The organism is Ralstonia sp. 110700041-2 (assembly GCF_056280165.1).
On record NZ_JBSFAI010000012.1, the window covers coordinates 115344 to 172144 of the forward strand.

The window sequence follows — 56801 nt, forward strand, 5'->3', positions numbered from 1 at the left end:
AGAAGCACTACCACGATGTGCTGATCGTCGATACGGCCGGCCGCCTCGGTATCGACGAGGCGATGATGCAGGAGATCGCCGCGCTGCACGCCAAGCTCAAGCCGGCCGAAACGCTGTTTGTGGTCGATGCGATGCTCGGCCAGGATGCCGTCAACACCGCCAAGGCCTTCAACGACACCCTGCCTCTGACCGGCGTGGTCCTGACCAAGCTCGACGGCGATGCGCGCGGTGGCGCGGCGCTGTCGGTGCGTCACATCACGGGCAAGCCGATCAAGTTCGTCGGTGTGGCCGAAAAGCTCGACGGGCTGGAGCCGTTCTACCCCGACCGCATGGCCCAGCGGATTCTGGGCATGGGCGACATTCTCGCGCTGGTGGAAGAAGCCCAGCGCGGTGTCGACATGGAAGAGGCGCAGAAGCTTGCGGCCAAGATCAAAAAGACCGGCGGCTTCGACCTCGAAGACTTCAAGGCGCAGATCGGCCAGATGAAGAAGATGGGCGGTCTGGGCGGCCTGATGGACAAACTGCCTGCGCAGTTCGCACAACAGGCCCAGGGCGCCAACATGGACCAGGCCGAAAAGCAGGTCCGCCGCATGGAAGGCATCATCAACAGCATGACGGCTGCCGAGCGCGCCAAGCCTGAGCTCATCAAGGCAAGCCGCAAGCGCCGCATTGCCGCCGGGGCGGGCGTGCAGGTGCAGGAAGTCAACCGTCTGCTCAACCAATTCGAGCAGATGCAAGGCATGATGAAAAAGCTCAAAGGCGGCGGCATGATGAAGATGATGCGCGCCATGGGCGGCATGAAAGGCGGCATGAAGGGGCTGCTCGGCGGCCGCTGAGCGGGCTCCCCCCCTCCTGAATCGCACTTTTGATCGACACACCGAACCGTTTCACCGAACCGAAAAGATGCTGAGCGCAGAACAGGCCCGCGAACTCTGGGCCAACTCCGAAGAAATCGTCAGCGAAGACGCCGTGCGCGGCTCGCTGGACCGCATGGCCGAAGAGATCACCGAGAAGATCGGCGACACGTTCCCGATGGTGCTGTCCGTGATGGGCGGCGCGGCGGTCTTTACCGGCATGCTGCTGCCCAAGCTGGCCTTCCCGCTGGAGTTCGACTACATCCACCTCTCCCGCTACAACAACAAGACGGTGGGCGGCGAGATGCAGTGGCGCGTGGCGCCGCGCGAGTCGGTCAAGGGCCGCACGGTGCTGGTGCTCGACGACATCCTCGACGAAGGCGAGACGATGGCCGCCATCCGCTCGCGCATCATCGACATGGGTGCCGCGGAGTTCTATTCCGCCGTGCTCTGCGAGAAGACGCTCGCCAAATCGAAGCCGCTGCACCCTGACTTCTGCGGCTTCAACGTGCCTGACCGCTACGTGTTCGGCTGCGGAATGGACGCCAAGGGCTACTGGCGCAACCTGCCGACCATCCGCGCGCTCAAGAACACCTGAGGCAGCACCGCAGCAAACAAAAAGGGCGACACCTCAGTCGCCCTTTTTTGTTGCCCGCGCGTGGTTCAGAGTTGATGCGCGAATGTGCGGATGCCCTTGAGCAGCATCTCCACCGAGATCGCCACCAGGATCAGCCCCATCAGCCGCTCGAACGCCATCACCGTACGCTCCCCTACCAGGCGCTGGATATGCGTGGCGCTCAGCAGCACCACCGCGCACACGGCCATCGTCGCGCATAGCGAGCCGACCCACGTCCACATGCGCCCGGGCGCCTGTGACACCAGCAGCATCACCGTGGCCATCGCCGACGGCCCCGCGATGGCCGGAATCGCCAGCGGCACGATGAAGGGCTCGCCTGTGGGCTGCGACTCGGCAGCACCTTCACGCGGGAAGATCATCCGCAGCGCGATCAGGAACAGCACGATGCCGCCTGCAATCTGCAGCGACATGTCGGTCAGGCTCATCATGCGCAGGAAGCTCTCGCCGAAGAACATGAAGACGAGCAGCAGCACGAACGCAATGCCGACCTCGCGCAGCACGACGCGGTTGCGGCGCTCGGGAGCGACCGGCCGCAGCGCCGAGATGAAGATCGGAATGTTGCCGAGCGGATCGGTGATCAGCACCAGCAGAACGGTCGCCGAGAGAAACGTGTATTCCATCGCCGACGTCGCTCAGGCGCCGCGACGATAGGGACGTTCACGCAGCCATTTGGTGGCGATCCACTTCTCACCACGCTCGACCGGCAGGCCGGCATGCAGCGTGTCCTCGTCCAGCGTGCCGTCGGGCCGCTTGTAGACGAAGAAGACGGCGTTGCCCTTGACCGGCGCCACCTCCAGCCCGAGCTTCGGAAAGCCCGTGGCACCGCCGGCCTGCACGCTGTTCAGGTAGATGACCATGGTCGCCACGCGCTGACCGCCCACTTCAAGCTGGCGTGCCTCGCCGCTGCGCCCGGGGTTGAAGAAATCGAAGTGCGGCTGGTATTCGCCGCCGGGCTGGTAGTTCAGCACCTGGAAGCCCTCGCCGTGTTCGACCGGCACGCCCACGGCCTGCGCGATACGCGCTTCGATCTTGGCGATCAGCGGATGCTCGCCGACCTGGAACATCCCGCCTTGGCTGGTCCGGGCCGAGATCAAATTTTCCTCGCCCGTATCGGGGTTCACGACGGGCGAACGCTTCAGGCGATTGCGCCCGATCGCGATCAGCTCGTCACACTCGGCGTCCGACAGAAAGTGCTGGAACAGCACGATGCGCGGCGTCTCGATCGCAAACAGGATGGGGATGTCGCCATCGGCGGTATGCACTGCGTTGCTGTTTTCGACCGCCTGGTCGGCAGCGGAGGTCGGAGCGGGCGCCACAATCGGGGCGGGCGCGCGCGCAGTCAGCGCCTCATCGACGACACGGCGCGCGAAGGCACGGTCGTAGCCGGATTGCACCATCGAAGCCACCAGGGATTCGGCCTCAAAGCCTTCGGTCACGTGACGCTGCAGCCAGTCGCGCAGCGCGTCAGACATCGTCGCGTACGGTTGGGTGGTGGACATGCGGGATGGAGATGCGGGCGAGCGAGAAATGGCCCTATTGTAGGCCGACCGTTCGCCGGCGGAAGATCACGAACCGCCAGCCGGACCGCCAGCAATACGCAGCGGCGAGAACGGATTGCGCGCCGGCACTTCCGGCAGCGCCTTGGCACGCGGCGTGGGCACAGCGGGCTCGGCAGGCACCGGCGCCGACACCGTCATCGCGCTCGACTCCTGATATTGCCAACGCTTCCAGGCCGCCAGCACGGCATTCGGATACTGCGGCTGACCGCGGCTGCCGTTGTAGCGGCCAAGCGCCAGGTACAGATTGCCGCCTTCCATGTCGAGGTAATGACGCAGGATCGTGCAGCCGTAGCGCAGGTTGCTCTGCAGGTGGAAGAGCTTGCGCGAGTCGTTGTCGCCGATGCTGCGGGTCCAGAACGGCATCACCTGCATCAGGCCCATCGCCCCGGCACTGCTGATGGCGTACTTGCGAAAGCCGCTTTCCACCTGGATGAGCCCGAGCACCAGCGCCGGGTCCAGGCCAGCACGCTTGGCCTCGTAATACGCCGTCTCGATCAGTTCGACGCGTACCGACGCCTGCGGGATCTTGCCCGACATGCGCACCGACATCTCCGCCAGCCAGCGCAGGTAGCCGAGTTGCTCGTCGTTGCTGGCAAAGACCGGGCGCAGCGGACGGCTGTCGGCCACCGCGGCAGACAGCGCGCTGCGCACGGAGTCCGCCAGGTATTCCTCTTTCTGGGCGCCCGCCCACGCCAGCTGCGTGCCCGCGAGCAACGTCCCCGCGCACAGCGCAGTGACGATCAGGCGGGCGGAAGACAAGCGGCGCATGCGGGTCGGTCCGGTTGTTGCGTTATTGTGCGAGACGCGCCTTCAGCGTAGCCAGCACGTCGGCGGGCGCCACGGCGGTGGCGGCTTCGTCTCGGCGGCCCTGGAATTCCAGCTTGCCTTCCTTCAGGCCGCGGTCACCCACCACCACGCGGAACGGCACGCCGATCAGCTCCCAGTCGGCGAACATCGCGCCGGGGCGCTCGCCGCGGTCGTCCAACATCACGTCGATGCCGGCGGCGACCAGCTCGGCGTGCAGGCGGTCGGCTTCCTCGCGCACGGCGTCGGACCGGTCGTAGCCCACGGGGCAGATCACCACCTGGAACGGCGCGATCGATGCCGGCCAGATGATCCCGCGCGCATCGTAGTTCTGCTCGATGGCCGCACCCAGGATGCGCGTGATGCCGATGCCGTAGCAGCCCATCACCATCGGCTGCGTCTTCCCGTTCTCATCGAGGAACGTCGCATTCATCGCCTCGGAGTAGCGCGTGCCCAGCATGAAGACGTGACCGACTTCGATGCCGCGGCAGATCGCCAGCGTGCCCTTGCCGTCCGGCGAGGCGTCGCCTGCCACCACATTGCGCAGGTCGTAGACCTCCGGCTCGGGCAGATCGCGGCCCCAGTTCACGCCAGTGAAGTGGTAGTCCTCTTCGTTGGCGCCGACCACGAAATCGCTCATCGCGGCCGCCGTGCGATCGGCCACCACCTTCACGGGCAGCTTCGTGCCGACCGGACCCAAATAGCCCGGCCGCGTGCCGAACGCACGCAGGATTTCGCCTTCGGTGGCAAAGCGGAAGTCGGCAAGGCCCGGCACCTTCGATGCCTTGACCTCGTTGAGTTCATGGTCGCCGCGCAGCAGCAGCAACCAAATCTGGGGCTCGCCGCCCTCGACTTCGGTGGCCAGCACGATGGATTTGATCGTGCGCTGCAGCGGAATACCCAGTTGCTCGGCCACGGCCTCGCACTTGGCGCGGCCGGGCGTATGCGTCTTGGTGAGCGCTTCGGTGGCAGCGGCACGCGGTGCGGCCGGGGCGACGGCTTCAGCAGCCTCGATGTTCGCGGCGTAGTCCGAATCCGGGCAGTAGATGATGGCGTCTTCGCCCGTGTCGGCAATCACGTGGAATTCGTGCGAGCCCGATCCGCCAATCGCGCCGTTATCGGCCGCCACGGCGCGGAATTCCAGGCCAAAGCGCTGGAAGATGCGCGTGTACGCGTCGTACATCTTCTGGTACGACACCTTCAGGCCCTCGGCGTCGCGGTCGAAGGAGTACGCGTCCTTCATCGTGAATTCGCGGCCGCGCATGATGCCGAAACGCGGGCGGCGCTCGTCGCGGAACTTGGTCTGGATCTGGTAGAAATTGACGGGCAGCTGCTTGTACGAGCGAATTTCAGTGCGGGCGATGTCGGTCACCACCTCCTCCGACGTCGGCTGCATGACGAAGTCGCGCTCGTGGCGATCCTTGAAGCGCAGCAGCTCGTCGCCCATCTTGTCCCAGCGGCCGGTCTCCTGCCACAGCTCGCCCGGCTGCACCACCGGCATCAGCACCTCCACCGCGCCGGCGGCATTCATTTCCTCACGCACGATCTGCTCGACCTTGCGGATCACGCGCAGACCCACGGGCATGTACGTATAGAGGCCCGCGCCAAGCTTCTTGATCATGCCGGCACGCATCATCAACTTGTGCGAGACGATCTCCGCGTCAGCGGGCGCTTCCTTGAGCGTGGAAATGAAGAATTGGGACGCTTTCATGCGACTGACAATAAGGGATGACGCGACCAACCAAAGCCGCGAAAACAAGGGCAAAAGCCACCGGAATCAGGAGATGAGACGAGGCGCCAGGCGCACATTCGCGCAATCGGCACCCCTCCCCCAGGAGGCGCGAGTGAGCGGCAACATTTCGGCTTCTGTGACAGCCGAGCGACGGGCCGCTCTATAATCGGCGTAATTCTAAAGTATTCGAGGTGCAGTCATGCTCGATCGTGAAGGCTTCCGCCCGAACGTCGGCATCATCCTCATCAACGCAAGAAACGAGGTGTTCTGGGGCAAGCGCATTGGCGAGCACTCCTGGCAGTTTCCACAAGGCGGCATCAAATACGGCGAAACGCCCGAACAAGCGATGTTCCGCGAACTGCACGAAGAAGTCGGCCTGTTGCCAGAACACGTCCGGATCGTCGGTCGCACGCGCGACTGGCTGCGGTATGAGGTGCCGGACAAGTTCATCCGCCGCGAAATACGCGGCCACTATCGGGGCCAGAAACAGATCTGGTTCCTGCTGCGCATGGTCGGTCGCGACTGCGACATCCAACTGCGTGCTACCGAGCATCCGGAATTCGATGCTTGGCGGTGGAGCCAGTACTGGGTGCCGCTCGAAGCCGTCATCGAGTTCAAGCGCGAGGTGTATCAGCTGGCGCTGTCGGAGCTTTCGCGCTTCGTGCAGCGTCAGACCCGCGCGCCGCTCTCGCCCTACGGGCGCGGCGGCCAGCACCGAGAGCGCGACGGACGCGACGCGCGCGATAGCCGCGAACGCTCCAGCGACCAGGGCGGCCGGAACGAACAGCACGCCCAGCCGGCCCTGACCGTCACCACCACGACGGTCATCGTCGAGACGGTGAGCGTATCCGCGCCGACCCCCTCCTCCCCCAACCCTGACGACACGGCTCCCAAGGACAATTCGTGAATCTGATGACGACGACACGTGGAGCGCGCCGCGCTCTCGTGCCGCTCGCGCTGGCGGCTGCGCTGGCGCTGACGGCATGTGGCCATAACCGCACCGGCGACCTCGAAGACAAGCTGTTGATGGACCCGTTCAACGACAAGCCCTTCAAGGAAGACGCCGTCACCTTCCCGGCCCCGCCAGTCGATCGTGATGCCGTGCCATTCGATGTGGGCGGCCGAAGCGACTCGCCGCTGCGCTTCGCCATCGATCCGAAATCGGTGTCGATCGGCAAGGACAACGTGGTGCGCTACACCGTGCTGATCACCAGCAAGACCGGCGCGCGCAACGTGAACTACGAAGGCCTGCGCTGCGACACAGCCGAGCGGCGCATCTATGCAACGCTGCGCAACGATACCAACCAGTGGATCGGTAACCGCGCGGTCGACATGAACGAAACGGCGAATACCGAGTCCGCCAGCATGAACGCCTACAAGCCCGCCACGGATTGGCAGCGTGTCGGCAATGGCGGGCCGACGGACTATGCGTCGGCGCTGATGCGCTCGTACTTCTGCGACGTGCGCTCGGTAGCGGGAGATGGGAAGGCTTCTAAGCTAGTGCAGCGGCTGGGGCAGAGTGGGCGGTATTTCGGGCCCTGAGGGGCAGACACCGGCATACCGCGTGCGCTCAAGCACAAAGGCCAACCTCGCAAGGTTGGCCTTTTCTATCGATGCTCAGCCGAGTGGCTGGATCAGAGCAGCACTAGGTTATCCCGGTGCACCAGTTCCGCAGCGCTGACGTAGCCCAGCACCGCCTCGATCTCGGAAGATGCCTTGCGCGCGATCAGCCGAGCCTCTGCCGATGAATAATTCGTCAGCCCGCGGGCAACTTCCAGCCCCGCCGCATCCACACACGAAATCACCTCGCCGCGCGCAAACTCGCCCTGCACTTCGGTCACGCCGATCGGCAGCAACGACTTGCCGCCGGCAGTGAGTTTCTCGACCGCACCGGCATCCAGCACCACGCGACCGCGCAGCTGCAGATGGTCAATCATCCACTGCTTGCGTGCCGCCATCCGCCCGGTCGGCGCGCGAAGTTGCGTGCCAATGGCCTCACCGCTCGCCAGTCGCGCAAGCACATCAGCCTCGCGACCCGAAGCAATGATGGTGTGCGCGCCCGATTTGGCCGCCCGCTTGGCCGCCAGAATCTTCGTCAGCATGCCGCCCTTGCCGATGCTCGAACCGGCGCCGCCGGCCATCTGCTCCAGGTCCGGCGTACCGGCCTGCGCCTCATCGACAAAGCGGGCGCCCGGGTCCTTGCGCGGGTCGGCGGTGTACAGGCCGCGTTGGTCCGTCAGGATGATCAGCGCATCGCCTTCGATCAGGTTGGTGACAAGCGCGCCAAGCGTGTCGTTGTCGCCGAACTTGATTTCATCGGTGACGACGGTGTCGTTCTCGTTGATGATCGGCACGACACCGAGGCTCAGCAGCGTGAGCAGCGTGGAGCGTGCGTTGAGATAGCGCTCGCGATCGGCCAGGTCGCCATGCGTGAGCAGCACCTGGGCCGTGCGGATGCTGTGCCGCGCGAACTCGGATTCGTACACCTGCGCCAGCCCCATCTGCCCGACGGCGGCGGCGGCCTGCAGCTCGTGGATTTCCTTCGGGCGCTTGGCCCAGCCCAAGCGCTGCATGCCCTCGGCGATGGCGCCCGAGCTGACCAGCACGACTTCCTTGCCCGCCGCCCGTAACGCCGCGATCTGCGCGGCCCAGCGGGCAATGGCGGCCTGATCGAGGCCACGGCCGTCGTTGGTAACCAGGCTGGAACCGACCTTGACGACAAGGCGGCGCGCATCGGCAATCAGCGAATGCAGGGCCATGGTGGGCGCGTCTCCGAAGGATGTTTGTTGTGTTTAGGCTTGATCGTCGTGGTCGACGTTGTGCAGTGTCGGGTCCAGACGCTGGTCGGGTGCGGCTGCGGCTGCATCCTCTTCGGCGCGCAGCTCGTCGAGGTATTCCTGGATCGCGTGCACAAGCGCCTGCGTGCCATCGTGCGTCAACGCAGAAATCCGGTGCACCGGGCCCTTCCACTTGAAGCGCTTCACGAAATCCTTCACGCGCGCCTCGCGTTCGTCCTCGGGCACCATGTCGAGCTTGTTAAGCACGAGCCAGCGCGGCTTGTCGAAGAGTTCAGCGTCGTATTTCTTCAGCTCGCCGACGATCGCCTTGGCTTCGGCAACCGGGTCGACGCTCTCGTCGAACGGGGCGAGATCCACCACGTGCAGCAGCACGCGCGTGCGTTGCAGGTGCCGCAGGAACTGGTGACCCAGACCGGCGCCTTCCGCTGCGCCTTCGATCAGGCCAGGGATGTCGGCCACCACGAACGATTTCGACGGGCCCGTCCGGACCACGCCCAGGTTCGGGTGCAGCGTCGTGAACGGGTAGTCGGCAATCTTCGGGCGCGCGTTCGAAATGGCGGTGATCAGCGTCGACTTGCCGGCATTCGGCATGCCGAGCAGACCCACGTCGGCCAGCACCTTCAACTCCAGGCGCAGGTTGCGACGCTCACCGGCCTTCCCGTCGGTCTTCTGGCGCGGAGCGCGGTTAGTGCTCGACTTGAAGTGGATGTTGCCCCAACCGCCTTCGCCGCCCTGCGCGAGGCACAGGCGCTGGCCGTCGATCGTCAGGTCGGCGATCAGCTCTTCCGTGTCGGCATCGTAGATGGCCGTGCCCACCGGCATGCGCAGGGTAATGTCGTCGCCAGCAGCGCCGTAGCAGTCCGCACCACGGCCGTTCTCACCGTTGCGCGCGAGATGCTTCTTGGCAAAGCGGTAGTCGATCAGGGTGTTGATGTTGCGGTCAGCCACGGCCCACACGCTGCCGCCACGCCCACCGTCGCCGCCGTCGGGCCCGCCAAACGGGACGAATTTCTCGCGGCGCATCGAGGCGCTGCCGTTGCCGCCGTCACCAGCGATCACTTCGATCCGGGCTTCGTCGATGAACTTCATGGAGGTCTCCGCCCGTGCGGCGTGCGCACGGCAGGTAAAAGGAAATCGGCGCCACTCGCGCCATCGCTAACAGAACGCGCCTGGAAACATGCGCCAAGACGCAGCGTACCGCCCAGGATCAGGGTCGCGTTTTGTTAACGGCCAGAAACGAAAAAGCCCCGCACGGGTGCGGGGCCTTTGCACTACAAGGCTGAATCAGGCCGCCGGAACAACGTCGACGAACTGCTTCTTGCCTTCGCCGCGGTTGGCGAACTTCACGTGGCCATCGACCAGCGCGAAGAGGGTGTGGTCCTTGCCCATGCCCACATTCACGCCAGCGTGTGTGCGGGTGCCGCGTTGGCGGACGATGATGCCGCCAGCGTTGATGGCTTGACCGCCGTACACCTTCACGCCCAGGCGCTTCGACTCGGAATCGCGGCCGTTCCGTGTGGAACCGCCGCCTTTTTTCTGTGCCATGACTGAACTCCTATCCGGTTACGTAGACGACGCAGCCTTAGGCCACGATCGAGTCGATACGCAACTCGGTGTAATTTTGACGATGCCCTTGGCGCTTTTGATAGTGCTTACGACGGCGCATCTTGAAGATGTGCACTTTGTCGTGACGACCGTGGGAGATGACGGTGGCTTTGACGGCAGCCCCGCTCACCAGCGGCGCACCAACCTTGAGTTGGTCGCCGGCGCCCACTGCGAGCACCTGGTCAAGCGTGATTTCTGCGCCAACGTCCGCCGGTATCTGTTCTACTTTCAGTTTTTCGCCAGCAGCAACCTTGTATTGCTTACCGCCGGTTTTTACGACCGCGTACATTGTCGGACCTCGATAAAAGAACTAAAACGTGACTCTTGTGCCGCTCGACGCCCGCATGCGCGGGCAACGAACACAGAGAACTCGTGATTATACAAGAAAAACCCAAGCAAATCAAAGGCTAATGCGTTACGGGCGTGCTGCGCCCGCGCAACGCGCCCGCCACGTCAAGCGTGGTGCGCCGGGCCATCGGGCAAACCACCTTGTTGCTCTATAATCTCGCGGTTTTTTGCGCAGCATCGTACGCGCCCAAGTTGACCACCAGCCACACGCTTTTCTGTCGGAATTCGCCTTGACCCAGACCTCCGCCTCCGTCCTGCTCGCCCCTGTCGCTGAAGACATGCGCGCCGTCGATGCCGTGATCCGCCGCCGCCTGGGCTCGGAGGTGGTGCTGATCAATCAGATCGGCGAATACATCGTCAGCGCCGGCGGCAAGCGCCTGCGCCCGGTGATCCTGCTGCTGGTAGCAAACGCGCTTGGTTACAAGGGCGAGCATCAGCACGAACTGGCCGCCGTGGTCGAGTTCATCCACACGGCCACACTGCTGCACGACGACGTGGTTGACGAATCCGACCTGCGCCGCGGCCGAAAGACCGCCAACGCCGTGTTCGGCAACGCGGCAAGCGTGCTGGTGGGCGATTTCCTGTATTCGCGCGCCTTCCAGATGATGGTGCAGGCCAACAGCATGCGCATCATGCAGATCCTGGCCGACGCAACCAACATCATTTCTGAAGGCGAGGTCCTGCAACTGCTGAACATGCATGACCCGGACGTGACGGAAGAGCGCTACCTCCAGGTCATTCGCTACAAGACCGCCAAGCTGTTCGAGGCAGCTGCCCAGATCGGCGCCGTGCTCTCGGACGCGGACGCCGCCACTGAAGAAGCCGCTGCCGAATATGGCCGCCGCATCGGCACCGCGTTCCAGATCGTCGACGACCTGCTCGACTACACGTCCACCGCTGACCAGATGGGCAAGAACGCCGGTGACGACCTGCGCGAAGGCAAGCCGACACTGCCGCTCATCCACCTGCTATCGAACGGCACGGAAGAGCAGCGAGCACTGGTGCGCCAAGCCATCGAGCAAGGCGGCACGGAACATTTCGATGCGATCTTCGCTGCCATTCAGGCTTCCGGCGCGCTGGAGTACACGCGCCAGGCCGCCGAGCGCGAAGCCGCCGCAGCTGAAGCAGCGGCAAACGCATTACCCCCTTCCCTTTTCCGCCAGACACTGATAGACTTGTGTGCTTTCTCGCTGCAACGTCAGTCCTGACACGCACGAGATCTGCGAAGAAGCATCGGGGTGTAGCTTAGCCTGGTAGAGCGCTACGTTCGGGACGTAGAGGCCGGAGGTTCGAATCCTCTCACCCCGACCAGAAATTCCCTTGTCGATCAAGGACATCAAGCCCAGCAATTGCTGGGCTTTTTTGTTTCTGAATGGCCATCTGATGGGGATCTACGGTTGCGGCACGCGCAACGGGCGCCCGCAACGGCGGGGCAAACCCCTCTGTTATAGTGGGCGCTTCGCTGCCCCTCCCCTCCCGCTTTGGACTCTTGGCCGCTCTGGGCACAAATTGGCGCCGTCGTGCTGCTGTTGTGCTGCTCCGCCTTCTTCTCGATTTCCGAAACCGCGATGATGGCGCTCAACCGCCATCGCCTGCGGCATCTTGCCAAGTCCAACGTATCGGGCGCGCGCAATACGCAGCAGTTGCTCGGTCAGACCGACAAGCTGCTCTCGCTCATCCTGATCGGCAACAACCTGATCAACACCGCCGTGCCGGTGCTGATCACCACCCTGGCGATCCACTACTTTGGCAACAACGGAACGACGCTGTCGATCGCCACGGCCATCGTGGCGTTTCTCATCATCGTGTTCGCCGAGATCGCCCCGAAGATCGTGGGCGCGACCTATCCCGAACGCGTTGCGTTTCCCGCCAGCTTCATCATCAAGCCGCTGCTGCAGATTTCGACGCCGCTGGTGGCGGTAGTCAACGCGTTTGCCATGGGTGTGCTCAGATTGGTGCGCATCAACACGCGCAAGGCGCCGGAGCAGCGCATGTCGACCGAGGAACTGCGTACGCTGGTGCTGGAATCGGGCAACTTCATCCCGCACAAGCACCGCAGCATCCTGCTCAACCTGTTCGATCTGGACGCCATCACCGTGGACGACGTGATGACGCCGCGCGCGCGGGTGGAATCGCTCGACCTGTCGCGCCCGATCGAAGAGGTCGTCCAGCAACTCGAGACCTGCTATCACAACAAGCTTCCGGTGTTCGAGCAGGACAGCGATCAGGTGATCGGCATCCTGCATGTGCGCAAGGCGCTGTCACTTCTGGGGCACACCGAACTCACGCACGACGATTTCCGTAGCCTGCTGGCCGAGCCCTATTTCGTACCGAGCGGCACACCCGTTTTCCGCCAGCTACAGTATTTTCAGGAGAACCGCCGCCGCCTCGGGCTGATCGTCAATGAGTACGGCGACATGCTTGGGCTGGTGACGCTCGAAGACATCATCGAAGAGATGATCGGCGAGTTCACCACCACGCTGCCCAACGCCGGCAAGCTGGCGTGGGACAAGGAAGGCACTTATCTTGCGGATGCGGGAATGTCGTTGCGCGATCTGAACCGGCGCCTGGGCCTGAGTCTGCCGACCGACGGCCCGAAAACGCTCAACGGGCTGCTACTGGAAGAGCTGGAAGAGATTCCCGAGGCGACGGTCAGCGTGAAGATCGCGGGCTGCGTGATGGACATCGTCCAGATGGACAGTCAGTCGATCCGCACGGTGCGACTGCATCAGCCGCCGCAGCCAAAGCGTAGTTGACGCCACACCTGAGGCCGAACGCTTCAGTTGGAGCGGTTTTCTGCCGATGTGGCACAAATGCAAGCTGCGCTTTGATGTGCGCTTTACAAATGCAGGGGCGGTCGGCAAACTGCCCCGGTTCCGGGCACCACCCCCCACGAATGGGTGGGGTACCGGCGGCAGAACATAGAACAATCGCCTTGGGGGGCGAGCGCGCGCAGGAGGCGGTGGGGCCCGGCGCGCGCTGAAATGGTCAGCTTCAGCCTGACGGACTGGACTCATGACACTCGGACTTGCTCTAGCGCAGAGCCGGCGGATCGCGCCGACGCTACTTACCCAACTCGAACAGAGCGCGCGTGAAAAACGCACGCAACTGATCGACGAACTGGTGGGCAGCGGGATCATGAGTGCGCACGACCTCGCCGTGTTTGTGGCCGGCAAGTACCAGATGCCGCTGCTCGACCTTGCGCAGTACAAGCTCGACACCGTGCCGGCCGTGCTGTCGGCCAACAAGCACTTTGCCCAGTTGCGCCTGTTGCCGCTGGGCCGTCGCGAGAACCGCCTCATCCTCGCCACGTCCGACCCGAGCGATCCGAAGCCGATCGAAGAGCTGCGTCAGAAGATGAACGTAGCCATCGAAACGGTCATCGTCGAACACGACAAGCTGGTTCGCCAACTCAGCCTCGCCAATGAGGCGCCGGCCGAGATCAAGTCGCTCTTCCCCAAGCAGGAGGCCACGCAGATCGAATACGATGCGGGCGCTGCCGCCGCCACGCGTCGCACCACCCCCGACGGCATCGACGATGCCCCTGTGGTGCGCTTCCTGCAGAAGCTCTTTACCGAAGCCTTGCTGCGCGGCGCATCGGACTTGCATTTCGAGCCCTTTGAAACGTTTTACCGCGTACGTTTCCGCATCGACGGCATCCTCGCGCAGGTCGCGCAGCCGCCGCTGGATATCCGCGACAAGATCGCGACCCGCATCAAGGTGCTCTCGCGCCTGGACATCTCGGAAAAGCGCGTGCCGCAAGACGGCCGCATGAAGCTGCTCATCACCGTCCCGAAAGACCGCAAGGACAAGGACAACAAAGAGACGATCGAGCGCGCCATCGACTTCCGGGTGTCGACGCTGCCGACGCTGTTCGGCGAAAAGATCGTGATCCGGATTCTGGAGTCGTCCACCGAGCGGCTCGATATCGACCAGCTTGGCTATGAGCCGGAGCAAAAGCAGTTGCTGCTCGACGTAATCAAGCGGCCGTACGGCATGGTGCTGGTGACGGGGCCAACCGGATCGGGCAAAACCGTGTCGCTGTACACGTTCCTGAACAGGCTGAACCAGGGCGACATCAATATCTCCACCGCCGAAGACCCAGCGGAAATCCAGTTGCCCGGCATCAACCAGGTCAACGTGAACGACAAGGCTGGGCTGACCTTTGCGGCGGCGCTGAAGTCGTTCCTGCGGCAGGATCCGGACATCATCATGGTGGGCGAAATCCGAGATCTGGAGACGGCCGACATCTCGATCAAGGCTGCGCAGACCGGTCACCTGGTGTTTTCCACGCTGCACACCAACGACGCACCGACCACACTGACCCGCCTGATGAACATGGGGGTGGCGCCGTTCAACATCGCGTCGTCGGTGCTGATGATCACGGCGCAGCGTCTGGGGCGCCGGCTGTGCAAGGATTGCAAGAAGCCGGGTCCGCTGCCCAAGGAAACGCTGCTCGACGCGGGTTTTACCGAAGCGGACCTCGACGGCTCCTGGCAGCCGTATCACCCGGTCGGTTGCGAAACCTGCAACGGCAGCGGCTACAAGGGCCGGGTCGGCATCTACCAGGTCATGCCGATTACCGAGGCGATCCAGGAAATCATTCTCACGCATGGCACGGCGCTGCAGATTGCCGAGCAGGCGCGCAAAGACGGCGTGATGTCGCTACGCGAATCGGGCCTGCGAAAAGTGAAGCAGGGGCTGACTTCCCTCGAGGAAGTGCTGGCCACAACGAACCAATAACCTTCTCGATCAATCGTTCCCATACCGGGGGGTAGGAACCAACCATGGCCACACGAGCACCCGCCGCGAACCGCGCGGCCGCAGCGCCCAATCGCACGACCGGCAAGACCGCCAAGACCAAGGCGCCCACGCAGTACATCTTCGAGTGGGAAGGCAAAGATCGGAAAGGCAAGATCTTCAAGGGCGAGATGCGCGCCGAGAGCATCACCGAGGTGAATGCCATCCTGCGCAAGCAAGGCCTGTCGATCACCAAATCCAAGCGCCGCCGCGCGGCCCGCGGCAAGAAGATCACGCCGAAGGACATCGCCTACTTCACGCGCCAGCTGTCGACCATGCTGAAGGCCGGCGTGCCGCTGCTGCAGTCGATCGACATCATCGCAAAGGGCCACGCCAACCCGAACTTCACGCAACTGCTGACGGAAATCCGCGTCGATATCGAGTCGGGCAGCAGCATGGCGCAAGCCTTCCGCCGTCACCCGAAGTACTTCGACACGCTGTACTGCAACCTGATCGACGCGGGCGAGCAAGGCGGTATTCTGGATGCGCTGCTCGAGCGGCTTTCGCTGTACATGGAAAAGTCCCTCGCACTGAAGGCGCAGATCAAGTCGGCCCTGATCTACCCGATCTCGGTGCTGACGGTGGCCTTCCTAGTGACCGTGGTGCTGATGATCTTTGTGGTGCCGTCGTTCAAGGGCGTTTTCTCCGGTTTCGGTGCCGATTTGCCAGCCCCGACGCTGTTCGTCATTGCGATATCGGATTTCTTCGTCAAGTGGTGGATACCGATCGTGCTGGGCCCCATCGCCGGCATTGCACTGTTTTCGCGCGCATTCAAGCGATCTGAAAACGTCCAGCGTTCGACGCATCGCTTCATCCTGAAGATTCCCATCTTTGGCGACATCATCCGCAAGGCAACCATTGCTCGCTGGACGCGTACGCTGGCTACCATGTTCGCAGCCGGTACGCCGCTCGTGGAGTCGATGGAGTCGGTCGCCGGGGCCGCAGGCAACTGGATCTACCATGATGCGACCCTCGAGGTTCAGCAAGCGGTACGTATCGGCACGAGTCTCACCAACGCCATGCAAGCGACACACGTGTTCGACAACATGGTCCTGCAGATGACGCAGATCGGTGAAGAGTCCGGCGCCCTGGACAACATGCTACTGAAGGTGGCGGAGTTCTACGAGCGCGAGGTGGACGATGCGGTCGCCAACATCTCGACTCTGATCGAACCCATCATCATCGTCTTCCTCGGCGTGCTAATCGGCGGCATGGTGGTGGCGATGTATTTGCCGATCTTCAAGCTTGGTACGGTGGTCTGACGCAATGCCTGAGATGTTCGTCATCCCCACGTTGGCGCAACTGCCGGCGTGGTTTGTAGTTGCCGCAGGCGGGCTGGTCGGCTTGCTGGTCGGCAGCTTCCTGAACGTGGTGATCCACCGTCTGCCGCGCATGATCGAGCGGGAGGAAGCCAACTACATCGCAGAACTGCGTGATGAGCCGCTGCCTCACCCCGACGCATACAACCTGGTCGTGCCGCGCTCGGCGTGCCCGTCGTGTGGTCATCAGATCAAAGCGATCGAGAACATCCCCGTGTTGAGCTGGCTTGCGCTGCACGGCCGGTGCAGTGCCTGCAAGGCGCCCATCTCGTGGCGCTATCCCGCTGTGGAACTGGTCACTGGTCTGCTGACCGCGGCCTGCCTGTGGCACTTCGGCCCGACGTGGGTGGCGGTCGCATCGGCGGTCCTGCTGTGGTTCCTGATCGCCGGCACCATGATCGACGCCGATACGCAACTGTTGCCCGATGCCATCACCCAGCCGCTGCTGTGGCTCGGGCTGGGCGTGAACCTGTTCGGCATGTTTGCGCACTTGCAGGACGCGGTCGTCGGCGCGATGGCCGGTTACCTGTTCCTGTGGTCGATCTATTGGGCCTACAAGCTGCTGCGCGGCCGCGAAGGCATGGGCTACGGCGACTTCAAGCTGATGGCCGCACTCGGCGCGTGGTTCGGCTGGCAGGCGCTGCCGTTGCTGGTGCTGCTCTCGTCCGTCGTGGGACTGGTGTTTGGGCTCGTGCGCATTGCGCGCGGCGCGACGAGCGAATCGCCGTTCTCGTTCGGACCGTTCATTGCCGGGGCCGGCGTGATCGCATTGCTGGCCGGCCCGCAGCTGCTCATGATGGCAGGCCTAGGCCCGCTCCTTGCGCCATAAGGGCATGATCAGCATGCGCGTGATCGGCCTGACCGGCGGCATCGGCAGCGGCAAGAGCTACGTGGCGGATCGCCTTGCGGAGCGCGGTGCCGCCATCGTTGACACCGACGCCATCGCCCACGAGATCACCGCGCCGGGCGGCGCCGCCATCCCCAAGCTGGTCGAGACGTTCGGCGCAGGCATCTTACGCAGTGACGGTGCCATGGACCGCGACGCCATGCGCGCCCTCGCCTTTTCGGACGCTACGGCCAAATCGCGACTGGAGCAGATCACGCATCCCCTCATCCGCGAGATTGCGCTGTCGCGCGGGGCCGCTGCGCAGGCATCGGGCGCGCATCCGTACCTCGTCTACGTCGTCCCGCTGCTGGTGGAATCCTTGGCCGGGCATCACAGCTGGCGCTCGCTGGTCGACCGCATTCTGGTGGTCGACTGCCCCGTTGACACGCAGATCGCCCGCGTGATGGCCAGGAACGGGCTGCCGCGCGCGCAAGTGGAAGCCATCATCGCCCGCCAGGCTTCACGCGAAGCCCGCCTTGCCGCCGCCGACGACGTGATCGACAACAGCGGTACGCTGGCGGATTTGCTGCCGCAGATCGACCGTCTGGACCTAACCTACAGGTCGAACTGAAACGATCTGAAAGCGGTCGTCACAGCCCTTTGCATTGTGATGAACGAGGGTCTCGCATAGAATGCGGGCAGATCGAGGCCAAATGGGCTTCGGGGCCGCACATGCCAGCAGGCCAGCACACCGGGCACCCAAGTTTTGATCCTGTACGAATATCCCTTCAACGAACGCATTCGGACGCTGCTGCGCCTCGAAGACCTGTTCGAGCGGCTGGATTTCTTTCTCGTGCAGGAGCACCCGCTGCAACACCACGTGGCACTGACCACGCTGTTCGAAGTGGTCGACGTGGCCGGGCGTGCCGATCTCAAATCCGATCTGCTGAAAGAACTCGATCGCCAGCGCCAGACGCTCACCGCGCTGCGCGCCAATCCGCAGATCGATCAAGACGCGCTCGACGCCGTCATCAGCGAGCTGGAAACCGCCTCGGGCAATCTCACCGCCACACATGGCAAGGCCGGCCAACTCATCGCCGACAACGAGTGGCTGACGAGCATCCGCAGCCGCGCCATCATCCCCGGTGGTACGTGTGAATTCGATCTGCCGGCGTATTTTGCATGGCAGCATCATCCGGCCGAGCGCCGCCGCGCCGACATCATCAAATGGGCCCAACCGCTCGTGCCGCTGCGCGACGCCACGATGATCGTGCTGCGCCTGCTGCGCGAATCGGGTCAGAGTGGCAAGGTGATTGCTAACGCTGGGAGCTATCAGCAGATGCTGTCGGGCCGCGTGTACCAACTGATGCAGGTGCGCCTGGATGAGTCGGCGCTGGGGTTCATTCCCGAGATCAGCGCCAACAAATACATGCTCTGGGTGCGCTTTACCCAGCAGGATGGCGACCTGCGACCCAAGCCGGTCGACGCGGATATCCCGTTCCAGCTGAAGCTCTGTAATTTCTGAGCCGCACCATGAATGTGAAGACCGTCAAATGCCCCAGCTGCGGCAAGCCCGTGCCTTGGGTGCCTGAGAGCCGCTACCGCCCCTTCTGCTCTGAGCGTTGCAAGCAGATCGACCTGGGCGCGTGGGCAGCCGAGCAGTACACCATCCCCGTGGTCGAAGAAGACGACCTGCCCGACGCACCGGGCAACGATACGAGCGGCAAGCTCAACTAACCGTCGTTTCCTCGCGCATCCATTCGAACACGGGCAACGTTGCCGGCAGCACCGGATGGACGCTGATCGGCAGCGTCTGCCAAGCGAAATCCTGGCCTTCCAGTGCGCGCAACGTGCCGTCCCAGGCAGTGACCTTGCAGAAGTGCAGGCGCACGTACGCGTGCGGGTAGTCGTGCTCGATGGTGTGCCAGGGAACGCAGGTGCGCAGCGTGACGTCCAGCTCTTCCTTCAACTCACGCATGAGCGCAGCCTCGACCGATTCGCCCGCTTCAAGCTTGCCGCCCGGGAATTCCCAGTAGCCCGCGTAAGGCTTGCCTTCCGGACGCTGGGCTAGCAAGAACTTGCCGTCGGGCTGCACGAGCACGCCAACGGCCACTTCGGTGATCTTGCGGCCGTCCGGCGTGTGCGTCGGGGGCACTTGCGTCAGGTTGTCAGTCGACATGGTGCCGCCCATGCTTGCCACCCCAGTCGCGGGCGAATTGCCATGCCACGCGGCCCGAACGCGAACCGCGCTCCAGCGCCCATACCAACGCGTCGCCACGGGCGGCCGCGATGTCCTCGTCACTGCAGCCGAAGTACTTGAGCCAGTGGCCGACGATGGTCAGGTATTCGTCCTGCTTGGGCGGGTAGAACGACAGCCACAGCCCAAACCTCTCCGACAGCGAGATCTTCTCTTCCACCACCTCGCCCGGATGGATTTCGCCGTCCGAGGTGTGCTGATAGGTCTCGTTGTCCTTCATGTATTCCGGCAGCAGGTGGCGCCGGTTCGATGTTGCGTAGATCAGCACGTTGTCTGACTGCGTTGCCACCGAGCCGTCCAGCGCAGACTTCAGCGCCTTGTAGCCCGACTCGCCCTCTTCGAACGAAAGGTCATCGCAGAAGATCGCGAAGCGCTCGGGGCGCGCCGAGAGTTGATCGACGATATCGCCCAAGTCAGCCAGATCGTCCTTGTCGACCTCGACCAAGCGCAGGCCTTCCTTCACGAACTCATTCAGGCACGCCTTGATGAGCGACGACTTGCCGGTGCCCCGTGCGCCCGTCAGCAGCACGTTGTTGGCCGGCAACTTGCGCACGAACTGGCGCGTATTGGCGACGATGGCGTCTTTCTGGCGCTCGATGTTGTGCAGATCGCTCAGATGGATCGGGGGCAGTTGGCGGATCGGTGCGAGATAGCCGATGTTGCCGAACAGGCTCTGGCGCTTGCGCCAGCGGAACGCAACGGCCTCGTTCCAGTCAGCTTCGGTCAGTTCAGGCGGCAGCCATTGCTCAAGCCGCCCGAGAAAGCGGTCGAGCCGTGCGGAAAGGTCGGACGACATAGCGGCGCGCTCCGGATCACGAACGGTAGTCGGCGTTGATCGACACGTAGTCGTGCGAGAAGTCGCACGTCCACACGGTGGCGGTGGCGTCGCCGCGGCCGAGCGCGATGCGCACGGTAATCTCCGCCTGCTTCATCACGCGCTGGCCGTCTTCTTCGCGGTACTCGGGGTTGCGGCCGCCGTCTCGCGCGACCCACACGTCGTCGAGCCACAGGTTGACGCCGTTCACGTCGAGGTCCGTCACGCCGGCGTAGCCCACAGCGGCCAGGATGCGCCCCAGGTTGGGGTCCGAAGCGTAGAACGCGGTCTTGACCAGCGGCGAGTGCGCGACCGCATAGGCGATGAGGCGGCACTCTTCGACGTTGCGGCCGCCCTCAACCTGGATGGCCATGAACTTGGTCGCGCCCTCGCCATCGCGCACGATCTTCTGCGCCAGCTCTTGTGCGAGGCCCGTCAGCGCATCGCGCAGCGCAGCGTAGTCGGGGTGCGACTCGGAATCGATGCGCGGCGTGCCAGCCCGGCCCGTCGCGATGACGACGAACGAGTCGTTGGTGGAGGTATCGCCGTCCACCGTCACGCTGTTGAACGAGTGATCGGCGGCGTGGCGCACCAGACCTTGAAGCACGGCTTCATCCACATCGGCATCGGTGGCGATGAAGCCGAGCATCGTCGCCATGTTCGGACGGATCATGCCTGCACCCTTGCTGATGCCGGACATGCGCACGGTTTTGCCCGACAGCGTGCACGTGGCCGACGCTGCCTTGGGTACGGTGTCGGTGGTCATAATCGCCTCGGCGGCAGCCAGCCAGTTGTCCGGCTTGGCGTTCGCCTCAGCAGCGGGCAGTCCGGCGATGATGCGGTCGACCGGCAGCGGCTCCAGAATCACGCCCGTCGAGAACGGCAGCACCTGTTCCGCCGACACGCCCAGCAGCTTGGCCACGGCATCGCAGGTCTGACGCGCATGCGCAAGGCCAGACGCGCCCGTACCGGCATTCGCGTTACCCGTGTTGACGACGATCGCGCGTGCGCCCTTGCCGCTCGCCAGATGCTCACGGCATACCTGCACAGGCGCCGCGCAGAAACGGTTCTGCGTAAACACACCGGCTACCGTCGAGCCCTCGGCGATACGAACCAGCAGCACGTCCTTGCGATTGGCCTTGCGCACACCGGCCTCGGCCCAGCCGAGGTCCACGCCGTCGATCGGCAACAGGGTATCAGCGGCGGGCGCGACGAGATTCACAGCCATGGAGCACACCTTTCAAAATGAGGATGCCCGCATTGCGGGCATCGTGAATCAACAGAAAACAGGTTCCAGCAGCGTCAGACAAGTTTGCCGTGGCACTGCTTGTACTTCTTGCCCGAACCGCATGGGCACGGATCGTTGCGGCCAACCTTCGGCACTTCGCCAGCCAGTGCGGCAGCAGCGGCCGATGCCGCCGAACGCGATGCAGCCATGGCCGGCGTTGCGCCATGGATCTCCGCATCACCTGCAGCCACTTCGGCCAGTTCGCTGAACTCGTCGTGCTTGTACTGCAGGTTGGTCAGCGCGGAAAGATCTTCTTCGATCTGCTCGGAGGCTTGCTCCAGCTCTTCCTGCGACTGAATGCGCACCGTGAAGACAATACGCGTGACTTCGTTGCGGATGGTATCGAGCAAGCGGCCGAACAGTTCGAACGACTCGCGCTTGTACTCCTGCTTCGGGTCCTTCTGCGCATAGCCGCGCAGGTGGATACCCTGGCGCAGCATGTCGAGCGCCGCCAGGTGCTCACGCCAGTGCGTGTCGAGGCTTTGCAGCATCACCGAACGCTCGAAGCCGGCGAAGGACTCACGGCCAACCTGCGCCACCTTGCCTTCGTACACCGCCTCGGCGGCGTCCAGCACGATCTTAAGCAGGTCTTCGTCTTCGATCGACTGCGCCGCTTCCAGCGTCTTGACCAGCGGCTGATCGACACCCCAGTCCTCGCGCAGCGTCTTTTCCAGACCGGCGACATCCCACTGCTCTTCCATGGTCTCGGCCGGCACATACGTGCGGAAGAGCTCCGTGAACACGGATTCACGCAGGTTCTTGACGAGGTCGCCCACGTCCTGCGCTTCGAGAATCTCGTTGCGCAGCTTGTAGAGTTCCTTGCGCTGATCGTTGGAGACGTCGTCGTACTGCAGCAGTTGCTTGCGGATATCGAAGTTGCGGCCTTCAACCTTGCGCTGCGCCGATTCGATCGAGCGCGTGACGATGCCGGCTTCGATCGGCTCGCCTTCGGGCATCTTCAGGCGATCCATGATCGCGCGCACGCGGTCGCCCGCGAAGATGCGCAGCAGCTGGTCGTCCAGCGACAGATAGAAGCGCGACGAACCCGGATCACCCTGACGGCCGGCACGGCCACGCAACTGGTTGTCGATCCGGCGAGACTCATGGCGCTCGGTGCCGACGATGTGCAGACCGCCCGCAGCCTTCACCTGCTCGTGCAGCGATTGCCATTCGTCCTGCAACGTCTTCACGCGCGAGGCCTTTTCTGCGTCGGAGAGCGACTCGTCGGCCATCACGAAGCCGGACTGCTTCTCCACATTGCCGCCCAGCACAATGTCGGTACCACGGCCCGCCATGTTGGTGGCGATGGTGATCATCTTCGGGCGACCGGCCTGCGCGATGATCTCGGCCTCACGCTCGTGCTGCTTCGCGTTCAGCACCTGGTGCGGCAGCTTGGCCTGGTTCAGCAGGTTCGACAGCAGTTCGGAGTTTTCGATGGACGTCGTGCCCACCAGCACCGGCTGGCCACGCTCGTAGCAATCGCGAATGTCGCGAATGACGGCGTCGTAGCGCTCCTTCGAGGTCTTGTAGATCTGATCCTGCAAGTCCTTGCGCTGCGGGGGGCGGTTGGTCGGGATCACCACGGTTTCCAGCCCGTAGATCTCCTGGAATTCATACGCTTCCGTGTCCGCCGTACCGGTCATGCCCGACAGCTTGTTGTACATGCGGAAGTAGTTCTGGAACGTGATGGTCGCCAGCGTCTGGTTTTCCTGCTGGATCTGCACACCTTCCTTGGCTTCCACGGCCTGGTGCAGACCGTCGGACCAACGGCGGCCCGACATCAGGCGGCCGGTGAATTCATCGACGATCACCACTTCACCGTTCTGCACAACGTAGTGCTGATCGCGGAAGAACAGGCTGTGCGCACGCAGGGCGGCGTACAGGTGGTGCATCAGCGTGATGTTCTGCGGCGCGTAGAGCGACTCGCCCTCGCCGATCAAGCCGGCTTGCAGCAGGATCTGCTCAGCCTTCTCGTGACCGGATTCGGTCAGGTAGACCTGGTGCGATTTTTCGTCGACGTAGTAGTCGCCTGGCTTCTCGACACCCGTACCATCCGACTTCTCTTCGCCGATCTGGCGCGTGAGCTGCGCCGGGATGCCGTTCATGCGGCGGTACAGGTCGGTGTGGTCTTCAGCCTGGCCAGAGATGATCAGCGGGGTACGCGCTTCATCGATCAGGATCGAGTCCACCTCGTCGACGATCGCGTAGTTCAGCGGACGCTGCACGCGCTGGCCGGCGTCGTACACCATGTTGTCGCGCAGGTAGTCGAAGCCGAACTCGTTGTTGGTGCCGTAGGTGATGTCCGACGCGTAGGCAGCCTGCTTCTGGTCATGGTCCATGGTGGTCAGGTTGACCCCCACCGACAGGCCCAGCCAGTTATACAGGCGGCCCATCCACTCGGCATCGCGCTGAGCCAGGTAATCGTTGACCGTCACGACGTGCACGCCCTGGCCGGAAATGGCGTTCAGGTATACGGCCAGCGTGGCGGTCAGCGTCTTGCCTTCACCCGTGCGCATTTCGGCGATCTTGCCGTCGTGCAGCACCATGCCACCGATCAGCTGCACGTCGAAGTGCCGCATCTTCATCACACGCTTGCTGGCCTCGCGGCACACAGCGAACGCTTCGGGCAGGAGCGCGTCGAGCGTCTCGCCCTTGGCAAAGCGTTGACGGAATTCTTCGGTCTTGGCCTGCAACTCGGCATCGGAGAGCGCTTCGAACTTGGGCTCGAGCGCATTGATCTGCGCCACCTTGCGGCGGTACTGTTTGATCAGCCGTTCATTACGGCTGCCGAAAATCTTCTTGAGAAGGCCCGTGATCATCGATGGCTAGGGCTGGTGCGCAACCGGGAAGCGCGTCGAGAGAGACCGCGAAACACAGGCAGCACAACGGCCCAGAAAGGGTTGGCGCAAAGGCGGGAGTTTAGCATGTGCAAAACACCCGCTTGATGGCAGCAGAACCGCCGGATGTGGCGGGAACGCTGCACTTTAGAGCTGCATCGAACGCCGTCCGAGCGGCCACACACTCACGCTGAATTGGGGATGGGCGACCCCGATTGCAACCCGGCCCGGATCAATGGCCGGCAGCCGCCATGCTCTTGCCGATATCGGCCGCCGCAACCTTCGGCGCTGGCGCCTTGTTGGCTGCCATCTTGGGCTGGCCGGCGTTCTCCAGGAAGGCCACCGGATTCTGCGGGACGTCGTTGACGTGCACCTCGAAATGCAGATGGGGGCCGGTGGCACGGCCAGTGCGGCCGATCAGCGCGATGCGCTCGCCCGCCTTCACGATGTCACCGACCTTCACGAACACCTTCGACGCATGGGCATAGCGCGTCTTCAGGCCGTTGCCGTGGTCGATGTCGATCATGTTGCCGTATTCGTGGTGGAATTCGCTGGCCACCACCACGCCGCCAGCAGCCGCGACGATGGGCGTCCCAACAGGGCCAACGAAATCGACGCCGTCATGCTGCGTGCGGCGGCCCGTGAACGGATCGATCCGCGTGCCAAAACCCGACGAATCGTAGCCCGTCGCCACTGGGCGCACGGTGGGCATCATCTTCGCGTGGATTTGGCGGTCCATCAGGGTGCTCTCCAGCACGCTGAGGTAATCGTTGCGCTGGTCAGCCGAGCGCGTCAGGCGATTCAACTCGGATTGGATTTCCGGCATCGACATCGGCCGGGAGAACGCGCCTTCCGGCCCGCCCCGGCTCGGCTGCGATTTGAAATCGAACTCGCGCGGCAGCACACCGGCCAGGCCCGACACGCGGGCCCCCAGCGCGTCCAGGCGCGCGATCTGCGCCTGCATTTCGCCGATGCGCGCGGCCATCAGGTTGAGGTTTTCGCGGGTGACACGCTGGTCTGCGCTGGCAACCGCGGAAGCTGCCGCCCCTGGCAGCAGCCCCTGCTTGGCCGCCAGCCACGTCCCACCGACGGACAGGGCCGCCACGGTCAGCAGCGCCGCGCCAATAGCCACGAAGACGCCGCGTCGCGACAGGTGCATCGCGCCGGCCTTGCGCGGGTGAATCAGGATGATCTGCATCGCTCGTTTTCCGGACAAAAAAGCTGCCCACCGGCACGAAAGGGCGATGAAGCGCCCTACAATGCCGGCATGCGAATCTTTGTTCATCCCGCTCTCAAGACGCCTGTGGCAAAACCCGTCCAGGACTGGCTCTCGGGTGCCGGTTCGGTCGGCCCGCTGATGCAGGCGGCCAGGCAATTGGCGTCATTGGAAGCGGAGGTGTTGTCGCTGTTGCCGCCCGGCTTGGGCGGCGGCGTGGCGATCGGCGGCATCAAGAACGATGCGCGCGACAGCCGAGAAGCGACTCTGGTGTTGCTCGCCGCACATAGTGCGGCTGCGGCGCGCTTACGGCAGGTGGTACCCACCTTGCTAGAGCGTCTGCAGCGCCGGGGATCGCAGATTACCGCAATTCGTGTACGCGTACAACCGCAAGGGGGCAGCGACAGTTTATGGCCACAAGAGACCGAAAAGCCGCCTAAACGCGCCAGGATGACAGCAGTTGGGGTCAACAGCCTGGCGGCACTTGCCAACGAACTGCCCGATTCGCCGCTCCGGAAGGCCTTGGCCGAAATGATCGCACGGCATGTTGCACCTGCGGCCAGGCCCAAATAAAAAGCGCCCCGCAGGGCGCTTTTTTCATGGGTACAAACGCATCAGCCGATCACGAGAATGCCGGTTGCAACTGAGGTAGAAACGCGCGCGGCGCCTCTTCGATTTTGTCGAACGTCACGATCTCGTAGGCCGTTTCATCGGCCAGCAGTGCGCGCAGCAGCGCATTGTTCAGCCCGTGCCCCGACTTGTGTGCCGTATACGCGGCAATCAGCGGGTGACCGACCACATACAGATCGCCGATGGCGTCGAGGATCTTGTGACGGACGAACTCATCGCCGTAGCGCAGTTCGTCGTTGTTGAGCATGCGGTGCTCGTCGAGCACGATGGCATTGTCCAGGCTGCCGCCGCGCGCCAGGCCGACTTCGCGCAGCATTTCGACTTCGTGGGCAAAACCAAACGTACGGGCGCGCGCGATTTCGCGCGTGTAGCTGGTGTCGGCAAAGTCGATCTCGAACGTCTGGCCGGTCTTGTCGACGGCCGGGTGACGGAATTCGATGGTGAACGACAGCTTGAAGCCAAAGTAGGGGTCGAGGCGTGCAAGCTTGTCGCCCTCGCGGATTTCCACCGGCTTGGTCACGCGGATAAACCGCTTGGCCGCGCCCTGCTCTTCGATGCCCGCCGATTGCAGCAGAAACACGAACGAGGCCGCGCTGCCGTCCATGATGGGGATTTCTTCGGCGTCGACGTCGACATAGAGATTGTCGATGCCAAGGCCTGCGCAAGCGGACATCAAATGTTCGACGGTCGACACGCGGGCGCCATCCTTTTGCAGTACGGATGCAAGGCGGGTGTCGCCGATGGCGCTGGCGGTGGCCGGAATCTCGACGGCCGGGTCGAGGTCAACACGCGTGAAGACGATGCCGGTGCCTGCGGCCGCCGGGCGCAACGTCAACGTCACCTTGCGGCCCGAGTGCAACCCGATGCCGACGGTCTTGACGAGGGACTTGATGGTGCGTTGTTTCAACATGGCCGCCCTCAACTCACAGAATTTCTACGATTATTTTTATCTATGCAGTCTGCATAGGTGATAACCCTAAGCATACCATTTTCACGTCCCTGCCTTCAAAACGACTTTTGTATCGGGATGTTAGGAGTGCACACAATCGAGCCAACTACAGTGCACGCAGATTTAGCGCCACGGCCTCATGAGCCTTGAGGTGGGGTGGGATAGCGGGCGGTACTCCGCCATTCGGGGGAGATTGTGACGTGGCGTCAGAGTAGCGCCAGCATCGATTCGGCACTGCTGACGGAGAACTGTCCGGGCGCTTCCACCTGTAGCGCTGTTACCACACCGTCCTTCACGACCATCGCATAGCGCTGCGAACGAATGCCCATACCGCGCTTGGAGAGATCCTGGTCGAGACCGAGTTTGCTCGTGAACTCCGCGCTGCCGTCGCCCAGCATGCGGATTTTGTCGTCGGTGCCCTGCGTGCGGGCCCAGGCCCCCATCACGAAGGCGTCATTGACGGACACACACCAGATCTCGTCGACACCCTTGGCGCGCAGTGCGTCGAAGTTGGCGAGGTAGCCTGGCACATGCCGCGCGGAGCAGGTCGGCGTGAACGCACCGGGCAGCCCGAAGATGACGATCGTCTTGCCTTCGGCCAGATGCCGCACGGAGAAAGCGTTGGGGCCGAGCGCGCAGCCGTCCTTTTCCACTTCAAAGAACTCGTAGAGCGTTGCGTCGGGCAGCGGTTGACCGGGCTGGATCATGATCGTCAGGAAGCGGTTGCGTGGATATCGCGATCATAGAACCTGCCGAGCGACCGCGCAGCCGGTTCTTAAAACGAGACCGCCCGCGTGAACGAATCACGCGGGCGGTCTTGGGAGACAACACCATCAGGCCGCTTGGGTCGGAACGCAGCGCGCGCGGCACAACGAACGGACACACCCGCCGGGCGGGGTGAACCCTTCCGGGGAGGCGGCCAGAGGCCAACCTGCCCGGCGGCAACGACTGTGTCCGGTTCGTCGCGCGCTGTCGGCTGACGAGCGGCGGGCCGTCACACAACGGCGATCACGGGAGGGGAGCCGTGAACCGCGCGCGGCGTGCAGTACCGCAGGCAGTCGGACGTGCGCGAGCGCTATCGAGCCAACGCGGCCCGGATCAGTCCGCCTGCTTGCGCAGGAATGCCGGAATGTCGTACGTGTCGACGCCCTTCTCTTGCAGTGCTGCCACGTGAGCCGAGGCCGACTCACGCGAGCTGCGCCACACCGCCGGGGTGTCGAAGTTGCTGTAGTCCGGCGCAGCTGCCACCGAATGACCGGCGCCACCCCCGAAAGCCACCGGCTGGTTGTCGGTCCCGGTTTTCAGCAGCGTCATCGTCTGCTGCTGTTGTTGCTTGTTGCGAGCAGCGCGGCCCAGACCCGTGGCAACCACGGTCACGCGCAGCGCGTCGCCCATGGCATCGTCGTAGACCGTACCGAAGATGACGGTGGCATCTTCCGCGGCATAGCTGCGGATGGTGTTCATCACTTCCTTGGTCTCAGACAGCTTGAGCGAGCGGCTGGCCGTGATGTTGACCAACACGCCACGCGCACCCGACAGGTCCACGCCTTCCAGCAGCGGGCTTGCCACGGCTTGCTCAGCGGCCAGACGCGCACGGTCGACGCCGGACACGGTGGCCGTGCCCATCATCGCCTTGCCCTGTTCGCCCATCACTGTCTTCACGTCTTCAAAGTCGACGTTCACCAGACCGTCGACGTTGATGATTTCCGCAATGCCGGCGACCGCGTTGTGCAGCACGTCGTCGGCGCACTGGAAGCACTTGTCCATCTCGGCGTCGTCGCCCATGACTTCGAAGAGCTTTTCGTTGAGCACGACGATCAGCGAATCGACGTTGCCTTCGAGGTCGTTCGCGCCATGCTCGCCAACCTTCGAACGGCGTGCGCCTTCGAAGTCGAACGGCTTGGAGACCACGCCCACGGTCAGGATGCCCATTTCCTTGGCGACCTGTGCAACCACCGGTGCTGCGCCCGTGCCCGTACCGCCGCCCATGCCGGCGGTGATGAAGACCATGTGCGCGCCGCGCAGTGCGTCGGCGATCTGCTCACGGGCTTCCTCTGCGCAATGCTTGCCTACTTCCGGCTTGGCACCGGCGCCGAGGCCCGTGCTGCCGAGCTGCAGCACGCGCGATGCGGTCGAGCGCTTGAGCGCCTGCGCATCGGTGTTCATGCAGATGAATTCCACGCCTTGCACGCCGCGGTTGATCATGTGCTGCACGGCATTACCGCCCGCGCCGCCGACGCCGACCACCTTGATGATGGTGCCGTCCTGCATTTCCGTTTCAATCATGTCGAAGTCCATCATTGCCTCCAGAAGTGATCAGTCCCAGACGATGCAGCCTCCCCGCCGCAACTCCTGGTTCCTGAACAAAAAACATCAAAACAAGAAACTCAACTTGCTCCCCCCGGGGAGCACATCGTCAACACCCGGCACTCGCATGCTCAGAAGTTGCCGATGAACCATTCCTTCATGCGCGTCCAGATCTGCTTGGCCGAGCCGGACTGCACCACGACTTTCCGTCCGCGCACGCGCTGCACGCGACCTTCCTGCAGCAAGCCCATCACCGTGGCGTAGCGCGGGCTCTTCACTACCTCGTGCAGATTGCCGCGGTACTCGGGCACCCCCACGCGCACGGGTTTCAAGAACATGTCTTCCCCCAGCTCGACCATGCCCGGCATCATTGCGGTACCGCCAGTGAGCACCACGCCGCTGGAGAGCAGTTCTTCGTAACCGGATTCGCGCACCACCTGATGCACGAGCGAGAAGAGTTCTTCCACGCGCGGCTCGATCACGGCGGCCAGCGCCTGACGCGAAAGCGTGCGCGGGCCGCGGTCGCCGACGCCCGGCACATCGATCATCTCGTCCGGATCGGCCAGCACCTGCTTGGCGATGCCGTACTGGATCTTGATGTCCTCGGCGTCCGGCGTCGGCGTGCGCAGGGCCATGGCGATGTCGTTGGTGATCTGGTCGCCGGCGATGGGGATCACGGCCGTGTGGCGGATCGCACCTTCGCTGAAGATGGCGATGTCGGTCGTGCCGCTGCCGATGTCGACCAGCACCACGCCGAGTTCCTTTTCGTCTTCGGTCAGCACGGCCAGGCTCGATGCCAGCGGCTGCAGGATCAGGTCGTGCACTTCCAGCCCGCAGCGGCGCACGCACTTGACGATGTTCTGCGCCGCGCTCACGGCGCCCGTCACGATGTGTACCTTCACCTCGAGCCGGATACCGCTCATGCCGATCGGCTCGCGCACGTCTTCCTGACCGTCGATGATGAATTCCTGCGTGAGGATGTGCAGGATCTGCTGATCGGTCGGGATGTTGACGGCCTTGGCGGTCTCGATCACGCGCGCCACATCGGTGGAGGTGACTTCCTTGTCCTTGATCGCCACCATGCCGCTCGAATTGAAGCTGCGGATGTGGCTGCCGGCAATGCCCGTGAAGACCTCGCCGATCTTGCAGTCGGCCATCAGCTCCGCTTCTTCGAGCGCCTTCTGGATCGACTGGACTGTCGCCTCGATATTGACGACTACGCCCTTCTTGAGCCCCTTCGATTCGGTCTGGCCCATGCCGATGACCTCGTAGGCGCCGTCAGGACGCAGCTCGGCCACCACCGCCACCACCTTGGAGGTGCCGATATCCAGCCCGACCAGAAGATCCTTGTATTCCTTGCTCATCGCGTTTTCTCTGTGCTTCGCGTTGCTTTGTTGTTGGCCGCCGGCTTACCCCCCAGCGTGGCTTTCGGCTTTGCAGCACTGCTGGTGCCACTCGTGGTGCCGGGCAACTTGCCCCCCTTGGCCAGCACCGCAGCCTGCGCATCGGTCAGGAAGCGCACACCCGCCGCACGAACTGCAAATCCGTTGGGATACCGCAGGTCGGCGTATTCAATCTGACCGCCCCAGCGCTTGGTCACCTCGGGCCACGCACGCACGAAGCGGCGGGCACGCGCGGCCAGCGCGGTGCGGTCATCGTCATTCAGTTCGCGGCCCAGCTCGATGACCGTGCCGTTGGACAACCGCGCGCGCCAGGCGTAGCGGTCGGTGAGCGTCACGCTCAAAGGCTCGACATTCATCGGCTTGAACCACTCGGTCATGGTCTCCAGCTTGTCGACCACATCCTGTTCAGTACCCTCGGGGCCGGCCAGCGCCACCAGGTCAGTGTCGTCCTCGGCTTCGGCCAGGTTGGCCACGAAGACTTCGCCATACGTGTTGACCAGCTTGCCGGACTCATTGCCGCCCCAGGTGCCGAGCGCTTCGTGCTCTTGCACTTCCACCAGCAGCCCGTTGGGCCACACGCGGCGCACGCTCGCGCGCCGCACCCACGGCACCGATTCGAACGCCGCACGCGCATCGTCCAGATTCAGCGAGAAGAAATTGCCGCGCAGCTTGGCCAACGCGTTGGCGCGCAGGCTCGGCACATTCACGTGGCGCAACTCGCTGCCCGCCATCGGCATCACACGCACCTGCTGCAGCTGGAACGTCGGCCGCTGCATCAGCCAGACCGCCCCAACGCCCAACGCGCCAAGCGCGAGCAGCGCATACAGCGCACTCGCGACGGCGTTGAGGAGACGGGTGTTGTGCCACATAACGTTGTGTTGTCCGGTTTCGCTGACGTTGTGTCGATTACTCGGGTTTCCAGTCGGTGCTCGCGTGCAACTCCAGCGACGCACTCGCCGCCAGTTGCAATACGAAATCTTCATAGCTGATGCCGGCCGCGCGGGCGCCCATCGGCACCAACGAATGGCCGGTCATGCCCGGCGACGTGTTCATCTCCAGCAGGAACGGCGCGTTATCGGACTCGCGCAGCATGATGTCGGCGCGGCCCCAGCCACGGCAGCCCAGCCCGCGATATGCCTGCACCACCAGCGCCTGCACGCGCGCGGCCACATCAGCGGGAATCGGTGCCGGGCATTCGTAGCGCGTGTCGTCGGTGAAGTACTTGTTCTGGTAGTCGTAGTTGGCCTGCGGCGCGACGATGCGGATAAGCGGCAATGCCGTAGCGCTCTCCCCTTCGCCGATGATCGGGCAGGTCAGTTCGTCACCTTCGATGAACTGCTCGGCCATCACATCACGATCCAGGCGCGCGGCCTTTTCGTAGGCGGCGGGCAACTCGGCGGCGCTCGTGACCTTGGTCAGACCGATCGACGAACCTTCGCGCGCGGGCTTGACGATCAGCGGCAGGCCAAGGCGGTCGGCCACGGCCTGCCAGTCGGCGCCGGCGTGCAGCATCACGAAATCAGGCGTGGGCAGGCCGTGGGTCTGCCATTGGCGCTTGGTGGCTTCCTTGTCCATCGCCAGCGCAGATGCGAGTACGCCGCTGCCGGTGTACGGAATACCGAATTGCTCGAGCAGGCCCTGGATCGTGCCGTCTTCGCCAAAGCGGCCGTGCAGCGAAATCACCACGCGGTCGAACCCTTGCTTGGCCAGATCGGCCACGGCCTGCAGGCCCGGGTCGAAGGCGTGTGCATCGACACCGCGTGCGCGCAGCGCAGCCAGCACGCCGTTGCCGGACATCAGTGAGATTTCGCGCTCGGCCGAACGACCGCCCATGAGCACGCCCACTTTGCCGAGGGATTTCGGATCGATCGTCGGATTGGGAACAAACGGACCGGTCGTCATGCTGCGGCGCCTCCGTTCAGATCCACGACGTTTGCAGTGCGCGCCTGCGCCTGCAACGCAACCACTTGCCCGGGCACCTGCCCGATCGACCCAGCGCCCATGGTGATGACCACGTCGCCGTCCTGCGCCGCATCCAGGATCGCTTGCGGCATGTCTTCGATCTGCTCCACGAATACGGGCTCGATCTTGTTGGCCACGCGCAGCGCACGCGTCAGCGCGCGACCGTCAGCGGCGATGATGGGTGGCTCGCCGGCGGCGTACACCTCGGCCAGCAGCAGCGCGTCGACAGTGCCGAGCACTTTCACAAAGTCTTCGAAACAATCGCGCGTGCGCGTGAAGCGGTGCGGCTGGAACGACAGCACGAGGCGGCGATCGGGGAACGCACCGCGCGCAGCAGCCAGCGTTGCCGCCATTTCGACAGGGTGGTGGCCGTAGTCGTCGATGAGCGTGAAGTGGCCCTTACCGTCAGCGGTCGGCACTTCGCCATAACGCTGGAAGCGGCGGCCCACGCCGTTGAACTCGGCCAGCGCCTTGACGATGGCCTCGTCCGGCACTTCCAGTTCGGTGGCGATGGCGATGGCGGCCAGCGCGTTCTGCACGTTGTGCAGGCCCGGCAGGTTGAGCGTGATCGACAGCGGCGGCTCGGCATGGCCGTTGAGCTGGCGGATCACGGTGAATTCCATGCGGCCATCGACGGCGCGCGCATTGACGGCACGCACTTGCGCATCTTCGGCAAACCCGTAGCGCACCACAGGCTTGGAGACGAACGGCAGGATTTCGCGCACGTTCGGGTCGTCCACGCACAGCACGGCAATGCCGTAGAACGGCAGTCGCTGTGTGAACTCGATGAACGCCTGCTTCAGGCGCGCGAAGTCGTGCCCGTAGGTGTCCATGTGATCGGCATCGATATTGGTGATGACCTCGATCACGGGGAACAGGTTGAGGAACGACGCATCGGATTCGTCGGCCTCGGCGACGATGAAATCGCCCGTGCCGAGGCGCGCGTTGGCGCCCGCGGAGTTGAGACGGCCACCGATGACGAACGTCGGGTCTAGCCCGCCTTCGGCCAGCACGGAGGCGACGAGGCTGGTCGTCGTCGTCTTGCCGTGCGTGCCGGCAATCGCGATGCCCTGCTTCAGGCGCATCAGCTCGGCCAGCATCACCGCACGCGGCACGATGGGGATGCGCTTGGCGCGCGCTGCCAGCACTTCCGGGTTGTCGCCGCGCACGGCGGTGGAGACCACCACGGCATTGGCGCCGATCACATGTTCCGGCGCGTGGCCCTGCTTGATCGTCGCGCCCAGCGTTGCCAGACGCTGCGTGGTCGCGCTGCTGCCCAGATCCGAGCCCGTCACGCGGTAGCCCAGATTCAGCAGCACCTCCGCGATGCCGCTCATGCCGGCGCCGCCGATGCCTACAAAATGGATGTTCTTGACGATGTGCTTCATATCGATTCGTTCCCTATGCCCGTGCCACCGCTACACACACGTCGGCGACACGCTCGGCCGCTTCGGGCCGTGCCTGCTCACGTGCTTTAGCCGCCATATCGGCCAATTGCGCACGCGTCAGGGACGCGAGTGTATCTGCCAGCGATGCCGGACTCAGTTCCTGCTGCGGCACCAACAGCGCCGCTCCGCGTTCGGAAAGGAAGCGCGCATTGGTGGTCTGGTGATCGTCCACGGCATGCGGGAACGGCACGAACAGCGCCGCGACACCCGCCGCAGCCACTTCTGAGACGGTCATGGCGCCCGCGCGGCAGATCACGAGATCGGCGTGCGCATACGCAGCCGCCATGTCGTCGATGAACGGCACAGGCTGCGCGTGGGCATCGTCAATGCCTGCGGCGGCATAGTTGGCGCGCAGTGTATCGATCTGCTTGGCGCCCGCCTGATGGATGACGATGGGACGCGTATCAGCCGGCAGCAACGCCAGCGCCTTGGGCACCACGTCGTTGAGCGCTGCTGCGCCCAGGCTGCCACCCACGACGAGCACGCGCAGCGGGCCGGTTCGCTCGGCGTAGCGCGTTTGCGGCGAAGCCAGCGTGGCGAGGTCAGCGCGGATCGGATTGCCGACCCACTCGGCACCGGCCAGCGCATTCGGAAATGCGCACAGCACGCGATCGGCCACGCGCGCGAGCACGCGGTTGGCGAGCCCCGCAATCGAATTCTGTTCGTGCAGCACCAGCGGGCGACCCTGCAGCACGCTCATCATGCCGCCCGGGAAGGTGATATAGCCGCCCATGCCCAGCACCACGTTCGGGCGCACACGGCGCACCACACCGAGGCTCTGCCAGAAGGCACGCAGCAGGTTGAGCGGCAGCAGAAACTTGGTGACGAGGCCCTTGCCACGCAGACCACCGAACTGCACCGACTCGAGCGGAAAACCGTGCTTGGGCACCAGTTGGCCTTCCATGCCGTTCGCATTACCGAGCCACACCACCTTCCAGCCACGCGCGGCCAACAGCTTGGCCACCGACAGCGCGGGGAAGATGTGACCGCCCGTGCCGCCGGCCATGACAAGGAGCGTGCGCGGCGCCAGACCGGCCGAATTGCCTGCCGTCATACCTTGCCCCCACGCATCAGCACGCGGTTTTCATAGTCGATGCGCAGCAGCACCGCGATCGCCACGCAGTTCATCAGGATGCCGGAGCCGCCGTAGCTGACCAGCGGCAGCGTCAGGCCCTTGGTCGGCAGCAGGCCCAGGTTCACGCCCATGTTGATGAAGGCCTGCCAGCCGATCCAGATTCCCAGTCCCTTGGCAACGAGGCCGGCGAACGTACGGTCGAGCTGCAGCGCGGTGCGGCCGATCTCGAATGCGCGGCGCACCATCCAATAGAACAGCAGGATCACGATCAGCACGCCGACGAAGCCCAGCTCTTCGCCGATCACCGCCAGGATGAAGTCGGTATGCGCCTCGGGCAGGTAGTGCAGCTTTTCGATGCTGCCGCCAAGGCCAACGCCGGTCCACTCGCCACGGCCAAAAGCGATCAGCGAGTGCGTGAGCTGGTATGCCTTGCCCTGCGCGTATTCCTCTTGCCACGGGTTCAGGTAGGCGAAGATCCGCTCACGCCGCCAGGGCGACGCCACGATCAGCAGCGAGAAGGTTGAAACCGCGGTGAGCACGAGGCCGCCGAACAGCTTGCCGTTCACGCCGCCCAGGAACAGGATGCCCATGGCCACGGCCGCGATCACCAGGAACGCGCCCATATCCGGCTCCAACAGCAGGAGCGAGCCGACAAACGCCACGGCCACGCCCATGGGCAGGAACCCCTTGCGCACGCTCTGCATCCAGTCCTGCTTGCGCACGGTGTAGTTGGCGGCGTACAGCACCACCGCCAGCTTCATCAGCTCGGACGGCTGGAAATTCATGACGCCCAGCGGCAGCCAGCGGCGCGCGCCATTCACGCCCTTGCCGAGGTGCGGCACGAGCACAATCACCAGCAGGACCAGTGCAATGATGAAGAGCTTCGGAGCGTATTTGTCCCAGAACTTGACCGGAATCTGGAATGCGACGATCGCACCGATCAGCCCGATGACCAGCGAGAAGATGTGGCGGATCAGGAAATGCCCGTTGCTGTAGTTGGCGTACTTGGGCGAATCCGGCAACGCGATCGACGCCGAATACACCATCACCAGCCCGAGGCCGAGCAGCACGATCGCCACCCACATCAGCGGCTGGTCGTACTCCATCATCTTGGAGCGCGTGGGCTTGACGCCCGAAACGGCATCGCGCAGGCCATCCCACGCATTGCCGATGGTCGCGCCGATGAAGCCGCTGCGCTTGATCTGGGTGTCGCTCATAGGAGGACTCCTCGGTCTGCCGCCAATGCGACCACGGCCTCGTGGAACACCTGGGCGCGGTGTTCGTAGTTGCGGAACATGTCGAAGCTTGCGCACGCCGGCGACAACAGCACGGCGTCGCCCGGCTGCGCATGCGCGGCGGCTTCCAGCACGGCGGCTTCCAGCGTCGGCGCGTCGACCAGCGCGACACCGGTATTGGCCAGCGCCTCACGAATCAGCGGTGCATCGCGGCCGATGAGGATCACGGCGCGCGCGTACTGCGCGACCGGCTCGGCCAGGGGCGAGAAGTCCTGGCCCTTGCCATCGCCACCGGCGATCAGCACGACATGCTTGGACAGGCCCGAGAGTGCAGCCACCGTCGCGCCGACGTTGGTGCCCTTGCTGTCGTCGAAGAATTCGATGTCGTCAAACGCGGCGATCAGTTCGACGCGGTGCGGCTCGCCGGCGTAGTCGCGCAGGCCGTGCAGCAGCGCGCTCACTGGCAGGCCGATCGCGCGGCACAGTGCCAGCGCAGCCATCGCGTTGGTCGCGTTGTGCAAGCCACGGATGCGCAGTGCGTCGGCCGGCATCAGACGCTTGAGGCGCACCGGCACCGGCGCGGCCGGCGCGGCGTCGCCCTTCTTGCGGCGCGTAGGCTTGGGCAGATCGTCCTCTTCGACTTCGGCCAACACGATCCAGGGCATGCCGCCATCGCGCAGCAGGCCGAGCGCATCGGGCGTGCCCGGCTCGTCGATGCCGAAGGTGATATCGCCGCCGTTCTTGCTCGCGAATGCCATCACGGCCGCGTCCTGACGGTTCAGCACGCGCACGGTGTTGGCACCGAAGATGCGGCCCTTCGCTGCGGCGTAGGCCTCCATGGTGCCGTGCCAGTCGAGGTGGTCCTGCGTGATGTTCAGTACGGTGGCCGCATCGGCGTCCAGCGAATGCGTGGTTTCGAGCTGGAAGCTGGAAAGCTCGAGCACCCACACGTCAGGCAGCGTGCCTGCGTCGACGCATTCGCTCAGCTTGTCCAGCGCCGACGGGCTGATGTTGCCGGCCACGCCGACCGTCTTGCCGGCGCGCTGGACCAGGGCGCCCGTGAGCGCCGTGGTGGTGGTCTTCCCGTTCGTGCCCGTGATGGCGAGCACGCGCGGCGCATAGCCTTGCGCGGCCTTGAGGCCGGCCAGCGCGCGGGCAAACAATTCGATCTCGCCCCACACCGGCACGCTCTGCGCATTGGCGGCGTTCAGCAGCGCCGCGACGTTCGGATCCAGCGGCGACAAGCCAGGGCTGATCGCCACCAACGTCACACCGTCCAGCAGCGACACGGCAAAGGGACCGGTCACAAACTCCGCGTCCGGCACATGGGCGCGCAGCACCGGCAGGTTGGCCGGTGCCTCGCGCGTGTCGGCCACGCGCACGGGCGCGCCATGACGGGCACACCAGCGTGCCATGGCGAGGCCGGATTCGCCGAGGCCGAGCACAAGCACCACCGGCGCTTCGAACTCGCCGAACATGCGCGGCGCCTGTGCGGTTTCAGCGGCGGGCATCGGCTCGGCCGAATCGAGTGTCGCGACAACGGCGTCCACGGCGGCGTCGGGCTGCGTGGCGGCCATATCGTCGTCCGGGGTGATGGAGTCGTCGGTCATGTCGGTCATGTCCGTGCTCACCGCAGCTTCAGGGTCGACAGGCCGATCAGCACCAGCATCATGGTGATGACCCAGAAGCGCACGACCACTTGCGTTTCCTTCCAGCCGGACAGCTCGAAATGATGATGCAGCGGCGCCATGCGGAACAGGCGCCGGCCCTCGCCATAACGTTTCTTGGTGAACTTGAACCACGTCACCTGCAGCATCACCGAGACGGTCTCCGCCACGAAGATGCCGCCCATGATGAAGAGCACGATTTCCTGGCGCACGATCACGGCGATGGTGCCAAGCGCGCCGCCCAGCGCCAGCGCGCCGACGTCACCCATGAACACCTGTGCCGGATGCGCGTTGAACCACAGGAAGGCAAGCCCCGCACCCGCCATCGCCGAGCAGAAAATCAGCAGCTCGCCTGCGCCCGGAATGTGTGGGAACAGCAGGTATTTGCTGTAGACAGCGCTACCCATCACGTACGCGAACACGCCCAGCGCGCTGCCCACGAGCACGACCGGCATGATGACGAGGCCATCAAGGCCGTCGGTCAGGTTCACCGCATTGCTGGAGCCGACGATCACGAGGTACGTCAGGATGATGAAACCGAACACGCCGAGCGGGTAGCTGATCTCCTTGAAGAACGGCACGATCAGGTGCGACTTGGCCGGCAGGTTCAGCGACAGGCCGCTGCGCACCCACTCCATGAACAGCTCGAGCACGCGCATGTTGCTGGTCTCGGACACCGAGAACGCCAGATACGCCGCCGCAAACAGGCCGATCACGGTCTGCCAGAAGAACTTCTCGCGCGAAGACATCCCCTTTGGATCGCGGTGCACGACCTTGCGGTAGTCATCGACCCAGCCGATCGCGCCATAGCCGAGCGTGACCAGCAGCACGATCCAGATGAAGCGGTTGCCCCAGTCCGCCCACAGCAGCGTCGACACGGCAATGCCGATGAGCACCAGCACACCGCCCATGGTGGGCGTGCCGGCCTTGACCAGGTGCGTCTGCGGGCCATAGCTGCGCACAGCCTGGCCGACTTTCAGTTCCGTCAGGCGACGGATCACGAACGGCCCGAACCCGAGGCCGATCACCAGCGCCGTGAGCGATGCCATCACGGCGCGGAACGTCAGATAGTTGAAGACGCGCAGGAAGCCGTAGTCGTTCTGCAACCATTGCGCCAATGCCAATAACATGGGTTCTTGCTTCCCTTAATGCTGCTGTTGTGTGTTGGAACCGGCTGGCGAATCCGCTACCGGGTCTTTCAAGACCAGCGCTTCCACAATGCGTTCCATCCGCATGAAGCGCGATCCCTTCACCAATACCGTCGCGGCCGGCGCAATGGCGGGCACACCGTGTTCAATCAAGTCTTCCGCCGACGCAAAATGCTGTGCGCCCGGGCCGAAGGCATCGACCGTGTGGCGCGCAAGCTCGCCGGTTGCCAGCACTGCGTCGATGCCGCGCGCGCGCGCGTAGGCCCCGATCTCTTCGTGGAATGCCGGCCCCTTAGAGCCCACCTCGCCCATGTCACCCAGCACCAGCCAGCGCGGCGCGGGCAGCGTGACAAGCGCGTCAATCGCGGCGCGCATCGAATCCGGGTTCGCGTTGTACGTGTCGTCGATGACCAGGCCGCCATGCGTGCCCTGCTTGCGCTGCAACCGCCCCTTGACGGGTGCAAAGTTGCCCAGCGCTTGCGCAATCACCTCGGGAGCGACACCGGCTGCCAGCGCGCACGCCGTCGCCGCCAGCGCATTGCGTGCGTTATGCAGGCCCAGCAGCGGCAAGGTGATGACGAAACGCTGGCCCGGAGCCTGCACTTCAATGCGTTGCCCGTCGGCGGTGTCCACCACGGTGCCCGTCACGGCCCCGGCATCCATACCGAAATCGAGCACGCGCCGCGAGCCCGCCGCGGCTTTCCACACCGGCGCATATTCGCCACCGTTGGCCGCATCGCGCGGATACACCGCCACGCCATTGGCCGGCAACGCGGCCAGCACAGCGGCGTGTTCTTCAGCCACCGCTTCCACGCTGACCATGAATTCCTGGTGCTCGCGCTGCGCGTTGTTGATCATCGCCACGGTCGGCTGGGCAATGGCGGCCAATACAGCCGTTTCGCCCGGATGGTTCATGCCGAGTTCAAGCACGGCCAGCTTATGTTGCGCGTTCAGGCGGAACAGCGTGAGCGGCAGGCCGATGTCGTTGTTGAAATTGCCGGCGGTCGCCAGGCGGGCGTCTTCACCCACGGCCTGCGCGAAGATCGCGGAGATCATCTCCTTGACCGTGGTCTTGCCGTTGCTGCCCGTCACGGCGACGACGGGAATCGGGAACTGGCGGCGCCAGCCGGCGGCAAGCTGGCCGAGCCCGAAGCGCGTGTCGGCGACAGTCAGCACGGCCACATTGGTGACATCCAGGGTGGCAGCCGGTGCGCGCGACACCAGCACGGCAGCAGCGCCACGCGCCACCACCTCGGGCAGGAAATCGTGCGCATCGAAACGCTCGCCGATCAGCGCGACGAACAGGTCGCCCGGCTGGACGGCGCGGCTGTCGGTCGTCACGCGCAGGATCGCCGCATCGGGGCCGGCCAGATGGGCGCCGGTCATCCAGGCAGCGGCGTCGGTGGCGCGCATCATCACGGTCGCGGCGCTCATGCATTCACCCCGCGGGCGGCGAGTGCCAGGCGCACGTGTTCCTGATCGGAGAACGGCCGCTTGCGACCGGCAATCTCCTGCGTCGATTCATGCCCCTTGCCGGCCACGACGATCACGTCATGCGCATCGGCATGCCGCACGGCGTGGAGGATGGCAGCCGCGCGGTCCTCGATCTGGGTGGCGGCACGCGGATTGTCCATGCCGTCGGCGATCTCGTCGAGGATGTGCTGCGGATCTTCGCTGCGCGGGTTGTCAGAGGTCAGCACCACGTGCGGCGCCAGGCGCTCGGCGATGGAGCCCATCTGCGGACGCTTGCCGGGGTCGCGGTCGCCGCCGCAGCCGAACACGGCCCACAGCTTGCCGCCGCGCGCTTCGGTGATCGGCGCGAGGGCGCGCAGCGTCTGCTCCAACGCGTCGGGCGTGTGAGCGTAGTCGACCACAACCAACGGGCCGTCTTCGCCTCCAAACCGCTCCATGCGGCCACTCACGGGTTGGAGTTTTTCCAGGCGTGCGATGGCGTCCTGCCACGAAACACCGGCAGCGAGCAGTGCGCCAAGCACAGCCAGGAGATTCGATACGTTGAACAGGCCGACGGTGGACACATGGACGGTCGCCCGGCCAAAGCTGCCGTCTACGTCGAACGTCGTGCCGGTGCGATGTGCGCGCACGTTGGTGGCGCGCAGCCATTGCCTGGCGCCGTGCTGTGCAGCGGCGTCGCCGTCGATGCCGTATTCGATGGTCTCGACATCGGCGCGGGCGTTCTGCAGCAAGCGCACACCGGCCGCGTCGTCGCGGTTGATGACCGCTGCGCGCAAGCCCTGCCAGCCGAACAGTCGCGCCTTGGCGAGTTCGTACTCGGCCATCGTGCCGTGATAGTCGAGGTGATCCTGCGTCAGGTTGGTGAACACCGCGATGTCGAAGCGGGTGCCATCCACCCGGCCTTGCTCCAGGCCATGCGACGACACTTCCATGGCGATGGCGCGAGCGCCCGCGCGGTGCAGATCGGCGAGGCTGCGCTGAAGCTGGATGGCGTCCGGCGTGGTAAAGCCGGTGGTAGCCAGCGCGTCGACAAACCCGGTTCCGAGCGTACCCACCACTGCGCAACGCTCGCAGTGTTTGGTCAGCGCCTGCGCAATCCATTGCGAACACGATGTCTTGCCATTGGTGCCCGTCACACCAATCACACGCAGCGCTTCCGGACCCGGCACGCCATACCACTGCGCGGCCAGCGGTCCGGCCAGTTCAGCCAGGCCGTCAACCGGCAGGATGCGCACGGGCGCGTCGGCGGGCATTGCGTAACCATGGGCTTCGGCCAGCACGGCGGAAGCGCCAGCCTCGATGGCCTGCGGAATATGCGGACGGCCATCGCCACGCTGGCGCGCATTGCCGAGCACGTAGGCCACGAACACATCGCCGGTCTTGAGCTTGCGCGTGTCGCTGGTGAGGTCGGCACGCGCGGGTGCCTGAGCGCGCAACCAATCCACCACCGGCGTGAGGCGGGCATCGATCGTCGGACGATCGGAAGTGGGCTTGGCTGTCATTGCAGGCCTCCCACCGGTTCTTCCGGCACATCCGGGGTCATCACGAGCTGCCGTACCGGCGAATCCGGCGGCACGTTCAACGCGCGCAGGGTACCGCCCACGATTTGGGAGAACACCGGGCCGGCCGCGCCACCGCCATAGCGGTTACCCACCGTAGGCTCGTCCACGCTCACGGCCACGATGATGCGTGGGTTTGACATCGGCGCCAGGCCAATGAACGAGGCACGATACTTGGAGCGGTCATAGCCGCGTCCGGTGTGCTTCCAGGCCGTGCCGGTCTTGCCGCCGACGCGATAGCCCATTACCTGGGCCTGCGGTGCGGTACCGCCGGGGGCCGTCACCGTCTCCAGCATCTGACGGACCTGGCGCGCCACCTCCGGCGAGATTACGCGCTCGCCCTGCGGCGGCTGGCCATCGGTGCGGTACATGGTGATCGGAATCAGCTCGCCATCGTGCGCGAAGATGGTGTACGCGTGCGCAATCTGGAACAGCGACACCGACAGACCGTAGCCGTAAGACATGGTCGCCTGCTCGATGCGGCGCCATTTGTTTGCCGGCCGCAGCCGCCCCGCCACCGCGCCCGGGAAGCCGATCTTCGGCGCCTGCCCCAAGCCAACGCTGGTGAACATATCCCACATTTCCTGCGGCTTGAGCATCATCGCGATCTTGGTCGTACCGATGTTGCTGGAGTGCTGGATCACCTGGGCGACCGTCAGCGTTCCGTAGTTGCCGGTATCCGAAATGGTCGCGCCTTCGAAGCTGTATTTGCCGTTGGTCTGCACCAGCGTGTTGGGCGTCACGCGCTTGAGCTGCAGCGCCAGGCTGATCGTCACCGGCTTCATCATCGAGCCGGGCTCGAAGGTGTCGGTCAGCACGCGGTTGCGCAGTTGCTCGCCCGACAGGCGGCTGCGGTCGTTCGGGTTGTAGGTCGGATAGTTCGCGAGCGCCAGCACCTCGCCGGTCTGGGCATCCAGCACGATCGCGCTGGCGGCCTTGGCGTGGGTGCGCTCGATGGCGGCTTTCAGTTCGTTGAAGGTCAGGTACTGGATCTTGGCGTCGATCGACAGGGTCTGGTCATGCCCATTACGCGGGGCCTTGAGCACGCCCACGTCTTCCACCACGCGGCCCAGCCGGTCCTTGATCACCTGACGCTGGCCCGCGGCACCCGCCAGGTCGGACTCGCGCGCCAACTCCATGCCTTCCTGGCCCTTGTCCTCAACGTTGGTGAAACCGACGATGTGCGCCATCGCCTCGCCTTCCGGGTAGAAACGCTTGTACTCTCGCGTCTGATAGATGCCTTCGATCTTCAGCGCTGCAATCTGGTCGGCCACCTCCGGCAGCACTTGACGCTTGAGGTAGACGAAGCCCTTGTCTTCGCCGAGCTTGCCCGAAAGCTCCTTGTTGTTCATGCCCAGCAGCTTGGCGAGCTTCATCATGTCTTCGCCAGGCACGTTGTTGGGCACGTCTTCGGGCACGGCCCAGATGGCCTTCACCGGCAGGCTCGTGGCCAGCACCAGACCATTGCGATCGAGAATCTTGCCGCGCGTGGCCGGCAATTCCAGCGTGCGCTGGAAGCGCTTCTTGCCTTCAGCCTCATAGAAGCGGTTGCCCGGGCCTTGAATCCACAGCGCACGGCCGATCAGTGCCAGGAACGCCGCGAACATCAGGAACACGACCAGCTTGGAGCGCCACATGGGCAGGCGCAGGCCCAGCACCGGGCTGGCGGAAAACTGACCCAGGCGCGCGCGCGCCGTGGTGCCGTTGGATTTGCGTGCGCCGCTCATGGCTGGACTCCGGAAGCCGTGGGCGCGCTCGCCGCCGCCGAGGAAGCCCCGGAGGACATCCCCGCAGCCGGCAAATCGGCAAACCCCTGCAGATACTGCGTGCGACCCGCCTGCGCGGGCGACATCTTCAATTGCCTGCTCGCGATGTCGGCAATGCGAGCGCTCTTGCCCAGCGCGCTCTGCTCATATTGCAGGCGCGACCAGTCCGTGTTGAGTTGCTTCTCTTCCGCCTGCGCGCGATCCAGCGCGACAAACAGTTGCCGCGCCTGATGCTGCGCGTTGACCAGCGACAGCGCGCACAGCACCAGCGCAGTCAGCAGGAACATGTTCAGGCGGTTCATGGGGCGGCCTCGTCGGTCAGCAGCGTTCGGCCACGCGCATGATGGCCGAGCGCGCACGCGGATTGGCCGACACTTCCGCCTCCGACGGCTTCACGCGGCCGAGCAGGCGCAACTGCGGCGCCGGCAGCTCATGCGCACGCAGCGGCGCCCGACGCAGTTCCGGCGCGGCGGATTGCTCCGGGCGCGCCAGCGCCTGCATGAAGCGCTTGACGATGCGGTCTTCCAGCGAATGGAAGCTGATCACGACGAGACGTCCCCCCTGTTCCAGACGGTCAAAGGCGGCCTTCAGACCGGTTTCGAGGTCCGCAAGCTCTTGATTGACGTGAATCCGTAAAGCTTGAAAGGTGCGGGTCGCAGGGTCTTGGCCCTTCTCGCGTGTTTTGACGGCTTGCGCCACGAGCGCGGCAAGCTCGGATGTGCGATCGAGAGGACCTCGATCCCCGGATTGGCCCCGGCGAGCAACAATCGCCTTTGCAATCTGTACAGCAAACCGTTCTTCCCCATAGTCCCGTATCACCCTCGCAATGTCGCGCTCATCAGCTTCGGCCAGCCATTGGGCTGCGGTGATGCCGCGCGTGGTGTCCATCCGCATGTCGAGCGGGCCATCCATCCGGAACGAGAAGCCACGTGCGCCTTCGTCGATCTGCGGCGAACTGATGCCGAGATCAAGCAGCACGCCGGCCACCTGCTCCACGCCACGCGCGTCCAGGCATCGGGCCATCTGCGCGAAGCTGTCATGCTCAATAGCGAAGCGGGCATCCTCTACGGTGCCCGCTTCGGTGATTGCTGCCGGGTCCTTGTCGAAGGCGACAAGTCTGCCGCCAGGCCCCAGCCGTTCCAGGATGCGCCGGCTGTGCCCGCCTCTCCCGAAGGTTCCATCGATATAGATACCGTCGTCGCGCCAGATGAGCGCATCGACCGCTTCGTCTAAGAGCACCGTCTGATGGCGCAGTCCCGTACTGGTTTGGGTTGTCATCGCGCGTCATCAAAAGGAGAAATTCTTGAGGGCGTCGGGCATGCCTTGCGCCATGGCGGCCTGCTCCTTCGCGGTGTACGTGGCGGCGTCCCAGACTTCGAAGTGGCTGCCCATGCCGAGCAGCATCACGTCACGTTCAAGGGAGGCGGCCGCGCGCAGTTCCGGGGTGATGAGGACGCGGCCAGCGGTATCGAGTTCGACATCGGCGGCGCTGCCCAGGAAGATCCGTTTCCACCAGTGGGCTTCCATCGGCAGCGCGGCGATGCGCTCGCGAAAGCGTTCCCACTCGGGGCGCGGAAACAGCATGAGGCAGCCATCCGGGTGCTTGGTCACAGTCACCCGGCCTTCGGCCTGCAGCTGGAGCGCTTCGCGGTGCCGCGACGGAATGGACATCCGCCCTTTGGCATCCAGCGTCAGCGCCGACGCACCCTGGAACACGTTGGTTTCTCTCTCCGTGTGGCGACTCGAACGCCACTCACCTTGCCGTCAACTGGCCCGCAAACGGCCGCTTTAAACCACAAAACTACACTTTCTGACACTGTTTCCCACTTTAGAGGAACGACTTTAGGCGGTCAAGGCTTGCGGAGGCCTGCGAGACGGAAAATTTGCAATCAGAACAATGACTTAGCGCACCCCGCCAGAGGAGCCGAATCACTTTTCCCAATCAAATGAAGGAGATAGCGTGGTTTATGCAGAAACCACGTGAGAGAACGGCGCGCGACAGCGCCCCCGGTGCGAGGGCGAAGTCCATACGCGGTAAAGCTCGGGCAAACGGAGGAGCGTGCGGTATGCCGCCGGCCTGCGAGCGACGCTGCACGCGTCAGATGCGGTACGCGGCAGTCGTCATGACGCGTGACGCGGCACGCATGGCTTGGCGGATCGGCGCTGGCAGATCAATGCCGCCGGCCTGGCGCGCGTTGTCGCCGTGACGGATCTCGTCGTCGCGCATCTGGGCGACGATGGCGCGCGAGCGGGTGTCCTGTTCGGGCAAGGTATCGAGATGGCCATCGAGGTGATGCTCGACCTGGCGCTCGGTCTCAGCGACGAAGCCGAGACTGATCTTGTCGCCGAGGCGTCCGGCCACCGCGCCGATCGCGAAAGCGCCGGCATACCACAGCGGGTTCAGCAGGCTCGGGCGATCGTTCAATTCCTGCAGGCGCTGGGCGCACCAAGCGAGGTGGTCCTCTTCTTCGCGCGCGGCTTCGTCGAGCTGGGTCCGGATGGCCGGGTCCCGGGCAAACAGCGCTTGCCCCTGGTACAAGGCCTGGGCGCAGACCTCGCCGACATGGTTCACGCGCATCAGGCCGGCGGCATGGCGGCGGTCGGCCTCAGAAAGCTTGGTCGCGTTGTCGGCCGTATTTGTGGAGGCGGCGGACGCGATAACGGCATCAGCGGGGTTCGGTCGGCTGGCGCGGGTGACGCCTGCCACAGCGCGCAAGGCGCGGTCGAATTCGGGGATGAAGCGGTCGAGCATGAGTACGGGCGCCGCCGGCAATGGCGTGCGGCGCAATTGCCATTGTAAGGCCGACACCGGGCGGGATCTTGCGTCCGATCAGAACCCGGCCGTCCAAACACTACTGTACGGGATAACCCTGTTGGTGCGCGGATCGCATCCAAAACCGCAAGGAATCGAGGGAGCACATCGCCGATCTATTTCAAATTTGGAAACAGCCTGTTGCCGGGATCAGACAGCAAACGCTCGTTTACGAACATTCGTTCGCAAATTTCGACCGAGCCCAGCACCACGTTGTTACATTAGTCAGCGACTTCGTTTGAAAGTCATGGGGCGGGAAGACAAGAACGGAGGGTCTGCCTGCCACTGAACGCAATAAATAAAGATCTGGAGACCGACCGATGAAGAAATCGCTGCTGGCATTGGCAGTACTGGGCACGTTTGCGGGTGTTGCGCAGGCTCAGTCGAGTGTGACCCTGTATGGCGTGGTCGACGCCAACATTGAGTACGTCAACCACGCGCAAGCCGTAACGGCTGCGGGGGTGGTCATCCCGGGCAGCAGCGGCTCGCGCCTGGCGATGCAGGCCGGCGGCCTGTCTTCCAACCGCTGGGGCTTGCGCGGCGTCGAAGACATCGGTGGCGGTCTCAAGAGCCTGTTCGTGCTGGAATCGGGCTTCGCCATGGACACCGGCACGCTGCAGCAGGGCGGACGCCTGTTCGGCCGGCAGGCGTTTGTCGGTTTGCAGGGCAACTGGGGCAAGATCACGCTGGGTCGGCAATACACCACGATCTTCGACATGATGGCGAACTTCTCGCCGACCGGTTACGCCACGCAGTATGAGCCGGTGGTCGGCCAACTCGGTCCGAACTTCCGCGAAGACAACATGATCAAGTACACCGGCGCATTCGGCCCGGTGACAGTGGAAGGCCACTGGGCGTTCGGCGAACGCGCAGGCAGCCAGACCGCCAACTCGGCGTACGGCGTGGGCGCAAACTACTTTGGCGGCCCGTTCGGCCTGGGTATCGCCTATGACGAAGTGAAGGTGCTGACGGCAGCCGAAGCCCTGGGCGGCCCCGGCAACGAGTACGCCAAGGACAAGCGCGCCGCCATTGCCGCCAGCTATACGATGGGCCCGGTCAAACTCATGGGTGGCTATCGCTACGGCAAGACCGACACGGCCTCATCTGGTGCCACGCTGGCTCTGCTGCCGCACCGCGACGACTACTACTGGGCTGGCGTGAACTACCAAGTGACGCCTGCGCTGGGCCTGACGCTGGCGTACTACTACGACAAGATCAAGGAAGCGACCATCGGCGGGGCAACGGTCAACCCGCGTAATCCGCAGCAGTGGCAGTTCATCGCCGACTACAACTTCTCCAAGCGCACCGACGTGTATCTGAGCGCAGCGTATGCACGCAATGCGTCGCTGAACTGGGATTCGATCGGCTATGTAACGAACCCGGCAACGGGCGCGCAAACGTCGGTGGGCTATCTGCCGGCGGCATCGCAGACGTACTTCATCACACCGAACTCGGATAACCAGGTTGGCGTGGCGATCGGTCTGCGTCATAAGTTCTGACACGCACTTTGTTGTTGCCCGCCGCCCCTCTCCTTGGCGGGCGCAGGAAGGCACCTTCGGGTGCCTTTTTGCATGGCCGCGCGCTATGCTTTTGCGATCGAGCTCGCCGCCGGACGGCAAGACCCCAGCACAACATCGCGCGGCGCGGTTCATAACGACAACAACACGAACCTCACCGGAGACCAGCATGTCCTCTTCGACTTCCCCAACCCTGGCGCCCTCCACTTTGGATGCGGCCGCCGACACCAGCCGCTCGCGCATCGTCTTCGCCAGCTTCATCGGCACGGCCATCGAGTTTTACGATTTCTATGTCTATGCGACAGCCGCGGCGCTGGTCATCGGCCCAGTGTTCTTTCCGCATGGGTCCGCCACGGCACAAGCGCTGTCGGCGTTCGTGACGTTTGGCATCGCGTTCATCGCTCGGCCGATCGGCTCGTTTCTGTTCGGCCACTTTGGTGATCGCATCGGGCGCAAGTCGACGCTGGTGGCGTCTCTGCTGGTGATGGGCATTTCGACCACGCTGATCGGACTCGTGCCGGGGTACGACAGCATCGGCACGCTCGCACCGATCCTGCTGTGCATCCTGCGCTTCGGCCAGGGCATCGGGCTGGGTGGTGAATGGGGCGGCGCGGCGCTGCTGGCCACCGAGAACGCACCAGCCGGCAAACGCGCCTGGTTCGGCATGTTTCCGCAGCTCGGCCCGTCGGTCGGTTTCCTGGCTTCGAACGGTCTCTTCTTCGGGCTGGCGATCGCACTGTCCGATGAGCAGTTCCGCAGCTGGGGCTGGCGCGTGCCGTTCCTGGTCAGCGCAGTGCTGGTGGCGCTGGGCTTGTATGTGCGATTGAAGATCGCTGAGACCCCCGCCTTCCAGGCAGCCATCGACCGGCAGGAGCGCGTGAAGGTGCCGGTCGCCACGCTGCTGGCGCACCACTGGTGGCCGACGCTGCTTGGCGCGCTGGCCATGGTCGTCTGCTACACGCTGTTTTATATCTCGACGGTATTTTCGCTGTCGTACGGCGTGGGCACGTTGCATTTCTCGCGCCCGAGCTTCCTGGGTCTGCTGTGCCTCGCCGTGGTGTTCATGGGGCTGGCGACGCCCCTGTCGGCATGGGCGTCCGACCGCTTTGGGCGCAAGCCGGTGCTGATCGTCGGCATTATCGCCGCCATTTTGTCGGGCTTCACGATGGCGCCGCTGCTGGGGAGTGGGCAGACACCGCTGGTGGCCCTGTTCCTCATCATCGAACTGTTCCTGATGGGCGTGACCTTCGCGCCGATGGGCGCGCTGCTGCCCGAGCTGTTCCCGACCAACGTGCGCTATACCGGTGCCGGCGTGTCGTACAATCTGGGCGGCATTCTGGGCGCGTCGATTGCGCCCTACATCGCGCAGAAGCTGGCCGAGCAAGGTGGCCTGAGCTGGGTCGGCATGTATGTATCGGCGGCCGCGGTGGTCAGCCTGATCGGCGTGCTTTGCATGCGCGAGACACGCCATACCCGGCTGATGTAAGGGCCACGCATATCAGCACGCTTAGTCCCAAGAGTGGCGGCCCGAGCGACCACGCTTGACGTCGCCACGCGCGCGCTTGCCTTCCAGGCGGCGCGTCTTGGAAGCGCGCGTGGGCTTGGTGGCGATGCGCGACCTGGGCACCGCAAGCCCCGTCGCGATGAACGCCGCCAGACGTTCGCGGGCATCCTGGCGGTTGCGGTCCTGCGTGCGAAACCGTTGAGCATCAATCACAAACACGCCCTCATCGGTCAAGCGGCGGTCGCGTTTTTCCAACAGACGCGCTCGCAATGCGTCCGGCAACGAGGGCGATTGGGCGATGTCAAAGCGCAACTCCACCGCCGTCGATACCTTGTTGATGTTCTGCCCACCCGCGCCGCTTGCGCGCACAAAGCGCTCGACCAGTTCCGACTCCGGAATGGACAATTGGGGGGTGATTTTGAGGTCGGTGCCGGGCATTGAGGCATTGTAGGGAGAACAGGGTCTTTCTGGAGATCAGCGTATGTATCGCGGAGAACGTTTCAACGGCTTCAGCCACTTGGCCGGGGCCATCCTTGCCGCTACCGGCATGGCTGTGCTCGTGACATCCTCGGCGCTGCACCACGATGCCTGGAAGGTGGTCAGTTCGGTCGTCTACGGCACCACGCTGGTCCTGCTCTACACAATTTCCACGCTGTATCACAGCCTGCGCGGCCCCGCCAAAAGCCTCTTCCAACGGCTGGACTATTGCGCCATCTACCTGCTGATCGCCGGCAGCTACACGCCGTTTGCGCTGGTCACGCTGCGCGGCCCCTGGGGCTGGGCGCTGTTCGGCATCAACTGGGCACTGGCCGCCATTGGCATTGCGCAGGAACTCTGGATCGGCCGCCGCACGCGCCTGTTCTCACTGCTGATCTACGTGGTGATGGGCTGGCTGGTGCTGATTGCCATGGGGCCGCTGGCCACCGCGCTGCCTGCACCCGGCCTGTGGTGGCTGGTAGCCGGTGGCGCGCTTTATACGACGGGCATCGGCTTTTTTCTCTTTGACGAGAAGGTGCGGCACTTCCACGGCATCTGGCACCTGTTCGTGCTGGCGGGCAGTGCGTGTCAGTTCGTCAGCATCCTGCTGTACGTCGGCTGACACACCATGAAAAAAACCGCGATTCCTCGCGGTTTTCTTCTTGCAGCTATGCAGACTCAGGCACGCTTCTTCATCGCCTCATCGCGCAGTTCGCGGCGCAGGATCTTGCCGACGTTGGTCTTCGGCAGCTCGTTGCGGAACTCGATGAACTTGGGGCGTTTGTAACCGGTGAGCTGGTCCTTGCAGAACTCCTGCAGCTTCTGTTCCGTGAGTGTCGGGTCGCGGCGCACCACGAACAGCTTCACCACCTCGCCCGAGTGGACGTCGGGCACGCCCACGGCAGCCACTTCCAGCACGCCCGGGCACATCGCCACGACGCCTTCGATCTCGTTCGGGTACACGTTGAAGCCCGACACCAGGATCATGTCCTTCTTACGATCGACAATCTTGGTGTAACCGCGCTCGTCCATTACGCCCACGTCGCCGGTCTTGAAGAAGCCGTCGGCATACATGACCTTGGCGGTCTCGTCCGGGCGCTTCCAGTAACCAGCCATGACCTGCGGGCCGCGGATGCAGATTTCGCCCGGCTGGCCGATCGGCTGATCGCGGCCTTCGTCGTCGCGAATGGCGATTTCAGTGCCCGGAATCGGCAGGCCGACGGTGCCCGAAAACTTGTCGGTATCGGTCGGGTTGCAGATGGCCGACGGCGAGGTTTCAGACAGGCCATAGCCCTCGATGATCGGGCACCCCGTCACCTCGAGCCACTTCTTGGCCACGGCTTCCTGCACCGCCATGCCGCCACCGTTGGCCACGCGCAGGTTGGAGCAGTCGACATCCTTGAATTCCGGGTTGTTCAGCAGCGCGTTGTACAGCGTGTTCACGGCCGGGAACATGTGGAAGCGGTACTGCTTGAGCACCTTGATGAAGCCCGGAATGTCACGCGGGTTCGGGATCAGCACGGCCAGCCCGCCCTTGCGCATCGACAGCAGGCAGCACACCGTCAGCGCGAAGATGTGATACAGCGGCAGCGCGGTGATGGTGACGATCTCTTCGTCGGCAGCCAGCATGCGGCCGTCGCGGCCGGGCTTGGTGAGCGCCGGGTTCATCCACGCTTCCGATTGGAGCACGTTGGCGACGATATTTCGATGCAGCAGCGCCGCGCCCTTCGACACGCCCGTCGTGCCGCCCGTGTATTGCAGGAAGGCCACGTCGTCGGGGCCGACCGAGGTGGGCTTGAGCGTCTGCTTGGCGCCCTCTTGCAGCGCCGTATTGAAGCGGATGCAACTGGGAAGCTCCCACGCCGGCACCATCTTCTTGACGCTGCGCACGACAAAATTCACCAGCATGCCCTTAAGGCCGCCGAGCATGTCGCCCATGCTGGCCACCACGATGTGCTTGACCGGCGTATTGGGCAGCACCTGCTGCAGCGTCGTCGCGAAGTTCTCCAGGATGATGATGGCTTCGGCGCCGCTGTCCTTGAGTTGATGCTCAAGCTCGCGCGGGGTGTAGAGCGGATTGACGTTGACGACTACATAGCCTGCACGCAGCACGGCGGCCAGCGCCACCGGGTACTGCAGCACGTTCGGCATCATCAGCGCAACGCGGGCGCCGGGCGCCAGACCGCGCGATTGCAGCCACGCCGCCAGTTGGCGCGACAGCGTATCGAGCTCGCCATAGGTCAGTACCTTGCCCATGCATTCAAACGCACGGCGGTTGCGGTTCTTTTGGAAAGAATCCTCAAGCAGGTGGGCCAGCGATCGATACTGCGATGCATCGATCTCGGCCGGCACCCCGGCGGGGTACTGCTTCAGCCACGGTTTATCCATGGGTGTGTCTCCTGGCGATTGTCGATTTTTTCGAATGGTCGTTCGTTTTTTTTCGGCATCCTACGCGGATGTTTGTGTCAAAACAATAACTTAGACAGTTCCCTCGGCCGGTTGACCTTGCTTGAAACTGGTGCAGAAACCGGTGTTGGCATCACTTTTGTCTGATGTCCTCCGACGCGCCCATCGCCGAAGGCGCCAGTAATCGGAGTGCTGCCTCCCGCTGCAGTTTGGACTCCCGCACCATGGCCTTGACGTCGTCATAAAAGCGCGCCCAGTCGCCGCCATCACGGTGATACAGCGCCGTGAACGCCGGCACCCATTCCAGGTAGCTCGCGACTGCGCCCAGATGCGCGTTGGACAGCGGCTGCGCAAACCAGCGGTCGTAACCGGTATAACCGCCCCAGCTTGCTTTGAGCTTGGTGTAATCGGCCTGGAGGCTCGCGAAGATGGCGCGTTTTCCGGCGCGCTTCTCGTCGTCCGACACTGGGCTGGCATACAGCGCCTCAAGTCGGTTGCGATACTCCAGCAGCAGGGCGCGGAATTGTACGCGCCGGGCGTCGTACGTGGCGTATTCCGCGCGAATTTCCGGGGTGGCGGCATCCGCCAGCCAGCGTTCGACGCCAATGGTTTCCACGGCGGTGGCAAACGATTCGTTGAACGCGGTATCGCCCTTGGCGTAGACGACCTGGTGCGCCAGCTCATGAAAAATCAGCCGCGCCAGCTCACCTTCGGGCAGGCCGACGAAGGTGTTGAGCAGCGGGTCGTCGAAATAACCCAGTGTGGAATACGCAGGAATGCCGGCCACATCCACATCGAGGCCTTGGGCGCGCAAGGTGTCGGCGTAGGCCATGGCGGCGTTGCGATCGTAGTACCCGCGATACGTCACGCAGCCCACGACGAGAAAACACCATTCCTTGAGCTTGACCGACAGCTCCGGCGCCGCAAACACGTTCCACACCGCGAACGGACGCTTGAGATTGGCGTAGACGCGATAGCTGCCGTTGTCCGGCAGGCCCAGCTCGCGCGACGCATAGATGCGGATGCTGCGCGCATCTTCGAGCCGCTTGGCGAGCTTGTCGTTGTGAGCCTGCCGGGCGTTGTCGATCGCCTGGTCGATCGACTCGCGCTGCGCCATCAGCGAGAGATGTCCGCTGACCGACTGGTAGTAATAACCGACGGTGTCGCAGCCGGCCAGCAACGCCGAACCGGCAAGCGACAGCGCAAGGTACAGCGCGCGTGCGGCACGCATGATGGTTCCGTCAGGCGGCCTGTGCCAACGGCGCGACCTCGACCAGGCAATCGTAGAAGGTGGGCGCACGCCCCATGTCGGTCAGGCGCTGGCTGGTCAGCTCGTTGGCGTTGGTGCCGTCGGGCGCGAGCTTCTTCCACCAGATCGACAGGCCGACGACCACGCCGCGCCGCGCACGGTCGGTCACGCGGGCGCGCGCCTGCATGGTGCCGCGATCATTGAAGATGCGGACAAGCTCGCCGTCGACAACGCCGCGTGCATTCGCGTCGTCGGGGTGGATATCGAGATGCGGCTCGCCCTCGGTACTGCGCAGGCTGTCGACGTTGACGAAGGTCGAGTTCAGGAAGTTGCGCGCCGGCGGCGAGATCATCGACAGCGGATAACGCTTCGCCAGCTCAGGCGTGCTGATCGCCGACTCATGCGGCGGCACATAGCCGGGCAGCGGGTCAAGGCCGTCCTTGGCCATCTGCTCGGAATAGAACTCGCAGCGGCCCGACGGCGTGCGATAGCCGCCACGAGCCAGCGGCGCGGCGGGGTGCGCCAGCTTCTGCCAGCCCTCGCGCTTGAGCGTGGCCCAGTCGATGTGCGCGGCGGCCGGGTCGTCACGGCGCACGGCCTGGCTGGCGATGTCGTCGTCCGAGTCGGCAAAGCAGGCGTCGTCAAAACCCATGCGCCGGGCAATGCGACGGAAGATCTCCGTGTTCGGCAACGACTGCCCCATGGGCGCGATGGCAGCGTTGTTGGCCAGCACGTAGGTGTGACCATACGCCTTGTGCACATCGACATGTTCGAGCTGCGTGGTGGCGGGCAGGAGGATGTCGGCGTAGTCGGCGGTGTCAGTCTGGAAATGCTCCAGCACCACGGTGAAGAGGTCTTCGCGCGCAAAGCCGGCGGCGACCTTGCGCGAATCCGGCGCCACCGCCACGGGGTTGCTGTTGTAGACAACCACCGCCTCGACCTTTGGGCCAAACGACGCATCGCCCGGATGCAGCAGCGCATCGCCGATGGTGCTCATGTTGATCGTGCGGGGCAGCGCCGGCCAGCTCGGCAGCAGGTCAGGACGCTGCAGCTTCGCATTGTCGATGGGGAAGAAACCGGACGTCGATAGTTGCAGGCCGCCCGCTGCATCCCGCCACGCGCCCACCAGCGACGGCAGGCATGCGACCGCGCGCACGCCCTGCCCGCCGCCATGCGCGCGCTGCATGCCGTAGTTCAGGCGAATGGCCGCCGGCTGCTTGTCGCGCACGACGGTCGTGCCGTACAGCTTGGCGAGCCACTCGACATCCGCCGCGTCCACCCCACACAGCGTCGCCGCATATTCCGGCGTGTATTGCTGTGCGCGTTCACGGAGCGCCTCGAAACCGAGCGTGTGATTGGCGATGTAGTCGTGGTCGAGCAGGTCATCGCGGATCAACACGTGGATCATCGCCAGCGCCAGCGCCGCATCGGTACCAGGGCGCACCGCCAGATGGCGATGGCACTTCTCGGCCGTCAGCGAGCGATACGGATCGATGGCGACGAGCGTGGCGCCGCGCCGTTTGGCTTCCTGCGCGCGCGTCCAGAAATGCAGGTTCGATGCGATCGGATTGGCGCCCCAGATCAGGATCAGCTTGGCGTCCTGCACGTGCTCGATGTCCATGCCGAGGCTCGCGCCATACGTGTAGCGCAGCGCCGTTGCCCCGGCCGATGCGCAGATCGTGCGATCGAGCAGCGACGCTCCGAGCTTGTGGAAGAAGCGCGCGGCCATGCTTTCCCCCTGCACCAGGCCCATCGTGCCGGCGTAGCTGTACGGGAGGATGGCCTCCGGGTTGCGCGCGGCAATGTCCCCCAGACGCGTGGCGATGGTATCGATGGCCTCGCCCCACGAGATCGGTTCGAACTTGCCCTCGCCCTTGGCGCCCACGCGCTTCATCGGCGTCAGCAGACGGTTCGGGTGGTACGTGCGTTCTGCATACCGATTGACCTTGGTGCACAGCACGCCGGCAGTCGTCGGGTGGTCCGGGTCGCCCTGCACGCGGGTGGCGCGGCCGTCCTCGACGGTGACGAGCAAGGCGCAGGTGTCGGGGCAGTCGTGCGGGCAGGCGGCACGGATGACTTGGGTGGACATCAGGGGGCTCCGGAGTGGGTGGCGGCGGGTGCATGTCGGCGTTGTCGCACCGCCGCGAGTATCCGGAAATTGTAATCGCCTGCTAAGTGCTTCGCAGCGGCGTGGAGCCGCGCGTGACGAGCCGCCCCGTGAGCAGCACACGGCGCGTCGGCAAGGTGGGCTGCGCGAGGCGCTCCTGCAGCATCGCCATTGCCATGCGGCCGATGTCGTAGACCGGTTGCTCGATCACGGTGATGCCCGGGCCGGCGAGCTCCGTCCAGGGCTCGTTGTCAAAGCCCGCCACGGCAAGGTCGCGGGGCACGTCCAGCGAAAGCTGCCGCAACGCACGCAGCACGCCGAGCAGCGATTGCGCGTTACTCGCGACCAGCGCGTCGGGGCGATCACGTTCCGCGCCGGACAGCCACGCCAGCGTCTCGGCCTCCGCTGCCTCG

52 protein-coding genes and 1 tRNA gene (2 of these 53 cut by a window edge) are annotated in these 56801 nt (G+C 64.3%); 17 read left to right on the forward strand and 36 right to left on the reverse strand.

What is annotated here, in order from left to right:
• Window positions 1-836, forward strand: the 3' portion of a protein-coding gene (gene ffh, locus ACUXH0_RS18280; protein ID WP_012436451.1) for a signal recognition particle protein. Its footprint begins 580 nt before the window's first position; only the last 836 of its 1416 coding nucleotides appear in the window; the start codon falls outside the window, past its left edge; its stop codon occupies window positions 834-836.
• Between the two features lie 67 nt (window positions 837-903).
• Window positions 904-1452, forward strand: a complete 549-nt coding sequence (locus ACUXH0_RS18285) for a hypoxanthine-guanine phosphoribosyltransferase (RefSeq protein WP_004633004.1) — start codon at window positions 904-906, stop codon at window positions 1450-1452.
• Between the two features lie 65 nt (window positions 1453-1517).
• Here ACUXH0_RS18285 and ACUXH0_RS18290 read toward each other — a convergent pair whose 3' ends face one another.
• The 4 genes from ACUXH0_RS18290 to ACUXH0_RS18305 form a co-directional block, all read right to left on the reverse strand.
• Complete coding sequence (locus ACUXH0_RS18290) at window positions 1518-2111, reverse strand: MarC family protein (RefSeq protein WP_012436452.1); 594 nt, start codon at window positions 2109-2111, stop codon at window positions 1518-1520.
• 12 nt (window positions 2112-2123) lie between these two features.
• Window positions 2124-2990, reverse strand: coding sequence for a 2OG-Fe(II) oxygenase (locus tag ACUXH0_RS18295; RefSeq protein ID WP_004633008.1), 867 nt, complete (start codon window positions 2988-2990; stop codon window positions 2124-2126).
• Window positions 2991-3056: 66 nt separating this feature from the next.
• The gene (locus ACUXH0_RS18300) at window positions 3057-3818 is read right to left on the reverse strand and encodes a lytic transglycosylase domain-containing protein (protein ID WP_004633011.1); all 762 of its coding nucleotides are present in this window, start codon (window positions 3816-3818) and stop codon (window positions 3057-3059) included.
• Window positions 3819-3840: 22 nt separating this feature from the next.
• Window positions 3841-5565 (reverse strand): proline--tRNA ligase, encoded by a 1725-nt coding sequence (locus ACUXH0_RS18305; protein WP_004633012.1) that lies wholly within the window; start codon window positions 5563-5565, stop codon window positions 3841-3843.
• Window positions 5566-5785: 220 nt separating this feature from the next.
• Here ACUXH0_RS18305 and ACUXH0_RS18310 point away from each other — a divergent pair, with 220 nt between their 5' ends.
• Together ACUXH0_RS18310 and ACUXH0_RS18315 are read left to right on the forward strand one after the other, a co-directional pair.
• Window positions 5786-6493 (forward strand): RNA pyrophosphohydrolase, encoded by a 708-nt coding sequence (locus ACUXH0_RS18310; protein ID WP_012436454.1) that lies wholly within the window; start codon window positions 5786-5788, stop codon window positions 6491-6493.
• A 5-nt stretch (window positions 6494-6498) separates the two neighbouring features.
• Window positions 6499-7128: a CNP1-like family protein gene (locus ACUXH0_RS18315; RefSeq protein ID WP_012436455.1), complete on the forward strand. Its 630-nt coding sequence runs from the start codon at window positions 6499-6501 to the stop codon at window positions 7126-7128.
• Between the two features lie 92 nt (window positions 7129-7220).
• Here ACUXH0_RS18315 and proB read toward each other — a convergent pair whose 3' ends face one another.
• From proB to rplU, 4 genes are all read right to left on the reverse strand, one after another.
• On the reverse strand, window positions 7221-8345 hold the full coding sequence (proB, locus tag ACUXH0_RS18320; protein WP_012436456.1) for a glutamate 5-kinase: 1125 nt from the start codon (window positions 8343-8345) through the stop codon (window positions 7221-7223).
• A 33-nt stretch (window positions 8346-8378) separates the two neighbouring features.
• Entirely contained in the window at window positions 8379-9473 is a 1095-nt protein-coding gene (gene obgE / locus ACUXH0_RS18325) for a GTPase ObgE (RefSeq protein WP_012436457.1), read from the reverse strand.
• 195 nt (window positions 9474-9668) lie between these two features.
• Window positions 9669-9929, reverse strand: coding sequence for a 50S ribosomal protein L27 (gene rpmA / locus ACUXH0_RS18330; protein ID WP_004633021.1), 261 nt, complete (start codon window positions 9927-9929; stop codon window positions 9669-9671).
• A gap of 37 nt (window positions 9930-9966) precedes the next feature.
• Window positions 9967-10278, reverse strand: a complete 312-nt coding sequence (gene rplU / locus ACUXH0_RS18335) for a 50S ribosomal protein L21 (protein WP_004633023.1) — start codon at window positions 10276-10278, stop codon at window positions 9967-9969.
• 337 nt (window positions 10279-10615) lie between these two features.
• On the opposite strand from rplU, the gene ispB reads away from it, so the two are divergent.
• From ispB to ACUXH0_RS18380, 9 genes are all read left to right on the forward strand, one after another.
• Window positions 10616-11545 (forward strand): octaprenyl diphosphate synthase, encoded by a 930-nt coding sequence (gene ispB, locus ACUXH0_RS18340; RefSeq protein WP_049768047.1) that lies wholly within the window; start codon window positions 10616-10618, stop codon window positions 11543-11545.
• A 26-nt stretch (window positions 11546-11571) separates the two neighbouring features.
• Window positions 11572-11648 (forward strand) — tRNA-Pro (locus ACUXH0_RS18345).
• Between the two features lie 170 nt (window positions 11649-11818).
• Complete coding sequence (locus ACUXH0_RS18350; protein WP_012436459.1) at window positions 11819-13093, forward strand: HlyC/CorC family transporter; 1275 nt, start codon at window positions 11819-11821, stop codon at window positions 13091-13093.
• A gap of 259 nt (window positions 13094-13352) precedes the next feature.
• The gene (gene pilB, locus ACUXH0_RS18355) at window positions 13353-15080 is read left to right on the forward strand and encodes a type IV-A pilus assembly ATPase PilB (RefSeq protein WP_004633029.1); all 1728 of its coding nucleotides are present in this window, start codon (window positions 13353-13355) and stop codon (window positions 15078-15080) included.
• Window positions 15081-15124: 44 nt separating this feature from the next.
• On the forward strand, window positions 15125-16399 hold the full coding sequence (locus tag ACUXH0_RS18360; protein WP_004633031.1) for a type II secretion system F family protein: 1275 nt from the start codon (window positions 15125-15127) through the stop codon (window positions 16397-16399).
• Window positions 16400-16403: 4 nt separating this feature from the next.
• The gene (locus ACUXH0_RS18365) at window positions 16404-17285 is read left to right on the forward strand and encodes a prepilin peptidase (protein WP_012436460.1); all 882 of its coding nucleotides are present in this window, start codon (window positions 16404-16406) and stop codon (window positions 17283-17285) included.
• Between the two features lie 13 nt (window positions 17286-17298).
• Window positions 17299-17913 carry a dephospho-CoA kinase gene (coaE, locus tag ACUXH0_RS18370; protein WP_004633035.1) on the forward strand — a complete coding sequence of 205 codons (615 nt, stop codon included), beginning with the start codon at window positions 17299-17301 and terminating at the stop codon, window positions 17911-17913.
• Between the two features lie 135 nt (window positions 17914-18048).
• Window positions 18049-18807 (forward strand): cell division protein ZapD, encoded by a 759-nt coding sequence (zapD, locus tag ACUXH0_RS18375; protein WP_004633038.1) that lies wholly within the window; start codon window positions 18049-18051, stop codon window positions 18805-18807.
• Window positions 18808-18815: 8 nt separating this feature from the next.
• The gene (locus tag ACUXH0_RS18380; protein ID WP_004633040.1) at window positions 18816-19019 is read left to right on the forward strand and encodes a DNA gyrase inhibitor YacG; all 204 of its coding nucleotides are present in this window, start codon (window positions 18816-18818) and stop codon (window positions 19017-19019) included.
• Here the strand turns inward: ACUXH0_RS18380 and ACUXH0_RS18385 are convergent.
• From ACUXH0_RS18385 to ACUXH0_RS18405, 5 genes are all read right to left on the reverse strand, one after another.
• Window positions 19012-19461, reverse strand: coding sequence for an NUDIX domain-containing protein (locus ACUXH0_RS18385; protein ID WP_012436461.1), 450 nt, complete (start codon window positions 19459-19461; stop codon window positions 19012-19014). The genes ACUXH0_RS18380 and ACUXH0_RS18385 overlap by 8 nt on opposite strands.
• On the reverse strand, window positions 19451-20335 hold the full coding sequence (locus tag ACUXH0_RS18390; RefSeq protein ID WP_012436462.1) for an ATP-binding protein: 885 nt from the start codon (window positions 20333-20335) through the stop codon (window positions 19451-19453). Before ACUXH0_RS18390 ends, ACUXH0_RS18385 begins: the two co-directional genes overlap by 11 nt.
• 16 nt (window positions 20336-20351) lie before the next feature.
• On the reverse strand, window positions 20352-21581 hold the full coding sequence (gene argJ / locus ACUXH0_RS18395; RefSeq protein ID WP_012436463.1) for a bifunctional glutamate N-acetyltransferase/amino-acid acetyltransferase ArgJ: 1230 nt from the start codon (window positions 21579-21581) through the stop codon (window positions 20352-20354).
• A 74-nt stretch (window positions 21582-21655) separates the two neighbouring features.
• Complete coding sequence (gene secA / locus ACUXH0_RS18400; RefSeq protein ID WP_012436464.1) at window positions 21656-24460, reverse strand: preprotein translocase subunit SecA; 2805 nt, start codon at window positions 24458-24460, stop codon at window positions 21656-21658.
• Between the two features lie 250 nt (window positions 24461-24710).
• On the reverse strand, window positions 24711-25676 hold the full coding sequence (locus ACUXH0_RS18405; protein WP_012436465.1) for a M23 family metallopeptidase: 966 nt from the start codon (window positions 25674-25676) through the stop codon (window positions 24711-24713).
• A gap of 69 nt (window positions 25677-25745) precedes the next feature.
• On the opposite strand from ACUXH0_RS18405, the gene ACUXH0_RS18410 reads away from it, so the two are divergent.
• Window positions 25746-26267: a DciA family protein gene (locus ACUXH0_RS18410; RefSeq protein WP_004633051.1), complete on the forward strand. Its 522-nt coding sequence runs from the start codon at window positions 25746-25748 to the stop codon at window positions 26265-26267.
• A gap of 49 nt (window positions 26268-26316) precedes the next feature.
• Here the strand turns inward: ACUXH0_RS18410 and lpxC are convergent, their stop codons facing one another.
• From lpxC to coq7, 18 genes are all read right to left on the reverse strand, one after another.
• On the reverse strand, window positions 26317-27234 hold the full coding sequence (lpxC, locus tag ACUXH0_RS18415; RefSeq protein WP_004633054.1) for a UDP-3-O-acyl-N-acetylglucosamine deacetylase: 918 nt from the start codon (window positions 27232-27234) through the stop codon (window positions 26317-26319).
• Between the two features lie 245 nt (window positions 27235-27479).
• Window positions 27480-27980: a peroxiredoxin gene (locus tag ACUXH0_RS18420; protein ID WP_004633056.1), complete on the reverse strand. Its 501-nt coding sequence runs from the start codon at window positions 27978-27980 to the stop codon at window positions 27480-27482.
• A gap of 391 nt (window positions 27981-28371) precedes the next feature.
• Window positions 28372-29571, reverse strand: a complete 1200-nt coding sequence (gene ftsZ, locus ACUXH0_RS18425) for a cell division protein FtsZ (RefSeq protein WP_012436466.1) — start codon at window positions 29569-29571, stop codon at window positions 28372-28374.
• Window positions 29572-29711: 140 nt separating this feature from the next.
• On the reverse strand, window positions 29712-30944 hold the full coding sequence (gene ftsA, locus ACUXH0_RS18430; protein WP_004633059.1) for a cell division protein FtsA: 1233 nt from the start codon (window positions 30942-30944) through the stop codon (window positions 29712-29714).
• Window positions 30941-31852: a cell division protein FtsQ/DivIB gene (locus ACUXH0_RS18435; protein ID WP_004633061.1), complete on the reverse strand. Its 912-nt coding sequence runs from the start codon at window positions 31850-31852 to the stop codon at window positions 30941-30943. The genes ftsA and ACUXH0_RS18435 overlap by 4 nt, the downstream gene beginning before the upstream one ends.
• A 37-nt stretch (window positions 31853-31889) precedes the next feature.
• Entirely contained in the window at window positions 31890-32885 is a 996-nt protein-coding gene (locus ACUXH0_RS18440; protein WP_182594462.1) for a D-alanine--D-alanine ligase, read from the reverse strand.
• A complete protein-coding gene (gene murC / locus ACUXH0_RS18445; protein ID WP_182594463.1) occupies window positions 32882-34333 on the reverse strand; it encodes a UDP-N-acetylmuramate--L-alanine ligase in 1452 nt (483 codons plus the stop codon). Before murC ends, ACUXH0_RS18440 begins: the two co-directional genes overlap by 4 nt.
• 13 nt (window positions 34334-34346) lie before the next feature.
• Window positions 34347-35447, reverse strand: coding sequence for an undecaprenyldiphospho-muramoylpentapeptide beta-N-acetylglucosaminyltransferase (gene murG, locus ACUXH0_RS18450; protein WP_182594464.1), 1101 nt, complete (start codon window positions 35445-35447; stop codon window positions 34347-34349).
• Window positions 35444-36685, reverse strand: a complete 1242-nt coding sequence (gene ftsW, locus ACUXH0_RS18455; RefSeq protein ID WP_004633071.1) for a putative lipid II flippase FtsW — start codon at window positions 36683-36685, stop codon at window positions 35444-35446. Before ftsW ends, murG begins: the two co-directional genes overlap by 4 nt.
• Window positions 36682-38181: a UDP-N-acetylmuramoyl-L-alanine--D-glutamate ligase gene (gene murD, locus ACUXH0_RS18460; RefSeq protein WP_182594468.1), complete on the reverse strand. Its 1500-nt coding sequence runs from the start codon at window positions 38179-38181 to the stop codon at window positions 36682-36684. Before murD ends, ftsW begins: the two co-directional genes overlap by 4 nt.
• A 149-nt stretch (window positions 38182-38330) precedes the next feature.
• Window positions 38331-39500: a phospho-N-acetylmuramoyl-pentapeptide-transferase gene (mraY, locus tag ACUXH0_RS18465; protein WP_012436473.1), complete on the reverse strand. Its 1170-nt coding sequence runs from the start codon at window positions 39498-39500 to the stop codon at window positions 38331-38333.
• A 15-nt stretch (window positions 39501-39515) separates the two neighbouring features.
• On the reverse strand, window positions 39516-40952 hold the full coding sequence (locus tag ACUXH0_RS18470) for a UDP-N-acetylmuramoyl-tripeptide--D-alanyl-D-alanine ligase (protein ID WP_012436474.1): 1437 nt from the start codon (window positions 40950-40952) through the stop codon (window positions 39516-39518).
• A complete protein-coding gene (locus ACUXH0_RS18475) occupies window positions 40949-42493 on the reverse strand; it encodes a UDP-N-acetylmuramoyl-L-alanyl-D-glutamate--2,6-diaminopimelate ligase (RefSeq protein WP_182594465.1) in 1545 nt (514 codons plus the stop codon). Before ACUXH0_RS18475 ends, ACUXH0_RS18470 begins: the two co-directional genes overlap by 4 nt.
• Window positions 42490-44277: a peptidoglycan D,D-transpeptidase FtsI family protein gene (locus ACUXH0_RS18480; RefSeq protein ID WP_004633081.1), complete on the reverse strand. Its 1788-nt coding sequence runs from the start codon at window positions 44275-44277 to the stop codon at window positions 42490-42492. The genes ACUXH0_RS18475 and ACUXH0_RS18480 overlap by 4 nt, the downstream gene beginning before the upstream one ends.
• Window positions 44274-44618: a cell division protein FtsL gene (gene ftsL, locus ACUXH0_RS18485; protein ID WP_004633083.1), complete on the reverse strand. Its 345-nt coding sequence runs from the start codon at window positions 44616-44618 to the stop codon at window positions 44274-44276. The genes ACUXH0_RS18480 and ftsL overlap by 4 nt, the downstream gene beginning before the upstream one ends.
• 16 nt (window positions 44619-44634) lie before the next feature.
• The gene (gene rsmH, locus ACUXH0_RS18490) at window positions 44635-45594 is read right to left on the reverse strand and encodes a 16S rRNA (cytosine(1402)-N(4))-methyltransferase RsmH (RefSeq protein WP_004633086.1); all 960 of its coding nucleotides are present in this window, start codon (window positions 45592-45594) and stop codon (window positions 44635-44637) included.
• A 9-nt stretch (window positions 45595-45603) separates the two neighbouring features.
• Window positions 45604-46032: a division/cell wall cluster transcriptional repressor MraZ gene (gene mraZ, locus ACUXH0_RS18495; RefSeq protein WP_004633088.1), complete on the reverse strand. Its 429-nt coding sequence runs from the start codon at window positions 46030-46032 to the stop codon at window positions 45604-45606.
• Between the two features lie 382 nt (window positions 46033-46414).
• Window positions 46415-47068, reverse strand: coding sequence for a 2-polyprenyl-3-methyl-6-methoxy-1,4-benzoquinone monooxygenase (coq7, locus tag ACUXH0_RS18500; RefSeq protein ID WP_004633089.1), 654 nt, complete (start codon window positions 47066-47068; stop codon window positions 46415-46417).
• Between the two features lie 380 nt (window positions 47069-47448).
• Between coq7 and ACUXH0_RS18505 the strand changes: the two genes are divergently transcribed.
• The gene (locus tag ACUXH0_RS18505; RefSeq protein ID WP_004633091.1) at window positions 47449-48627 is read left to right on the forward strand and encodes a porin; all 1179 of its coding nucleotides are present in this window, start codon (window positions 47449-47451) and stop codon (window positions 48625-48627) included.
• A 187-nt stretch (window positions 48628-48814) separates the two neighbouring features.
• Window positions 48815-50131, forward strand: coding sequence for an MFS transporter (locus tag ACUXH0_RS18510; protein WP_012436476.1), 1317 nt, complete (start codon window positions 48815-48817; stop codon window positions 50129-50131).
• Between the two features lie 21 nt (window positions 50132-50152).
• Here the strand turns inward: ACUXH0_RS18510 and arfB are convergent, their stop codons facing one another.
• Window positions 50153-50587: an alternative ribosome rescue aminoacyl-tRNA hydrolase ArfB gene (gene arfB, locus ACUXH0_RS18515; protein ID WP_004633094.1), complete on the reverse strand. Its 435-nt coding sequence runs from the start codon at window positions 50585-50587 to the stop codon at window positions 50153-50155.
• 43 nt (window positions 50588-50630) lie between these two features.
• Between arfB and trhA the strand changes: the two genes are divergently transcribed.
• Window positions 50631-51248: a PAQR family membrane homeostasis protein TrhA gene (gene trhA, locus ACUXH0_RS18520; RefSeq protein WP_012436477.1), complete on the forward strand. Its 618-nt coding sequence runs from the start codon at window positions 50631-50633 to the stop codon at window positions 51246-51248.
• A 56-nt stretch (window positions 51249-51304) separates the two neighbouring features.
• On the opposite strand, the gene ACUXH0_RS18525 is transcribed toward trhA, so the two are convergent.
• The 4 genes from ACUXH0_RS18525 to ACUXH0_RS18540 all read right to left on the reverse strand — a co-directional run.
• Window positions 51305-53014 carry a long-chain fatty acid--CoA ligase gene (locus ACUXH0_RS18525; RefSeq protein WP_182594466.1) on the reverse strand — a complete coding sequence of 570 codons (1710 nt, stop codon included), beginning with the start codon at window positions 53012-53014 and terminating at the stop codon, window positions 51305-51307.
• Window positions 53015-53165: 151 nt separating this feature from the next.
• Window positions 53166-54263 carry an aminopeptidase gene (locus ACUXH0_RS18530; RefSeq protein WP_012436479.1) on the reverse strand — a complete coding sequence of 366 codons (1098 nt, stop codon included), beginning with the start codon at window positions 54261-54263 and terminating at the stop codon, window positions 53166-53168.
• A gap of 10 nt (window positions 54264-54273) precedes the next feature.
• A complete protein-coding gene (locus ACUXH0_RS18535; protein WP_012436480.1) occupies window positions 54274-56370 on the reverse strand; it encodes a molybdopterin-containing oxidoreductase family protein in 2097 nt (698 codons plus the stop codon).
• 82 nt (window positions 56371-56452) lie between these two features.
• A protein-coding gene (locus ACUXH0_RS18540; RefSeq protein ID WP_004633104.1) for a LacI family DNA-binding transcriptional regulator crosses the window boundary here: on the reverse strand, window positions 56453-56801 show its final stretch. Its footprint extends 647 nt past the window's final position; only the last 349 of its 996 coding nucleotides appear in the window; the start codon falls outside the window, past its right edge; the stop codon is at window positions 56453-56455.

Coding starts and splice junctions, on each gene's coding strand:
- ACUXH0_RS18285 (WP_004633004.1), top strand. CDS start 904: ATGCTGAGCGCAGAACAGGCCCGCGAACTCTGGGCCAACTCCGAAGAA.
- ACUXH0_RS18290 (WP_012436452.1), bottom strand. CDS start 2,111: ATGGAATACACGTTTCTCTCGGCGACCGTTCTGCTGGTGCTGATCACC.
- ACUXH0_RS18295 (WP_004633008.1), bottom strand. CDS start 2,990: ATGTCCACCACCCAACCGTACGCGACGATGTCTGACGCGCTGCGCGAC.
- ACUXH0_RS18300 (WP_004633011.1), bottom strand. CDS start 3,818: ATGCGCCGCTTGTCTTCCGCCCGCCTGATCGTCACTGCGCTGTGCGCG.
- ACUXH0_RS18305 (WP_004633012.1), bottom strand. CDS start 5,565: ATGAAAGCGTCCCAATTCTTCATTTCCACGCTCAAGGAAGCGCCCGCT.
- ACUXH0_RS18310 (WP_012436454.1), top strand. CDS start 5,786: ATGCTCGATCGTGAAGGCTTCCGCCCGAACGTCGGCATCATCCTCATC.
- ACUXH0_RS18315 (WP_012436455.1), top strand. CDS start 6,499: ATGACGACGACACGTGGAGCGCGCCGCGCTCTCGTGCCGCTCGCGCTG.
- proB (WP_012436456.1), bottom strand. CDS start 8,345: ATGGCCCTGCATTCGCTGATTGCCGATGCGCGCCGCCTTGTCGTCAAG.
- obgE (WP_012436457.1), bottom strand. CDS start 9,473: ATGAAGTTCATCGACGAAGCCCGGATCGAAGTGATCGCTGGTGACGGC.
- rpmA (WP_004633021.1), bottom strand. CDS start 9,929: ATGGCACAGAAAAAAGGCGGCGGTTCCACACGGAACGGCCGCGATTCC.
- rplU (WP_004633023.1), bottom strand. CDS start 10,278: ATGTACGCGGTCGTAAAAACCGGCGGTAAGCAATACAAGGTTGCTGCT.
- ispB (WP_049768047.1), top strand. CDS start 10,616: ATGCGCGCCGTCGATGCCGTGATCCGCCGCCGCCTGGGCTCGGAGGTG.
- pilB (WP_004633029.1), top strand. CDS start 13,353: ATGACACTCGGACTTGCTCTAGCGCAGAGCCGGCGGATCGCGCCGACG.
- ACUXH0_RS18360 (WP_004633031.1), top strand. CDS start 15,125: ATGGCCACACGAGCACCCGCCGCGAACCGCGCGGCCGCAGCGCCCAAT.
- ACUXH0_RS18365 (WP_012436460.1), top strand. CDS start 16,404: ATGCCTGAGATGTTCGTCATCCCCACGTTGGCGCAACTGCCGGCGTGG.
- coaE (WP_004633035.1), top strand. CDS start 17,299: ATGCGCGTGATCGGCCTGACCGGCGGCATCGGCAGCGGCAAGAGCTAC.
- ACUXH0_RS18380 (WP_004633040.1), top strand. CDS start 18,816: ATGAATGTGAAGACCGTCAAATGCCCCAGCTGCGGCAAGCCCGTGCCT.
- ACUXH0_RS18385 (WP_012436461.1), bottom strand. CDS start 19,461: ATGTCGACTGACAACCTGACGCAAGTGCCCCCGACGCACACGCCGGAC.
- ACUXH0_RS18390 (WP_012436462.1), bottom strand. CDS start 20,335: ATGTCGTCCGACCTTTCCGCACGGCTCGACCGCTTTCTCGGGCGGCTT.
- argJ (WP_012436463.1), bottom strand. CDS start 21,581: ATGGCTGTGAATCTCGTCGCGCCCGCCGCTGATACCCTGTTGCCGATC.
- secA (WP_012436464.1), bottom strand. CDS start 24,460: ATGATCACGGGCCTTCTCAAGAAGATTTTCGGCAGCCGTAATGAACGG.
- ACUXH0_RS18405 (WP_012436465.1), bottom strand. CDS start 25,676: ATGCAGATCATCCTGATTCACCCGCGCAAGGCCGGCGCGATGCACCTG.
- ACUXH0_RS18410 (WP_004633051.1), top strand. CDS start 25,746: ATGCGAATCTTTGTTCATCCCGCTCTCAAGACGCCTGTGGCAAAACCC.
- lpxC (WP_004633054.1), bottom strand. CDS start 27,234: ATGTTGAAACAACGCACCATCAAGTCCCTCGTCAAGACCGTCGGCATC.
- ACUXH0_RS18420 (WP_004633056.1), bottom strand. CDS start 27,980: ATGATCCAGCCCGGTCAACCGCTGCCCGACGCAACGCTCTACGAGTTC.
- ftsZ (WP_012436466.1), bottom strand. CDS start 29,571: ATGGACTTCGACATGATTGAAACGGAAATGCAGGACGGCACCATCATC.
- ftsA (WP_004633059.1), bottom strand. CDS start 30,944: ATGAGCAAGGAATACAAGGATCTTCTGGTCGGGCTGGATATCGGCACC.
- ACUXH0_RS18435 (WP_004633061.1), bottom strand. CDS start 31,852: ATGTGGCACAACACCCGTCTCCTCAACGCCGTCGCGAGTGCGCTGTAT.
- ACUXH0_RS18440 (WP_182594462.1), bottom strand. CDS start 32,885: ATGACGACCGGTCCGTTTGTTCCCAATCCGACGATCGATCCGAAATCC.
- murC (WP_182594463.1), bottom strand. CDS start 34,333: ATGAAGCACATCGTCAAGAACATCCATTTTGTAGGCATCGGCGGCGCC.
- murG (WP_182594464.1), bottom strand. CDS start 35,447: ATGACGGCAGGCAATTCGGCCGGTCTGGCGCCGCGCACGCTCCTTGTC.
- ftsW (WP_004633071.1), bottom strand. CDS start 36,685: ATGAGCGACACCCAGATCAAGCGCAGCGGCTTCATCGGCGCGACCATC.
- murD (WP_182594468.1), bottom strand. CDS start 38,181: ATGTTCGGCGAGTTCGAAGCGCCGGTGGTGCTTGTGCTCGGCCTCGGC.
- mraY (WP_012436473.1), bottom strand. CDS start 39,500: ATGTTATTGGCATTGGCGCAATGGTTGCAGAACGACTACGGCTTCCTG.
- ACUXH0_RS18470 (WP_012436474.1), bottom strand. CDS start 40,952: ATGAGCGCCGCGACCGTGATGATGCGCGCCACCGACGCCGCTGCCTGG.
- ACUXH0_RS18475 (WP_182594465.1), bottom strand. CDS start 42,493: ATGACAGCCAAGCCCACTTCCGATCGTCCGACGATCGATGCCCGCCTC.
- ACUXH0_RS18480 (WP_004633081.1), bottom strand. CDS start 44,277: ATGAGCGGCGCACGCAAATCCAACGGCACCACGGCGCGCGCGCGCCTG.
- ftsL (WP_004633083.1), bottom strand. CDS start 44,618: ATGAACCGCCTGAACATGTTCCTGCTGACTGCGCTGGTGCTGTGCGCG.
- rsmH (WP_004633086.1), bottom strand. CDS start 45,594: ATGACAACCCAAACCAGTACGGGACTGCGCCATCAGACGGTGCTCTTA.
- coq7 (WP_004633089.1), bottom strand. CDS start 47,068: ATGCTCGACCGCTTCATCCCCGAATTCGACCGCGCCTTGCGCGCTGTG.
- ACUXH0_RS18505 (WP_004633091.1), top strand. CDS start 47,449: ATGAAGAAATCGCTGCTGGCATTGGCAGTACTGGGCACGTTTGCGGGT.
- ACUXH0_RS18510 (WP_012436476.1), top strand. CDS start 48,815: ATGTCCTCTTCGACTTCCCCAACCCTGGCGCCCTCCACTTTGGATGCG.
- arfB (WP_004633094.1), bottom strand. CDS start 50,587: ATGCCCGGCACCGACCTCAAAATCACCCCCCAATTGTCCATTCCGGAG.
- trhA (WP_012436477.1), top strand. CDS start 50,631: ATGTATCGCGGAGAACGTTTCAACGGCTTCAGCCACTTGGCCGGGGCC.
- ACUXH0_RS18525 (WP_182594466.1), bottom strand. CDS start 53,014: ATGGATAAACCGTGGCTGAAGCAGTACCCCGCCGGGGTGCCGGCCGAG.
- ACUXH0_RS18530 (WP_012436479.1), bottom strand. CDS start 54,263: ATGCGTGCCGCACGCGCGCTGTACCTTGCGCTGTCGCTTGCCGGTTCG.
- ACUXH0_RS18535 (WP_012436480.1), bottom strand. CDS start 56,370: ATGTCCACCCAAGTCATCCGTGCCGCCTGCCCGCACGACTGCCCCGAC.